Below are 57,671 nucleotides of genomic sequence, written 5' to 3'. Positions count from 1 at the left end.
CGGCGTCGATTACACCCCGGCAATCATTGGTGGCACTTCGCCCGGTAGTCCCGCTTGGCAAAGTGGGATTGAGATCGGCGGTCAAGTCGTCGCCGTCGATGGTCTTGAAGACAACCAAATGCACTTTCGCGAAATGCAATCGGCGATCTTGCACACCGGACTGGAAGATCCCGATCGACGCATCCCGTTGTCCCTGCGATACGGCGACGACGTCAAAGACTTCAATTTGGCGACGGAGCCCATCAGCGGCAAAATCAAGCGTCGCGTGATTGGGGTCAAGCCAATCGATGTCCCCAAGATTAGCAAGTACGTTCCACCGCTCGCTGGGACCGCCTTTGCCGCGGCGGCCACCAAAGAAGACATGGGTTCTGTAATCCTGTCCTACAACGGCAACGCGCTGGATCAAGAAGACATTAAAGGTGCCGTTCCGCTGCTGGATTACCTGTTCACCCATCCGGATGAACCGATCCAGTTGGTCCTGAAAAGTGACGATGAAGGGGCGACTGAGAAAACCATCTCCCTGCAGCCGCAGGCGTCAAAATGGTTGGGCATCCGACTCTCCGTTGGCCCCGTTACGGCGCTGGTGAAAGATGGTCCAGCGGAAGCAGCAGGATTGAAAGTCGACGACGCCATCCAGGCCCTCAATGGAACCCCTGTTAGCGACGGGGAACAGTTGATCGCGGACCTGGCAAAGCGAGAGCCAATCACGCTGTCGGTCAAACGCGGTGATCAGACCGTGCAGATTGAGATCACACCCAATGATCGACCACAGGTAGAGGCACCCACATATGGCAACGGCGATGCTGCAGCCATCAATGCCTATGGGTTTGCGTTCAGCTTGCCCGCAGTGGTACAAGCCTTTGACGAAGCCGCAGTCGATTCCGGCGACGCACTGCTTCCTGGCGACCAAATCATTCAGCTCGTTCCCGCTGGGGACAATGAATACGGAAAGCTGATGGATGATGAGATCACCGAGCGAATGGTAAAACTGCTTGCCGAGGGCTGGAAGATCGACGAACTGCATTCAGCGTTCTCGTTCTTCGAATCCATCCAGTTTCTGCCGGAGGGAACTCGTTTTGAAGTGATGGCAAAGCGGGACACGGCAGATCAAAAAGATGTGATCGTGAAGACCGTTTTGAAACTCACCCAAGACGATCGCAATCGGTTTGATCGCGGCCTGTACTTGGAACCGCTTACACGCACTCAGTACTCAACATCGCTGGCAAATGCCACCGTGCTTGGGATGCGTGAAACCAAGCGGCGCGCTAGTGACGTCGGACGATTTTTACGCATGTTGGTCTTTGGTAAAGTTTCGGCTGACCAAGTCGGTGGCCCGATCAAGATCTTTGACTTCGCTGGCTCCGCCGCCGAACGCGGTTTCTCGGAACAACTGCTGTTCCTGACGATGCTGAGCGTGAACTTGGCGATCTTGAACTTCCTGCCGATTCCGGTTCTCGATGGTGGTCACATGGTCTTTTTGACCTGTGAGGCCGTGATGGGGCGCCGAGTTGACGAACAGATGGAAATGCGACTGACCATGGTCGGCGGATTAATGCTCCTGTCACTGTTTATCTTTGTGATGTTCAATGACATCATCGGGCTCTTCGCCAACTGAGTGAATCGCGTTTAGCAATGCCCCAGCCCAGCTAGCACGCTCGGGCTGGCTGATGTTGCGCTTGCCCGGTTTTTATCATGGCCAACGCGATTTCGCCAAACCGGGACTGGGTTCGTGGGGTGCTGTGCTTGCACGCACCAAAAAAAGAAAGAATGCCATTGCAAATGCTCAGTGCTGCAAGCACGGCACCCTACCTGGCTCTGCTTGTGGGCGCTGGGTGGAGGGGGGGCGTTCTGCGGGTGGGTTGATCGGGTGGCGGAGTGATTTAGAGTGGGCCGATTATTGAATCCGCACAGCGAGAGGGGCAAATTGCTGTGTTTTTAAATCACCTCTATGCACAGCAAGCCCCTGATATGAAATCAACGCTTTCCCCAGCCATCTTTATCATGGCAACGCTCCTTGCCACCTTCTGTCTGGGTTCCCGCACTGACGCCGGCGTGCTCACTTGGTCGGATGCGTCCTTTGTTGATGCCGCTCAGATCAACAATCGTGGTGATCTTGTCTATGCGTTGAACTTTGGGTCTCCGGTGGATGTGAGCGTCAACGACGTGCTTTTCAAAAGCTCCCGTGCAGGTGATTTGACCGACAGCAATCCGCAGGCTTCGCCGATTGCACCGTTGATTCAATTTGGCAGCAACGACAATCAGAACGAATACATCGGGGCGGCGTATGGTGGTCTAGGTGTGGCAGGCATGACGATTGCCGAGGAAGTTGATCTGCTCAATAGCTTTGTGTACGACAGTTCGTTTCAGGGAATCGGTTTTCAATTGCGCGGGTTGACAGTGGGGCAGACTTATCAATTCCAAGCGTTGGTGGTTGATAACCGTGGTGACACGAGTATTCAGAGCCGATCACTGCACTTCGGAAGCAATTCCCCGAACACTCCCAGCCCATGGTACGGTTTGCTCGTCGATTACACGTCCAACGTGTCGAGCGGCAAACCCTATGCTCGGCTCGTTCAGACCACCTTCGTTGCCGACTCAACGACCCAGCCGTTCGCGACAGGTATTCAGAACCGCGGCGAGATACATTTCAATGCGATTCAATTGCGAGACGTGTCCAACGTTTCCGAAGCCATCGTCGTTAGCATTGTTTGCGATTGGAGTGAGCGGATCGATGTTCATTCGCCGCCGCCGTCGTTAGACCTCCCATCTGTTAAAAACAGCGCGTCACCGGCGTGTTTGGGAAAGCTGTGAACGAAATCAAGGTTGGTCCTGCGATTCGGTTTGCTTAAGTGTCAAAGTGTTCATCGTCGGGATCAAAGTTTGGCAGCGAGATGATCAGGACTTCCATGTTTCCGATCGCTCGGTGTCGCACGTTGGGCGGAATCACGACCGTCATTTTTGGCCGTAACGCGTGCCGCTGTCCGTCTAACTCGATCTGGGCGTCTTCATCACAGCTGAGCACGACATAGACTTCTGAGTGCTGGCGATGGTAGTGAGTCTTGGCGTCGCTGCTGATTGAGGTCAGGTGCAGGGTGCCGGGAAAGTCGTCTCGGTCTGCGAGTGCACGGCGAGCGATTCCGCAAGGGCAGGGCACCCCAGGCAGGGCCGTCAAATCAATCAGTTCTGGGCTCTGGCGACCTGCTGGAGCGGACGTTTGGACCTCGGCATCGGGTCGATTGGAATCGTTCATCGTTGGAATAACTGGCGCGTTCCAAGGGAGAAAGTCGGCATCAAGCAAGGATGCGTGGCGAAAAGTAGCGTTCGAATGGCTGATACGTTAAACTAACGCTCCCCGCCTTTGTATCCCACCCAGTAATGCTTTGATGCTACCAATCCCTTCTTTCAGGCTGTCGCCAGCCGTTCTGCTGTTGACTTGCGCGATTCTGGCCAATCCCAGCTTTGCCATCGAATCGGTCTTATCGGAATCGGACGCGATGGCTGATCTGAAAGCGGTCCAAGCGATCCTGGTTTCAAAGTGTATCGATTGCCATGGGGCTGACGAGCAGAACGCCGACGTGCGTTTGGACCAGCTTTCGACCGACTTAGTCAGTGATCCCAAAGGAGCCGAGACTTGGCATGACGCTTTGGGCGCGATTCAGCGAGGAGAAATGCCGCCAGATGATGCCGCCCCACTGACAACTGCTGAGCGTCAGGTGCTGGCCGGATGGATCTCCAACCAACTCAATCGATTGACGGCGGCTCGGAAAGCCACCGGTGGACGCGTGGTTCTGCGGCGGATGAATCGACAGGAATACCAAAACACGATGGTTGACCTGTTGGGCGTTGAATTGAACTATACCGAGAACCTGCCTCCCGACTCGGTCAGCGAAGAAGGCTTCATGAATAATGGTTCTGCATTGCGCATGTCTGCATTGCAGTTGGAATACTACCTTCAGGCCGCACGGCGCGGTCTGAAGTCAGCCATCACCGAGGGACCAGCACCGGAACCGTTTTCGCACTCGGCCAGCGAATCTGTTAGCGACAAGAAAAAGGATCACTGGACCACTCGGCTAGGACGCAATGGTCGCTTTGTGGCTCGTGTCCCGGAATTTCCCGATACCGGTGCATTCGAGATCCGAGTCAAAGCACATGCAGAGATTCCGCCGGAGGCGCCCTTGCCAATCATGCAGGTGCAATTTGGCTTCCGTTCTGATGTTCGAGCACCGGCAAAGATTGTTGCTGTCACGGAAGTCGCGAACGAGGAATCGAAGGAGTTTGTGTTTCGTGCTCGTTTAGAGGAGTATCCGATTCAAAGTCGGACACAGAGCAAGTATCCGGGAATGTTGATCTGGATTGACAACGTCTATCAGGATGGCAAGCGCGCACCCAAGCCAGTGCAAATCAAGGAACAGGTTGAAGGCAAGAAAAAGCCGGTGACCCGATTGCATTATCCTGAGGATCCCGAGTTCCCCAAGATCGTGATCGAAGAGGTGTCGTTCAAGGCGCCTGTTTTCGCCTCCTGGCCGCCCAAGCATTCCCAGGACATTCTGCCACGACAGCCTGATTCGCCGAGCGATCAGCGACAAGCGGCCAGCGAAGCCATCGACCGGTTCTTGCCGCGCGTGTTTCGACGTCCGATTCAGGACCAGGAACGCGATCTCTTTTTGAACTACTATGACACCGTGCGTCAATCAGAGGAAAGCTTTGTTGCGGCGATGCGTGAAGTATTCGCCATGGCGTTGATCGCACCGGACTTCCTGTATCTCGCTGAGCCCTCATCCCAGCAGCACACGATCACAGATGATCAGCTCGCCTGTCGATTGTCCTATTTCCTGTGGAGCACGATGCCGGATCCGCAGCTCTTTGAGCTGGCGAAAACGGGACAGCTGCATCGGCCCGAGGTGCTGTCCGAGCAAGTTCAGCGGATGCTGGCCGACGATCGCGCCAGCCGATTTCTTGATAGCTTCAGCAAGCAGTGGCTGGATCTGGCGGGTGTGGATCGGGTCGCGATCAACCCGGAATACTATCCCGGTTTCGACAACGCTTTGAAGCCTCTGTTGCAACGTGAAACGCAAGCCTTTTTTGCCGAGATTGTGCGGCAAGATTTGCCCGCAACGCAATTGCTGGTGGCTGACTTTACGATGATGAACCAAGCGCTGGCCAAACATTATGGCATCGACGATGGACCACGCGGGACAAGCTTTCAACGCGTTTCCTGGGGGCCGCTGTCTAGTCGCGGCGGGCTGCTAGGGCAGGGCGCGATCTTGATGGCCAACTCCACGGGTGAAGATTCTCATCCCATTAAACGCGCCGTCTGGATCCGTGATCGATTGCTTGATGACCCGCCAGCACCACCGCCGCCGGATGTTCCTGACCTGGATCAAGACCTCCCCGAACTGGCTTCATTGCCACTGAAAGATCAATTGAAGTTGCATCTCGAAAATGATGCCTGTGCCGATTGCCATCAAGCGCTTGATCCGTGGGGTGTGGCTTTGGATTCCTTTGGCGCAACGGGCTTGTTGCGAGAGAAAATCATTCGGCTCAATCCCAAAGATCGCAAGAAGCGGCTGCAACACGATGTGGATGATGCCGTCACGCTGCCCGATGGGACGGATGTCAAAGGGATCGCTGAATTGCGGCAGTATTTGGTCGACCAGCAATCGAAAGCCTTCGCTCGAGCGCTCAGCAAACGCATGCTCTCGTATGCTTTGGGGCGATCTTTGGAATTCTCCGACGAGGAGACCGTTGAGCAGCTCACCCAGCAGTTCATTGCTGCCGATTATCAAATTAGCGAGTTGGTTCGGTTGATCGTCTGTAGCGATCCCTTCCAGCGTTAGGATCTAGCCTTTACTCACCTTAGGTTTTGTGATGTCAAAACACACTCTTCGTCGGCGAACCATGTTGCAAGGTTGTGGTGTTGCGTTGGGCTTGCCCTTGCTGGATTGCATGGGCAGTGAGTCGATCGCGACGAACCGTCCCAAGCGACTATGTGCGGTTTACTTTCCGTACGGCGTCGTGATTCGAAAACCCGAAGAGACCGAGGCGGCCAAATGGAATTGGTTTCCCAATGGCAAGGGAACCGACTTTCAGTTCAACCCCGGCCATCAGTCGCTGGCGCCGCTTCAGCAGGATGTCACCGTTTTCGGCGGCATGTCGCATCCCAATGGTCGCAAGATGGACGGCCATGATACCGCCGACACCTGGTTGACGGCCGCAGAATTGACCGGCGGGAAACTGCAAAATTCAGTTTCTATCGATCAGTTGGTGGCGATGAGACATGGGCACAAGACACGCTTTTCGTCGTTGGTCATGTCAACCGACGGCGGAGTGGGTGAACCGACACGTTCAAGCACGCTCTCGTTCGGCCGTAACGGTGAACCGATTCCAGCAATCAATAAGCCACGTTTGATTTACGATCGCTTTTTTGGCCATGATGCAGCGTCGGCGAAACAACAACGCCGACAATTGCAGAGTTCCAAAAAGATGTTGGACCTGGTGCTGGATCATTCGCGGTCGCTGCAGCGTCAATTGGGTAAACATGACCAGCGTAAACTGGATGAATACTTGCAGTCCGTTCGGCAAATCGAGCAGCAAGTCGAACAATCCGAAAAGTGGTTGCATGTCCCCAAGCCACAAGTCAATGCAACGGACTTGAAGCTTGATGCAGACGATTCGACTCCGGGGGAATTGATCCGCACGATGTACGATCTGATGTTTCTTGCCTTGCAGACCGATTCAACGCGAGCGGCAACGTACCAGATTGGCAACATGAACGGTGCGACTTCGATCGCGGGCAAGTTTCCACAGTTGCTGGGGTTTGCGAACAAAATGCACGCCTTGGCACATGGAGCTCGGAAAGGCGTCAAGGGCGCAGAGGATCTCGGCCGGTGGGACCAGTTTCTGACCGAGCAGTTGGCTCGGTTCTTGAATCGGTTGAAGTCCACTCCTGAAGGTGACGGCACCTTGTTGGATCACACCATGGTTCTCTATGGCAGTAGCAACAGCCATACGCACAATAACACCAATTATCCCCTATTGCTTTCCGGTGGTCAGCGACTTGGTCTGAAGCACGGCCAGTATTTGACCATGGACTCCAGCGTTCCGCTCTCGAATCTGTTTGTGACGATGTTGAATCGATTGGATACGCCTGTCGACCGATTCGTCGATAGCACATCGGAGATTGAAACGATTCTATGACGCGGAATCGGGTTTGCGCGTCGTCTACGGCGAATGGGCGTGATGGTGGTTGGCAAGAATTGACTGCGTCTGCCGGTTGAACCTGACTTGCTGGCTGAACACGTCTTGCTGGTAGAACACAGCCTGCCGATGGACTAGTCTATTGGCCGGCGGTTGTTCCTGATCCATGCTTTCTTTTTTAGGCGGTTTCCCAGCACGATGAAACGTTATTGCATTCTCCTTGCCCTGTCGCTGTTTTGCTCGACGATGACCAACGCCCAGCAGCGGTGGAGCGTCAAACAAGGCCAGTGGAAAGAGAGCCTTGCCAAGTCGAGCGGAATCGACGTGTCTGCCGATGGAATCAGTCCCGCCGACCGTCAAGGAAGCGCGGAGACGGTGGTTCATTCGTTTGAGACGTTACAGCAGGCCACGGATCTCACTCTGGTCCAGTCACCGCTGTGGCTGAACTGGCAACCGATCACAAACTTAGGGCCATCGAATTTGCAAGACGCCCCGGTGATGTTGACCGTTGGGCCGGGAAACTATTGGATGTTTGGCCGGTATGGAAAGCCGCGTCCAGGCAAGGGAAAAGGAAAACCGGCAAATTCAGCGGCCGCCTTCGAGGCCAAGCCAGCAACGCTTGCCGGGTTCGAGATGCCGCTGCAAACGACGCCTTATCCCAATCAGTTTGATGCGCCGGGTGGATTGCAGAAAGGCACCGGCGGCTATCATGCTTGGCAAAGCCGCGACATGAAAAACTGGGTTCACCATGGTCCTGTCACCGAAGGGTTTGCACGCTGGGTCACCAGTGCGGAATGGGTCGACGGCAAAGCCTACATCTATTACGACTTTCCGAATGACCAAGATCCTCATGTCTACGTCGACGATGATCTGTTTGATGGCAAACCAGGCAAGAACATGGGCATTGCCGTTGCTGATCCTTCGCACGGTTCGGACGCAGGGTTCATTCGCGATCTGGATGGGAACATGCATGTGATCATTGAAGACTGGAGCCCGATCAACGCCAGCAAACGTTCGTGGGATTCCCCGCTGGCCGGACATGCCGTCAGCTCGGATGGGCTTCGCAATTTTGTCTTCAAGAGTCCGCCTGTCGATGAGCGAACCAAGCCCACCGGCGAGGTCGCCACGTACAAGCATCCCCACTGGGCCAAAGAGAACCCGAAGCGTTTCCCATCGAATGTTGCTGAGTACAACGTTCACGCGCCCGAGCAAGAGGCGTATGGTGATTGGGCGCCCATTTGTGTTGGCGGGCAGTATTACTTGTTTGGCGACTATGATCCAGCTGGTGGACATCAGATGAGTGTTGGTTGGTTTACCTCCGCTTCGATTGATCAGCCGTTTTCTTGGTGTGGCAAGATCGGCAACGGGCATCCTGACCCCGATGTTGCCTTTGCGGAAGGCAAGTTCTATCTGGCGACCCAGCAGGCCACCGACTTTATCAGTTCTGGTCCTTGGGTGGAAACCGTCCAGGCGCGTGTGGGTGTTGACACCGATGGTGACAAAGTGATTGATCAGTGGACCGACTGGGCCGAGATCAAAGAAACGTATGACTACACGCCGGGTTATTCCAAGCAGATTGCCAAGACGCCGGCGCAGTTGGATTTGAGTGACTTGCCGAAGGGGTTTGGATTCCAAGTTCAATTGAAACTTGAGGACTCAACGGAGAATGAATCCAAGCCCATTGTCCAGTCGTTGCAGATGTCGTTTAAATAACGCCCGTCAAGCACAGCAACAGGGTGGCCACACCGGCTGGAATGCACCAGTAGGCAAAGTAAGAAAGCCGCTCTTTGGCTGCCCACCCGATCAGCCACTTGAGCGCTGCGATGCCAACCAAGAAGGACACCGCGGCGCCGATGGCCAGTTGTGCGATGCTGTACTCAAGCGGCTCACCAGCTTGGATCAACTCGTAGAGGTCTTTCAGCTCTAGGACGCTGGCGCCGCCAATGGCTGGAATCGCCAGCAGAAACGAAAACGTGACGGCGTCTTCGGTTTTCAGTCCGATCAACCGACCGCCAAGGATCGTTGACCCGCTGCGGCTGATTCCAGGCAAGATGGCAAAGGCTTGAAAGCATCCAACCAAGAGGCTGGCGGCAAGTGTCATGGCGGAGTAATTGCCCTTGCCGATCGGCATTTTTCCCAGGGCGATCAGCAGGCCACCGGTCACCATGAGCATCGCTCCAGCCAGCAGTGGGCTGGTCAGCAGATCAGGTGCTAGTTTCTTGAGTGGCAGTCCAACCACGACCGCTGGCAGAGTGCCCACAATCATCAGCAAGATGACGCGGCGATTGCGACCGATCAGGTCCACAATGCGTTTCCAAAACACGACCAGGATGGATCCCAGGGTCCCTGTGTGAAGAATGATCTCCATTGTGGGTGATTCCGCAGGCACTTGGCCGGTCAACGAATTCATGATCGCGCCCAGAATGACGAGATGTCCCGATGAACTGATCGGAAGGAATTCCGCAATCCCCTGGACAATTGCCAAGATGAACGTTTCAATCACAATGAAGTCCGCAAAAGGAACAAAGGGTGCTGTCGCCTATAGATTCCAGCGAAATGATGATGAGGATGTTTCCGGCAGATCGTGCTGGCACCCAAGCATCGCAAAGAACAATTAAAAATACAGGCAAATAAGCTTTGAAGGATTCCGAAATGTCGTCGGCCGATCAAGCGGAGCCATCCGATCCTCCGTTTGAAGCGAAAACGGCGGTTGTACCAGCAGATGGACTAGAAGCAGACGTGCCAGAGACAGCCAATCGCCGTATTCCCGCTCATCCGGCGCTGCAAGTTGTGCGTGGATTTTGCATGGGAGCTGCCGACACCGTGCCAGGCGTCAGCGGTGGAACTGTCGCATTGATCCTCGGGCACTACGAACGGCTGATCCTGGCGATCAGTTCATTGGACCGGCATTTTGTGAAGCTTGTGTTGCAGCGCAACGTGAAGCAGGCCTTCCTTCATGCTGATCTTGGCTTTTTGATTCTGATCGGCGTGGGCGTGGTGGCGGGGATCATTTCGCTGGCTGGATTGATGCACACGTTGCTTGATGATCATTTGCCGGCCACATTTGCGGTGTTCTTCGGCATGATTTTGGCAAGCGCTTGGATTGTGCGGCGGATGATCGGTCGTTGGGGCACTGCTCAGTGGGCTGGGTTAGTCGGCGGCGGTGTCGCCGCCGTGGGAATCAGCCTGGCCAGCCAAATGCCCGGCAGTGATTCGCTGGTCTACTTATTCGTTTCAGCGATGATCGCGATCTGTGCCATGATCTTGCCGGGCATCAGTGGCGCCTTCATTTTACTGTTGCTGGGCGTTTACCATCCGATCACCGGGACGCTCAAGGAGACCGTTAAGGGCAGCGTCACGGGCGAGAATCTGGTTCAGATTGCAGTGTTCTGCAGCGGCTGCCTGTGTGGACTGTTGGCCTTTTCGCGTGTCCTGCGCTGGCTACTAAAGCACCATCATGATACCACCATGGCCGCGTTATGCGGATTGATGGTCGGCAGCATCTACAAGTTGTGGCCGTTTCAAACGCCCACGCCGGAGACGGCAGATTTAGAGTTCAAGCTGCGAGAGTTCCAGCACCTGGCGCCGCAGAATTGGCCCGGCAATAGTTGGCTCTTGATTGGTCTGGCGCTTGCCTCAACCCTGTGCGTGCTGGTGATCGACAAACTGGCTGCCAGCAAGCTTCGCTAGCCACTATTAAGCATTGGCAGTGGCGAATACGGACGATGCCTTTCAATCACTGGGGGACGTCAGGTAACTGGCTGACGCGTCGATTGAAGATCGAAGGATCGTTCGGGTTTGTGACCTGCGGCATGCGACGAATGCCGCTGGAGGCCGATTGTGGTTGCGTTTCGCTGGCTGGTTGCTCGTCGTCGGCAAATTCAATGAAGCTGCTTTGTTGAATCGTTTGCGATTGATTCATCGCCGGACCCGAGGGCTGTTGCGAACGCAATTCGGCAGCGGTCTCGAACACCCAGCTTCGGAGTCGTTGAGTGAGTTCTGGGGATCCGCCGAGTGTTCCCTTTTTTCCACCATGGCCGTCGCCGGAACGGACCAGAATCCCACTGGCCTGTGGCTGGAGTCGGTCGACGTACCTGAGTACGGCAGCCAAGTCTTGTTCGACCGCATTCTTGGCGGCAAAGGAAACATCAGCTCGGGAGCTGAGCTGGAAATCGGATGGCGAATCTGGGCCTCGGCGATGGCAACTGGCACAGCGATTGACAAGGACAGAGTGAACGCTGGTTGCGAACCAATGTTTGTTCTGGCTGGAAAGCGGAACGTATCGAATGGGGTTCGATGGCGTCGCTGCGATGCCTTCGCTGGCTGGTTGAATGTACTGAGTTGAAGCAACCGTGCCTTGTTGTTGATTGGTTTCGAAGCCGGCGTTTCGCACACCAGAGGCATTGGCAATCTGCTTTGACGAATCCAGTGATTCCTGCAAGCGAATGGCGACCGTTTTGAGATAGTGTTTGGTCAGCGGGTCGTGCGGATCTAGCTTTTTCGCTCGAATGGCGTCTTCAGCGGCTCGATCCAGCAGGCCGACTTTTAGAGACCAGCGAATGTCGTCGTGAATCTGTTGCAAGTCCAGGTGGTGGCGATTGCCAATTCGCAATTGATACAAACCATCCAGCGAGGGCTTGATGTCCACCACTTGATTGCTGGGAACGCGGAGCGCGGAATCCTCACTGCGATGGATGACCACCCAGTGTCCCGCTCGTTCGATCTGGCCGGCGAACACGTTACCGTTGGTCAGCAAAACGTAGTGTTGTGTCGGCTTGGACGCTGTCTTTGGAGTCTCCGCAAGTGTTTGCGAAAACGGCAGGTTCAGGGAATCCTGGGCTGTTGCATCGGTCGCGGCAGCGATCACAAGGCTGGTCAGGATTGAGAACAAGGTGCCCAGTTTACAGAGCCGGCGCCACTCGTTTTGGTTGGTATTGTTCATGGCCTTTGAATAGCCATTTGTGGGATCCGGGGTCAAGTCCAGCTTGCAGCTCTGCGGGAAACGGACAGCGATCGGTTTTCGGTTCGCACCGGCGAACCGATGGAGTCGCGTTTTGCCTCTGTGGCGGCGGGTTCCCAGGGTTGCCGCTGCTGGTGGTTCGCAAAATGGAAAGCCAGCGATGGCGGTCTTCCCATGGGGGATGGGAATCCTGTTGCGTCGCTCGCTTTCGACTTGCTAACAACGTGCCACACCATGGGGCAGTTGGTGTGCGAAGTGATGATGCAATCATTGCTGAGTCCAGCGTTTGACCAAGGACGGTCTGCGCGCCGGTCCAGTTGCTCCTGATTGACCACTGATTACCACGGGGCATGATTCGTCGATGCGATGGAAAGATCGTTTCCGCTACCCACTGGATTTGATGAAGGCCCGTCGATGCTTGGAGAATGCAGCGACGGCGCGGACGCAACAAAGAGAGCAGGCCCGCGGCGACCACTGGGAGGGTGATCAGGCTGCGAGAGTTGTTTTGGACCTGCATCATACGACACTGCTGTTTGATGGTGCCAGGCATTTGCAGTGCATTGCCACTCATGCCTTGCGCCTTGATCGGAGTGTGATCTTGCGTTGTCGAAAGCGTCTGTTGGGCTTGATTGCGCACAAAACGCATGGTGCAGAATTCCTGTCGATGCCCAACGTTTATTGGCAACGTGTGCGTCGTGAAGGTCAACGCTGGGCTCACCAGGCGGAGGACTTGGTGTTGACGGATCGCATTTCATCGGCAGATCAGGCGGGCAACCAAGCTTGGAGCCTGCTCTGCGGTCGCGATCAGATTGAAGGACTGCCGGTGATGCCGTATCCCATGTTCCCCTGTCACATTACTCGGGCAACGCCACAGTACTTGGCAGAGCAACGTTCAGCTGACAAGGCCGGCGTGTTCTTTGCAGGAAACCTGCAAGCACGCTACTCGCGAGACACCATGGAGCGTGATTTCAAGATGCTCTCTCGCGGGGCCATCGTGACGGCGCTACAGGAACAGTTCTCCGGTCGGATTGGAAAGACCGCTGCAGCGGGCAATCCTGATGCCATCGTGTTGCGAGATGCGACCGAGCATCCGATTGCGAGCGAGCAGTGGCTGGCAACGCTGGCTGAGCATCAGTTCTTTGTCTGCTGTCCCGGCGTTGCACAACCGGTTTGCCATAATGTCGTTGAGGCGATGTCGGTCGGTTGTGTTCCACTGGTCGAGTATGGCCATCGCATGCACCCTCCGCTTCAGGACAATGTGAATGCGATTTGCTTCGAAGGTCGTTCGGGGTTGATTCAAGCGATTGAACGCATCGATTCGATGAGCGATCAGCAGCTGCGAACGTTGTCGGCCAATGTTTGTGCTTATTATGATCGGTACCTTTGCGGCAGTTCCTTCCTAAACAAGCTACAGCAAGCGTTGACGGTGCCGTCGGTGCATTCCACGGCACGGATGATTCTGATGCCCTTTCATTCCGAGAATCTGTTTGATCCGGTGCAGGTGCAGCAGATCTGTCAGCAGGGCGTGCAACCAATCAGTCAACAGGGCGGCACAGCCTCTCGCGCCGCCTGACGGCGTTCTGTTGGAACTCGCCGTGGCATCTTGACGACTGGCAGTTCGGTGGTGAAGATTCAGGCAGTGGTTGGTGGCCGATGGTTGCGGCAAGAGATTGTTTGCGTCGCGCGCGGTCCGCCATGACTTTCGACACCAAACACCCACTGTGGATGAACTGAATGCGCGTCTTGGTGACTGGACCGGCTGGATTTTTAGGCGGCGAAATTGTTGACCAGCTCTTGCAGCGTGGTGATACCGTGGTTGGCGTTTCTCGAGGCCAGTACCCCGAGCTGTCTGCTAAAGGCGTTGACTATCACCAGGGCGATTTATGTGATCCCCAGGTCGTCCAGAGCGTGTGCCGGGATGTTGACGCGGTGATTCATACCGCTGCGATCGCTGGCGTGTGGGGCGACTACGAACGGTTCTACCAAATCAATACCCAGGCGACGCTCAATCTGATCGAAGCCTGTCGTCAGCAGGCGATTGGTCAGTTGGTTTTTACCAGCAGTCCCAGCGTGACCTTTGATGGCCAGGATCAAAAAGGCGTCGACGAATCAGTGCCTTATCCAACCAAGTGGCTCTGTGCTTACCCGGCCACGAAAGCATTGGCCGAGCAAGCGGTGCTGCAAGCTCACGAGCCAGGCCGACTGAACACCTGTGCTCTCCGGCCGCATTTAGTCTGGGGCGAGAACGATCCGCACCTGTTGGCCCGGGTGATTGATCGGGCCGGTTCAGGGAAGTTGAAAATTGTCGGTGATGGCAAGAACCTGATTGATACCGTGCATGTGATCAATGCCGCTGCCGCTCATCTGGATGCGCTCGATGCGTTGGTGCAGCGACCCGACGTCGCCGGTGGCAGAGCTTACTTTATCGCGCAAGACGAACCGGTGAACTGCTGGGATTGGATTGCAACGATTTGTAAGCTTGGCAAGGTGAAACCGCCTTCAAGACGTGTCCCGCTGTCGGTGGCGTACAGTGCCGGCTGGATGCTGGAGACGGTTTATCGAGTGCTGGGGCGTCAGCAAGAGCCACTGATGACGCGGTTCGTGGCCGCACAGTTAGCCAAGGACCACTACTTTGATATCTCGGCCGCAAAAGAGCGACTGGGTTACAAAGTGTGCATCAGCATGCAAGAAGGGTTGGAGCGACTTGAGGCAGCCTGGGCAGCGTCGGACATCTGAACATACCGGTCGTTCCGCTTGGAGTGATCGCAGACGTTGTCGCTATGGTTTGTGTTGTTCAATTCAAGCCAGTCAGATGCGTCACGCCGCATGCTCGTGTCAATCGCGGTGTAATGCCGCCTCTGACCTGCAGCGACAAGAATCATTGCGGAGCACTCATCTGAGCCGCAACTGCGGACGATAGCTACTGTACGAATGGCTGCCTTGGCGAAATTCCTCTGACAGACCTCCCCCAATCTGCCAGTCCCAAACTGATTGACATGACAACGTGTGATCATGCTTGGTGCTGTGCTGCTGTCATGGGACAACATCCAACCTTCCCATCTGCCCTCCCTGCAGATCGGATGTTGAGATTTCGATGGTTGCCAACTTGCGATGACACAATGCGCCACTCCACCCTCCAGGAGGCACCATGGCCAAAAAAGATACCTTCCGCGTGGTCACGCGCGGACGTGATGGGTCGCTGATGATTTCAGACTACCCAACCGTTGAACCGTTAACGCAGTCTCATCAACAAATTGGTTGTGATGATTGCAGTACTGATCTAGCGCTGCGCGGAATGCCGGTCTTTCGTGGTCTCATTGGCCCGATGCCCGAAGGCAAAAACATCGTGCGCTATGAAACGCCCGAGGTCTTCGAAGTGATGACCAAAGAGTGGATGAACGCCAAGCCACGCAAGCGTCGTCGCCGCACGGCCGCGCAAATTGCCGAAGAAGCTGCCTTGGCGCTCGAACTGGAGTCCCAGGCTGCCGAGATGTAACGGCGCTGCGTTGCCATTGGCCGCCTAAGTCTAAAAGTCTGCGCTGCGGTGTGGATGGACTTGCTGGCGTTTTGAAATCGAATGCTGTGCTGCGAATGCCGTTTATTCGGCATGCGTGTCATCGCATCCGATGAGAGCGTTTGCAGCGCAGCTGCCATTGCCGCCCGATCAACGACTCATCGGCGATCATGAAATCTCTGCGAACAACTTGTCCAGCCACTCGCTGGTGCTGGGCAGGTTTCTTGTTGCCGTGGCGGAAACCAGTGGCAAGGTGACGGTGCCATCCCCGCGAATCACGGTGCCGCTGCGCTGGATGCCCGCTTGTTCTGCTGGCAGAAAGATCTCTGCGGCGAGCCGACCTGGGTCATCACCACCAATCTGAATCAAGGCCCGTTGTTCGGTGCCCGCGCTGGGGCAGTTGCCCAGTCGAATGCTGACGGGCCCGGTTTTCGGTGCCAGCCCCGTGATGTCATTGCGACGCCAGCGAAACACATTGCGAATCGATTGAAGCGGGTCAAAACGCAAACAGACCGCTCGCTGCAGGAGCTGAGCGTCTGACTTCGCCGGCCGATTCATCGCTGCAACCCAGCGGCAGAACTGTTCGGCCAGCACGGTTGCCGAGGCGGATTCGAAGGCATTCGGGCCGACCAGAAACACCGTGTAGCTGGCGGTTTGCATCTGTTGCAGCAATGGCTCAACCGTTTCCTCCGCCACGGGTTTTCCACCCGGTTGGTGCAAGGCTTGATTCAGTCGCGTCATCACTGGCAACGTTAGCGTGTGCAGCGAGTGAACCGTCAGCTTGTGGTCTGTAAAACGCGTTGCCAGCCGTGGCAGCGAGTCGGCAAGGTCACCGAGCGAATAAACCAGATCCGCGTGAACCAAGGCATCGCCCAGCGTTGCCGTCAGACTGGTTTCGCGTCCGACCGCTTGATCCCAAGCCTGTTCGCTGGGCGATTGCGGGATCGATAGCCGAAGGCGTCCCTGTTGCATCAAGTCATCGAGTTGTTTCCCCAGTTCGATGGTGGCGCTGCGAAGCGAGACCAGTGGAGGTGCGTCCAGAGATTCCAGCTGCTGAGCGACTTGCGGCACAAGACTGTCCCACCGCGAGGCTTCAAAGCGGTTGTCACCGATTCGGGGCGGCGGTGGATTGAGCGCACTTTGCAGGCCTTGCTCGGCCAGCGAGCAGCGGTGCAGTGTCTTGATGCCGAAGTCTTCTGAATCAGTTTCCGCGACTGTCGTGATGACATCATCACAATGAAGCGAACAGAAAGGGCAAACGATTCGACTCATGAAGAGAACCAGGCAGTGGTGAGGAGCAGCAACCCAGCGGGCGACACACGTCAAGCAGTCGCTTGGGTTTCCACTGTAGCAAATGGGCCCTTGGGCGAAGGGAACAGCAACACAGTGAAGCTGCAGTGATCATCGCCTGCATTGCAAAGGTGAATCGAGAAGATCGAATCACCAGTGGACGCTGCCACTGGTGATCGGATTGATGCATGGACCGAAGGCTCGGCCCCTCAATGACCCAATGTTATTCTTTGGGCTCTTTGCGAAGGTCTAGCCATTCGCTGTGGAAGGTGCCTTCCATGTCCACACGCTTATAAGTGTGGGCACCAAAGTAGTCCCGCTGAGCCTGCAACAAGTTGGCGGGCAAACGAGCAAGTCGATAGCCGTCATAGTAGTTCAGAGCGGTGCAGAATGCTGGCACGGGGATGCCCAGTGTGCTGGCCACTGCGATGACGTTCCGCCATGCTTCTTGAGCGTTAGCGATCGCATCTTTGAAGAAGCCGTCAAGCAACAGGTTTTCCAAATCACCCTGGGCGTCGAAGGCTTCTTTGATGCGATCCAAGAATACGGCGCGAATGATGCAACCGCCACGCCACAGCAAGGCGCACTGACCGTAGTCGAGTTTCCAGTCATGTTCAGCCGATGCGGCTTGCAATTGGACAAACCCTTGCGCGTAGCTGACGATCTTTGATGCGTACAAGGCTTGGCGAACGGCGTCGACAAAGGCATCCTTGTCCCCGATCAGGTCTTTGGCGACTCCACGCAAAGCGGTGTTTTGAGAGTCAGCGGGTCCGGGGAGTTGCTCGCTGGCGCGAACGCGAGCTTCTTTTTGAGCGGAAAGCCCACGTGCGAAGACGGCGGTGGTGACCAGGGTGCTGGGGACGCCGAGGTCCAACGCCAGCTGGCTCATCCATTTTCCTGTCCCCTTTGCTCCGGCCACGTCCAGGATCTTATCGACCAGGAATCCGTCGCCGCCTTGGTCGTCTTTGACGCTGAAGATGTCACGGCTGATCTCGATCAGGTAACTGGCTAGGTCGCCTTCGTTCCATTGTTGGAAGACGTCGTACAGTTCATCGTTGCTTAGTCCACCGACTTCTTTCAGCAGGTGATAGGCTTCGCAGATCAACTGCATGTCGCCGTACTCGATGCCGTTGTGAACCATTTTGACGTAGTGTCCTGAACCGCGAGGGCCAACCCATTCGCAGCAAGGGATGTCGTCGTTGGGGCCAACTTTGGCAGCGATGGCTTGGAACATGTCTTTGACTTCCGGCCACGCGTCGGCGGATCCACCGGGCATCAGGCTGGGGCCTTTCAGGGCGCCTTCTTCACCGCCAGAGACACCACAGCCGACGTACAACAGGCCAGCGTCTTCGACCTTCTTGGTACGGCGTTCGGTGTCCAAGTAATGCGTGTTGCCGCCGTCGATGATGATGTCACCTGGCTCGCACAATGGGATCAGTGAATCGATCAGGGCATCCACAGCGGGGCCAGCCTTGACCAGCATCATCAGTTTGCGAGGTCGTTTGACCGACTTCACAAAGTCTTCGATGGAGTGGGCGCCGACGAAGTTCTTGCCGGCGGCGCGGCCCGCGAGCAGTTCGTCGACTTTACTGGTGGTCCGGTTGTAAACGGCGACCTTATAACCACGGCTCTCCACGTTCAGTGCCAAGTTTTCGCCCATGACTGCCAGACCAATCAAACCAAAATCACAATCGCCGCTCATGTAAACTCTTCTCGCAAAGTAAAGGGAATGACCTAATGAAGATCGTTTGGGGCTCAAACACGCCGGCGGCAAGCTGCCAGGCGCTGGTCATGGTCCCCGGTTCAGTGGGAAGCCTGTCAGTGGGTCCCGTGGATCATCGGGCCGCCGGTCGAATGGGGGTCTCGGGCGAGACTCATGCGACTGGGGCATCGCGCTTCGCTCGTTTCAGGGAGAAACTGGGCGAAAGTAAACTGAGCCCAGATTCTACGGCGGATGACAAAAACGAAAAGGCCCGGCGGCGACAGGCATGGCTCGGAAACACACCGTTTCTCTGAGACAGTGCAATCATGCCGAGAAAACGGAACAGGGTTTGCAGGACTCATGGCGAGGCTTGTAAACGCCGAAACAGCAGTAGGGCAATCCCTCATTGCAGAGGTCGCGACCCCAGGCGTGTTAGTGGAGCTGGCGAATTTGGACGCCGCTATCTGGCCGCAGCGGAGCGATCAGAGGACGCAGAGCGAAACATCTGCGTTTTGTCCATCGCGTTGAGTTGGCGGCCGCACGCCGAGTTTGCCGCCACACACTGCGGCAAGGGGTTTGCGGGAGCCTTTGTTTGACCACCGCGTCAGACGCCCGACAAGAAATGAGTATCAATTTTTGTAATTGACTGATTTTGAGGGGCAATCGGGCAGAAATCCTCCGCAAATTACTCCTAGACGATCTACTTCCTTGCCGTGAGTGGCTCGACTAATTACTGTCATAACTAGTGAATTTCTCCCGAACCGCCGTATTTTGGCGTTTGGACGTTAACAAATCTGGGTCCACCGATGACACGTCTTTTCCGTCTCACGCTCGTCGTAGCCACCGCCCTCGCATCTCTGTCCATTTCCCAGACGACTTGGGGTCAGAATAATGGCGGTATCGGCGGCGGCAACACCACCAACGACTTCGCCCAGCCGATCGCTGGTGTCGATATTGATGCCACTGGCGTCTTGAAAATCCGCATGTTTGATCCGCGTGTCGCCCAGCAGCGTTTGATGGCTGCTCGTCAACAGCGTGGCAACGATCTGATGCGTCCTAGCAAATTGCGAAAGGTTTCGCTGCAACGCCTCGAAGCGGCTGTCAATGCACAGCGTGAGAACGGCGGCGAGATCAGCGATGACCTACGTGCCATGGCTGGTTTGACTTCAATCGATTACGTCTTCTTCTATCCAGAAACCAAAGACATCGTAATCGCTGGTCCTGCAGAAGGCTTTGTCGCCGACCCCACCGATCGATTCGTTGGCATGCAGACCGGCCAGCCCACGCTGCTGCTGGAAGACGTCGTCACCGCTCTGCGTGCCTATGCACCGCAGGCAAAACCGACCAATGTAATCAGCGTTTCCATTGACCCCACCGCTGAAGGCCTGGAGCGTTTGCAACAGTTCCTCGGTTCCATCCGTAACGTGAATCGCGCCATGACCCCGCAAATCGTTGCCGGGCTGAAAAACAACTTGGGCTTGCAGACGGTCACGATCAAAGGTGTTCCAACCAATACTCACTTTGCACGCGTGCTTGTCGAAGCAGACTATCGCATGAAGCTGGTCGGCATCGGACTGGAGCGACTGCCAGTGCGAATGCGGAGCTTTGTCGATCGCTCAACACCCGGTGCTCGTGGCAACAATGCTCTTGAACGCTGGTACTTCCAGCCTCGCTACGATGGCATCTCTGTCAGCGACGACGGCTTGGCCATGAAGATCAACGAACGTGATGTCGAGTTGGTCGGCGAAAACGAACGCGTAGTTGACGGCAAGCGAACCGTTAGCGGACGTGCGAATCCTGCCAGCCAAGGCTTCTGCCGTGACTTCACCGAGAAGTTCCCCGAGATCGCTTCCAAGGTTCGCATCTTCGCTGAAATGCGACAATTGATGAACGTCGCCATCGCAGCGGCCTACATCCAAGAGCAAGATTTCTACACACAGGCTGACTGGAACATGCCAGTGCTGGGCAACGAAGACGCGTTTTCCGTCGGTACCTACAACGCTCCTGAGCAAGTCGAAACGGCTGTCAATGCGGTCTGGCGTGGCAACCAATTGATGACTCCCCTGGGTGGCGGCGTGCAAATGCAGCCTCGCAAAGCACTGTCTTCCAGCGCCGTTAGCGTTGACGCAAGCGGTGACAACAAGCGGATTCTTGGCGAATCAGGTCCCGAAGGCTTGAAAGACGGTCAATGGTGGTGGGACTGATTTGACTCGCCGAGTCAAAACGTTTTCCATTGCAGCAAAATCAAGATACACTGGCTGTCGCAAACCCTGTGACAGCCGGTGTTTTTTATGCGCCCACCCACCGACACTGCCGACGATCCCATCGATGCTCTGCTGCATTCAGAAGCATCGACTGCTGATCAGTTGATGCCCTGTCCGTATCTCGATGATCAACTTGCCTGCCTGCCGTTGCGGCTGCCCCGAGGCTCGCTTTCGGGCGTCGACGTTGATCTACTCTTAGCCACTGGCTTTCGGCGTTCAGGACTGTTCTGGTATCGCACCCGCTGTCCTGCCTGCAACCAGTGCGTCCCCGTTCGCGTTCCGGTCCATACCATGCGGCCTTCGCGTTCCCAGCGGCGAGTGGTTAAACGAGCCCAGGTCGATCTTAAGCGGCAGGTCGAAGTTCCTCGCAGCGATGCGGTGCGGTTGGAACTCTTCAATCGACACCGTCTTGAACGTGGATTGGGTGAACGGGCTCTGTCCATGCAGGACTACGAGGAGTTCTTGGTCCACAGCAGCGCCGTGTCGCTGGAACTCTCCTTCTGGCTGGGGCAGAGATTGGTGGCGGTTTCCATCGCCGACCTGGGCGAGCAATCGATCAGTGCCGTTTACACTTACTTTGCCCCCTCCTACAGCAAGTATTCGCTGGGGACCCTGGCCGTTTTGCAATTGGCGGATTTGGCCGCATCCTGTCAACGCGAGTTGCTGTACCTGGGATATTACGTTCGTGCCAATCCGCACCTGAACTACAAAGCGCGATTCAAACCCCAGCAATGCCTGCGGGATGGGCAGTGGCAGGACCACCAGGAATCAGCCTTGCTGTGAGCGTGCGACCGAGAGCGGTCTCGCGACAAATTGTTTGATTTCGCTGCAGCAGGATCGCTCAGTGTCGCCGCAGCGGGAGAGAGTTCGGGAAAAAAACGCTTTGGCACAAGATTTTCATTGCCCAACCGTGGCTAAAACCAAATCATCACAGTGAAGCCAGCCCGGTCGGTGCTAGTGTGAAGGGGGCTGCAGGCAAGGAAATCGGGTTCAGATCGCGTTGTTGGACGTGCGGCTGGGTTTGTGGGGCAAAGACCCAGGTCCTCCGGGATGCACCAGCCGATCCAACACTCCATCATCCGTCTGAGTTGCTTGCTGGGTTGATTCCAGGGCCGAATGCGGGACTGCTTGCCTGTACCCCGCGCTGGCTTTACCTTATCTACAGTTTTGTTCTGGCACTTGGTGCATTCCATTGTGTCACGTCACTCAAACGGAGTTTCTCGCATGCGTCACGGCATCCTGATCAGAAAAGGTACGCACTGGAAGGATTCTCACAGACGGAATTCTTACCGTGGGCGGGCGATTGGCTTGAGAGGCATTTTCGCGATCGGCGCTTTGGCGGTGCTGTTGTTCAGTGCGTCCACGGTTGAGGCTCAGTTCGGGCAGCCTGCTGTGACTGATCAGCCACAACCGCGTCCGGTGACGCCGGGCATCGCTTCCGGTGGTGGCGCGATGGCTGACTTTACTTCGTTGATGAATTTGATTGAACAGACCATTGCTCCCGATTCATGGGAGAACTTGGGCGGGAGCAGCACCATGGCCCCTTATCCGCAGGGAGTGATGGTGGATCCCAAGGGGACCGCTGGCGAGGTCAGCAAAGCATCGGCCGCCAGTGCTGATGGATTCAAAGAGTTTCGCCGCCGGTTACTGGTTTCGCCTCCGGGTGGCATTAGCAATCGCGATTGGTCGGCTCCCGCCGCACTGCGCTGCGTGTCGCTGAAACGTTTGCATCAAGCGACCGTGGCCAGTCGAAAAGCGAATGAACCGATTGGCATCGAGATTCGCCATCTGGCGGGGCTTAGCGTGATCAAGTACATCCTCTTTACCGAAGACGACGTGGTGATCGCTGGTCCGGTGGGCGGCATCGAGCTGCGTGGTGATTGGTTGGCCGATGCCGTTACTGGTCGTGTCCCCATTCGCAATGACTTTTTGGCACGCTGCATGGCTTCGTCGATGCAGAATCGTCCGTTTGGTTGCACCATCGATCCGACTCCCCAAGGGTTGCAGAATGCAATGGGCGTCGGGCAGTCCATACAAAGCAAACAGATGCCGATCACCAAGGCCGCCGATGCCATGGAAAAAGCGCTGGGCATGCAGCGCGTGGAGGTCTTTGGAACACGAGACAACTCCGCCATCGCGATGTTGATGGTTGTCGCGGATCGACACATGAAGCAGCTTGCGCTCGAAGAAGCAGAGATGCCCGAAGGCGTTGAGACCTACTTTGATGCCGTCACCCACTTCATCGCCCAGGGGCCGCCCAGTGATGTCTTTATGCGGCTTTGGTTTAAATCCAGACCGATGGCTGTACGCTGTGATCGTGAAGAGAAAATCTTTGAAATCGCTGGTTTGCCGATTGAGCTCAGTGGCGAAAATCAGCGTGCCTTGGCGAACGGCCAACGTGGCAATGTCATGCGAGATCCACGCAGCGAACGCTTTGTCGAAAACTTCAATCGTCACTTTTCAACGATCTGTGATCGCTATCCCGTGTACAGTTCCCTGGAGTCGCTGTACCGCGCCGCGGCGGTTGCCAACATCATTCATCGGTTTGGCGACGATCGGATCGACCAGCTTGCCGAAGCATTCATTGCCGAGGACGCGCACACTGATTGGAAGCTGCGAGCACCCAAACAAGTCGAATCCATCGCAGCGATGCATACCGTTCGGCACCGCACCAAGCGGCATCATATCTTGGTCGCCAGCGGCGGCGTCTGGGTTTCGCCTGGCGAAAGCGTGAAGCAGGAGCCGATCATTTACGCTTCGCTGGAACAAGAAAATCGGCTGATCGATTTGCAGCCCGAGGACACACAGCGCTGGTGGTGGGACGCGGCAAGATAAGCGGCAGCAAGAGTGCCTCTGGAGTCACCACTTGCCAGTGATCCGCTTCGCTTCGCTGTGCCGCGATCTGCTTGTCTAGGATGCCACTCTGATCGATTAGGTGTCAGGGTTGGCAACCAAGGCCAAGAATTGCTGCACGTGCTCTTCGGTTGTCGCGAACGATGTGACCAGGCGGTACAGCGAATGACCGGTGGGAATCTTGTTGGCTTGGTCCGCCGGGACCGGCCATGGATAGAAGCAGGCACCGCGCGCTTGCAACGAATCTGCCAGGGCTTGCGGCATGGTGACGAAGAGCTCGTTGCTTTGGCACTGCCAGGCAATTTGCACTTCGCTTGATGACCATAAACCGCGCGCCAATGCATCGGCCATCTCGTTGGCTCGCGTGGCCAGGCGAATCCACAAGTCATCGTTCAAGTAAGCGTGGAACTGTGCCGCGATGAAACGCGTTTTGGAGAAGAGTTGCGCAGCACGCTTGCGAATGAACGGCAGTTCCTTTGCCTTTTCGGGATTGAAGAACACGATGGCCTCAGCACACCAGCAACCGTTCTTGGTGCCACCGAACGAGAGCACATCGATACCGCTTTTCCAAGTCATCTCTGCTGGGGTGCAGCCAAGTCGAACCAGTGCATTTGCGAAGCGAGCCCCGTCCATGTGCAAGGGCAGGCCGAATGAGTGCGTGTGTTCGGCAATCAGAGCGAGCTCGTCACAGGTATACACCGTGCCAACTTCAGTGGCCTGAGTCAAACTGACCGCCATGGGTTGACCATGGTGGACAAAATTGGGGTCAAGCCGTTTGAGCCCAGTGTGCAAGGCATCGGGATCAATCTTACCGAGCGGACCATCGATCGGGGCCAGGCGAGCACCTGAAGTGAAAAACTCCGGGGCTCCACACTCGTCTTCAATGAGGTGCGCCTCACGGTGGCAAAGCACAAATCCGCCGGGCCGATTCATGGAGCTTAACGCTAGCGAATTGGCAGCGGTGCCTGTTCCGACAAAGAAGACCGCGACCTCTTTTTCAAACAGATCGTTGAAGCGTTGCTCTAGCCCTTTATCGAGGTCACTTTCGCCGTACGCCGGCGAGAAGCCTTCGCTATGTTGGCGAAGCGAATCGGCGACTTCGTCTGCAGCACCGGCCCAATTGTCACTGGCAAAAAACATGCGTGAATTCCTGTCATCACTCCACGGACGCGGCGAGGCAACCGCGGCCTCGCGAAGTGCGAAATGTAGCCGGACCACGCTAACTTTTCACCCGGTGCGCAGTGGTTAACGATCGAAGGTCGATTTATTGCGCAAAATATGGTGATAATGTTGGGCAAAGCGGTGCGATTCGTCTCGCACGTACTGCAACAGACGCAGTGCAAAAGAGTGTTTGGAAAGTCGGATCGGATCGCTTTCCCCAGGGCGGAAAATCTCTTCGTCGCGCTTGGCCAAAGAAATCACCGTCGGCGGTGTAATCTGCTGATCGCGGAACGCGGCCATTGCGGAACTCAGTTGTCCCTTGCCACCGTCGATGAGCAGGAGATCAGGAAACATCTCTTGTTTGTCGCTAAGCCCCCGGAATCGACGCGAGACCACTTCGTAGATGCTGCGGAAATCATCGATGCCATCGACGTCCCTGATTTTAAAGCGGCGATAGCCTGGTTTGAACGGCAAGCCATCGATGAATTGCACCAAGCTGGCAACGGTTTCGCCGCCACCCAAGTGTGCAATGTCGACACCCTCGATGATGCGCGGCGTTTCACTCAGCCCAAGCACTTGGCGAAGCCCGGTGAGGCCTTTTTGCGGATCAACATAAAACACTTCCGGTTGGGCGTGAGTGTCCAGTTCACCGCGCTCGTCAAGTCGCTGGAGCATGTGAATCTCATCGCGGAGCACGGCAGCTTTCTCGAATTCCATGGCCTTGCTAAGCGCCATCATGTCCGCTTGCATTTCCTTGATCAGCTTGCGCTGGCCTCCATCGAGGAAGGTTTGCAAGCGGCGAATGTCTTTGCGGTAGTCTTCTTTACTGATCCGCAAGTTACAGGGGGCCGAGCACTGGTCGATTGCGGCTAACAGGCAGGGCCGAAACCACTTCCAACGTTCGTCCGACTCGCTAATGTCAAGCGAACAGGTGCGGAACTTGAAGATGCGTTGCAGAACCTGAATGGCACCGCGCAGGGCTCCGGCGCTTGCGAACGGGCCGTAGAGTTTGACGCCTTTGCTACGCGGTTCGCGTGTGACTTCGACCAGTGGAAATTCGTCCCGAGTCGTGATCATCAAGTACGGAAAGGTCTTGTCGTCTTTCTGTTCCTTGTTGTGCCTGGGACGAACGTCTTTGATTAGACGCGATTCCATCAGCAACGCATCGACTTCACTTTCGGCATCCAAGTAGTCGATGTCAGCGATCTCGTGCACCCAGTTGGCGGTGCGTGCGTCTTCGCCAGCGGCCTTTAAGAAATAGCTTCCGGCGCGCGAGCGCAAGTTCTTCGCTTTGCCAATGTAGATTACCTGTCCCGTTTCGTCTTTCATCAAGTAGACGCCGGGTGACTGCGGGAATGTCTTTACCTTGGTCGCCGCGTATTCGAACCCCTGTGGTTCGTCTGGTGAATCGTCAGATGGAGTGGTCATCGGTGACAGTGGGTCCACACGTGCTTGAGAAGTCTCTCTTCGCTGGCCGTTGATCAGCGAGGAGCACCGCGCCGCTGGGCTGGCCAGGTGCCAGCGTCATGCGCAGGCGAGATTGCTGCGGGGCTGCATTCCATTTGAATGGGTCTGGCGATCACTTTTTGGTCAGCGACCAATCCTTTCGTTGCCGGCTGCTGGGAATGCCCATACGTTTGCGATACTTGGTCACCGTACGGCGTGCGACAGTCATGCCTTGTTCGGCCAGTTTCTTGACGAGCGAGTCGTCGCTTAACGGTTCACCTTTATCTTCGTTGTCGATTAACTCTTGTAATTTGAGTCGAATGGTCACCCAGGCGACATCTTCACCGTCGTCCGTCTGCGTGCCTCCGACGAAGAGTCGATCCAGAGGAATGATGCCGCGTGGCGTCTGCATCCACTTGTCGTTGACCGCACGGCTGACCGTGGTGACGTGGACGCCGACCTTTTCAGCAATCTGTTGCATCTTCAGCGGCTCGATCGCCTCGGGGCCTTCGTCGAAGAATCGTTTTTGGTGCGCAACAATCGCTTCGGCAACACGCGTCAACGTGCTGCGCCGCTGTTGAATGGCCTCGATCAGCCACTGGGCACTGTTGACTTTGCGTTTGATGAACTCGCGTTCTTCAGGCGAGCAACTGGGGTCTTGAAGCCGACGACGGTAGTAGTCGCTGACATTCAATGAAGGCACGCGATCGTCATCGAGTCGAATCTGATAGTTGCCTTCTTCGTCTTGTTCCAAAATGATGTCTGGGGTCACACTGGGAACATGCGTTTCCAAAAATTGTGAACCGGGCTTTGGATTCAAAACTTGCAGCTCATCACGAACCGTCTGAATCAGTTCAATGGAGTATCCAGTGGCTTTTTGGATTTGTGGCAAGCGGTTGGCTGCCAAATCTTCCAAGTGGCGACTGATCAAAACTTCCATTTCTTCGTAGTGCTCGAACTCGGGACGAAGTTGCATCAGCAAACATTCGCTCAAGCTGCGAGCGGCGATCCCGGTCGGTTCAAGCGACTGCACGATCTGCAACGCTCGTTCGGCGACTTCGTAATCCGCCGCGCTATGGTCGCTGGTCAACAAGTCGGCCAGCGGTGTTTGCAAGTAACCGCCGGTGCGCGCATCAAGCGTGCTGATGATGCGTTCAGCAATCCGTTCGGCATCATCGTCAATGTCCAGTTCAGCGAGCTGATGCAGCAGGTAGTCGTTCAATGACTCTGGACGGCTCTGGGCGTTGGCCATCAAGTCATGGCGACGATCGGCATCGTCTTGCATTTGGTTGCTGCTGCGCCGAAACGGTTCGTCAAAGGTGTTGGGCAGCTCCGGAGTAATGTTCTCCAGACGCTCGAAGTCATCCTTGTTGTCGCTGTTGTCGTTGACGACCAGCTCGCGCTCGTCTTCGCTGCGGTTATCGTTCGGGCTGCGTTGGTCGGAATCATCGTCGGCGACGATTGGTTCGACTTCGGTTTGTTCGAGAAGCGGATTTTCGGTGAGCTCTTGTTCGATCCGTTCCTGCAGCGCAAGCATCGGCAGCTGCAGGATCTCCATCGACTGGATCATCCGCGGAGCAAGTGTTTGTGTCTGCTTCAGTTCGGGCCGTAGGCCCATCGACATTCGCATTCCACTCATCGGGTCATCATTCCATTGGAAACAAGGTTACATCTCACCTGCAGTCATCATACCGCCTAAACGGTTGAGACCGCAGCATCACCTTCCCAGTGGCCTGCATTTTTTGTGCCAATTGGTGTGTTTCCGACCGGGATGACCGGTTTTAGGGAAGATCACAGAGCCTGTCGGCCCGTCAACGCGTCGGCAATCATCTCGCGATTGGCATATTCCAACACGCTTCCAGCGGTGATTCCCCTGGCCAGTCGGGTGAGCTGGACAGGGTATTCTGCGAGTTGGTTGCTCAGATACAACGCCGTGCCGTCGCCCTCGACGGTCGGATTGGTGGCCATGATGACCTCCACAAAATTGCCTGTCCGAACGCGATCCACTAAGGGTTCGATGGTTAACTGGTCCGGACCAATGCCATCGAGCGGAGCAATCCTGCCGAGCAGAACATGATAGACCCCAGAGAAGGCCTGGGACTGTTCCAAGCTCATCAGGTCGCGAGGTTGCTCGACCACGCAGAGCCGAGTTTGATCGCGTTGAGGATCTTGGCAAATGCTGCACAGTTCGTCTTCACACAGATTGAAGCAGGCCTTGCAGTAGTGGACGTCACTGCGAATCCGACGAATGGCATCGGCAAGCGCATAGGCTTCGGATTCAGGGACGCGAAGCAGATGGAACGCCAGGCGCTCGGCGCTTTTGCGGCCGACTCCGGGGAGTCGACAGAGCTGGTCGACCAGATTGGAGACTGCTCCGGCGTGCTTTTCCTGATCTTTCATTTCTGGAAAACAGCCTTTCTTAGTGTCCTGTCATCGTGGTCAAGAACCCGTCAATGCCGGGAATGTCCAGATTCATTTCGGTAGCCATTGCCTTGATCGCGCTGGCGTACTCGGCCTTGGCCTTTTTGCCGGCTTCGTTGGCCGCGTCGGTGATCGCTTGCTGCAGTTTCGCGTTGGGAATGCCTTCGACAGTGATCTCCGTCTTTTGAACCTGACCGGTGCAATTGCAAGTCACCGAAACATGTCCGCAGCCAGAGCTTCCGGTCACGAACGTTTCCTTCATGCGCAGATTGAGTTCTTCCATCTTGCCTGGCAATTCCTTGAAGGATGCCATCAACGCAGCGATGTTGCCGAGATTTCCTAGTCCTTTGAACATATCAGTCTTGCCGGTCAGTTTATGTGTTGGGGAAATGACGCGTTGGGAACACCCGTCTTTTGCATGCAGGATGCAATCAGATTGCCAAGGCAACAAAGACTAGCATTTAGGAGTCACGACGACATCTGGCTTTCCCGATGTTTAGCGAATCCGCTTGGTGAAGGCAAGCGTGGGCCCAGCCAATCGCCGCATCGCTGGCCGACAAACCTGTTTTCTGATCAGCCGGCGTCAGGTCAACGCAACACACCCGATCTGCGTTTTTTCCGGGTTCGGCCTCGGTTTGCGTTGACCAATCCGTGTGTCATGTCGGGGGCGATAGCCATCCCAAGCGCTTGCTGACAGATTGTCTGGGAGTCCGACTCCACCCAACCGGTGGAAACCGGCTGAATGACCCACAACCAGAGGCTTTGTGGTTAAACTGGCAGTGAACTCAGTCATCCATCAGCGGCTTGTCTCGCATCAATGGCTTTGCCAGCGCATTCAGGTCCGCTCACCGGGATGGGGACTGAGTCTCTTCAACTGCCCAGCCAGCCTGCCCAGCCAACCTGCCCAGCCAACCTGCCCGTCAAGCCCTTCCTCGCAACCCTGCCTGCCTCCATGCCGAACTCTTTAGGTCGTTGTGCGACGTTTCTCATTTGCGTTCTGTCCAGTGCGTTTTGCTGGGCTGATCCTCCCAGTCGTGATCAGACCACAGGGGGTGATCGGGGTTCGGCAAGTGCACCCCGGACGATCGCTGCAGCGGGAGCCGCAAAATCATCTGCACCCCAAAGCGCTGTGTGGAACGAATTTCGCGGCCCCAATGGCAGTGGTGTCGCCCTGGCTGATCTGCCGTCAACGTGGAGCGAGATAGAGAACTTGGCCTGGAAAACGCCGTTGCCAGGCAAGGGCAGCAGCAGTCCGGTGGTTTGGAAGGGACGCATTTATTTAACGGCCTACACAGGATATGGCTTGGACTTTACCGAGCCCGGTCAGCGGGAATCGCTGAAGCTTCATGTCTTGTGTTTGCAATTGAGTGACGGCAAATTGCTGTGGGACTGCCCGATCGATCCCGCATCGGCAGAACAAGCATACGGCAAGCGAGTGGCGGAGCACGGTTACGCTTCGCCGACGCCTTGTGTTGATGACAGCGGCGTGTACGCCTACTTCGGTCCCAGCGGTCTGGTCGCGCTGTCTCATCAAGGGACGCTCCGCTGGCGGCGTGATCTGGGAATCAACACCACTGGTTTCGGCGCTGCTGCCAGTCCCATCTTGTATCAAAACACGGTGATTCAAAATGCTTCCATCGAGTCCGGGACGATGTTCGCGTTGGACAAAGCCACGGGCGAAACGGTTTGGCAGAATGATCAGATCGTTCGCTCCTGGACCACGCCAAGCTTGGTCACGCTGAAAGATGGATCGGAGGAATTGATCTGCAACCAGAAGGACGCGATCCTGGGGCTAGATCCAAAAACGGGACAGCAGCTTTGGACCTGCCACGCGATCGAAGACTACATCGTCCCACGCGTTGTCACGCATCAGGGTTTGCTTTATTGCAGCGGAGGACGCACCAATCGCACCTTTGTTGTCCGTCCTGGCGGTCGCGGCGAGGTCGAAGCCTCTCACATTGTCTGGCATCAACCGCGCGGTGCCAATGTGACCAGTCCGATTGTGGTGAACGAACATTTGTTTTGGTCTCACGATAAATCCATCGCGCTCTGCCTGCGGATTGCCGACGGCGAAGAAGTCTTTCGCGAGCGGATGCCGACGCGAAGCCGCGTGTATGGTTCCATCGTCAGTGATGGCCAGAAACTGTTTCTGACGACGCGTGATAAAGGAGTCCTGGTGCTGGATGCTTCGCCCGAATACAACGAATTAGCGCTCAATCAGCTGGGCAGCGAGGATGAAAGTTTTAATGCCAGTCCAGCGATCGCAAATGATTGCCTGTTGTTGCGGAGTGATCGTTGTTTGTACTGTATCAAGAAACCATAAACGTTGGGCTGTCTGGACACATCGCATTCGTTTTCGTCTCCTCATCAATCACACTCGGATGGTTTCTCACCATGCAACTTCGCTCTTTCCCGTTTCTGTTAACCGTTTGCATTGCGACCTTTTTGGCATCCCCAGTCATGGCGGACCCGCCGCCTGCGTTGAAGGTTCCCAGCGCCGATGCGGAGAATCCGCAGGACATGAAGGCGTATAACGAGGTCATTGAGCACACCGAGCTGACGATACCGATGGTGCCGATTGCCGGCGGTTCGTTCACGATGGGTAGCCCGAGCACTGAGGCCGATCGTAGCGATGATGAGGGCCCACAGCGAACCGTTGAACTTGCCCCCTTTTGGATGGGCAAGTGTGAAATCACTTGGGATCAGTTCGATGTCTACAACGAGTCCGTTGACCAACGCATGCGACAGGTGTTTGGTCGCCAGGCCAACGAGCGAGATCTGGCGGTTGATGGTGTGACCAAACCGACTGAGCCCTACACCGATATGAGTTTCGGCATGGGACGCGGCGAGTATCCAGCGATCTGCATGACCCAGCACGCTGCCAAACAATACTGCCAGTGGCTTTCAGCAAAGACGGGGCGTTACTATCGTTTGCCGACCGAGGCGGAATGGGAATATGCTTGTCGTGCTGGCACCAAGACCGCCTATTCGTTTGGCGACGATGCCGGGAAATTAGGTGACTATGCTTGGTTTGACGACAACAGCCAAGCGAACTATCAGCCCGTGGGAACCAAGAAGCCGAACCCTTGGGGTTTGCACGACATGCACGGCAATGTTTCCGAATGGGTGCTCGACCAGTACACACCGTACCAATCCATTCAGTCAAACGAGAACCCACTGGCCATTCCGAGCACTCTTTTTCCTCGCGTCGTGCGTGGTGGTGGTTGGGACGATCAGCCCCAGGCATTGCGCAGTGCGGCTCGCCGGGCGTCCAGCGAAGAATGGAAAGAACAAGACCCTCAAGAGCCACAGAGCATTTGGTACCATACCGACGCTCTGTCAGTGGGCTTTCGTGTCGTGCGTCCCTTGCAGGTGCCCACCGATCAGCAGCGCAGTGAAAAGTGGGACAAGTCAGCCCCCGTTCAGCTTGACCCGGAAGATTAGCTGACACGCCGCAGCGAAGCTTCATTTGATCTTTTCTCCTTTGCTTCCTTGATTCCTTTCCTTCATCATCCCCGATCGTTTCCTTCCTCATTTGATCATCCGCCATGACCAACTCCAATCGACGTCGTTTCCTAAAAACGTCCACCGCCGTTGCTGCAGCTGCCACCACGCTTACCGCGGCTCAGAATGTTCACGCCGCAGAGAACAACACCATCCAAGTCGGCTTGGTGGGATGCGGAGGGCGAGGCACTGGGGCCGCCAAGCAAGCTTTGTCGGTCAACAATGGCCCGATCAAGCTGGTGGCTTTGGGCGATGTCTTTGAGAACAAGATCAAAAGCACGCACACGGCTTTGGACGGCAACAAAGATGTGGGTGAAAAGGTTGATGTTCCGCCGGAACGTCAGCACACCGGTTTTGATGCTTACAAGCAAGTCATGGATGGGCTTGAGCCCGGTGATGTGGTGATCTTGGCCACCCCGCCAGCTTTTCGCTGGGTGCACTATCAGTACGCGATCGCCCGTGGGCTGAACGTCTTCATGGAAAAGCCCGTGACCATTGACGCGCCGACTTCGGTGCGCATGTTGGAAATCAACAAAGAAGCCTTGAAGCGGAATTTGAAAGTCGGTGTCGGATTGATGTGCCGACACTGCAAGGTCCGCCAGGAACTGTTCGATCGAATTCAAAGTGGAGAGATCGGCGACTTGATGATGTTGCGGGCCTATCGCATGGCTGGCCCGACCGGTTCAGCGGCCGCTCCACCGAACACCGGTGACCAGAGCGATTTGGTGTATCAGATTAAAAACTTCCACGGGTTCCTCTGGCTCAGTGGTGGGGCCGTGAGTGATTTCTTGATTCACAATATCGATGAATCGTGCTGGATGAAGAACGCTTGGCCGGTCAAAGCCATCGCCTGCGGTGGCCGTCACTATCGTGGTGACAGTGTGGATCAAAACTTTGACACCTATTCGATCGAATACACGTTTGCCGATGGGGCCAAGTTGTTTGTTGACGGCCGGACGGTCCCCGGATGCAAACGAGAGTTCGCCAGTTTCGCTCACGGGACCAAGGGCTCGGCGATCATCTCGACGGCGTCGCACACGCCGGCGAAAAGCCGCATTTATAGCGGACAGAACTTTGTCGATTCCGATCTGGTCTGGTCAGGGGCGCAGCCTGAACCCTATCCCTATCAAGTGGAATGGGATGACTTGATTGCTGCGATTCGCGAAGACAAACCGTACAACGAAGTCGAACGCGGTGTGATGGCCAGCGCTGTCACAAGCATGGGCCGTATGGCGGCGCACACCGGCCAGGAAATCACTCTGGATCAGTTCATGAAACATGATCACGAGTTTGCGCCCGACCTGGAAAACCTGACACTTGATTCGCCTTCGCCATTGCCAGCCAATGATCAAGGCAAGTACAGCATTCCTATGCCGGGATTGGTGAAAAAACGCGAGTACCTTTAAAGCGTTTAGTAGGGATGGTCGCCGGATTCAAAATCCACCAATTGCATTTGGTGTTCGATGAGGATCTGCGAGCAGGTAATGCCGCGGCGACGCATCTCTTGTGCAATGTCTCTGGCACGCCAGGACATCGGGATCAAGATGATGTCCGCAGGGTGGTGCAGGAGCACATTGGGCGACTGAATGCATTGCCCTGTGCCGGGCACGTAGGTGTTCCATTTATCGCTATCACTGTCAACCACACAGGGGAACCGGTTGGAATCAACGCCACAGAGGTTCATGAACGAGGACGCTTTGCCCGTGCCACCCCAGACGGCAACGCGAACGTCGCGACGGGCCAACACGTCTAGCTGAGCGCCGATGTTGGTTAGCGCTTGCTGCGAACTTTGCAGGTGTCCCAATGTCTCAGCTGCGGCTTCTTTCATTTTCCGCTCGGGCGGATAGTTGATCACCGCTCCCAGGACTTCGTCACAGTAGTATCGGTCAAGCGATTCGATCACGCCGCCGACTCGATACAGCATCGCACGCAACGAGGATGTCGTGAAGTGCGAGTTGTGTTCGTAGTAATAATCTGACAAGCGGCAGATGCTGATGGCTCGGTCGACGCAGGGGACTTCCAAGTACATGCGGACCGGCGTTGTGCCGACGGAGGCAACCACGGCGATCTGTTCCAAGAACCGCATCGGTTGCTGCAAGTGTTCTAAGACATGCCGGCAGATGATGATGTCTGGACGCAGTTGCCGCAGATGCGTGTTGGGCTCAAACAATTCACCGCGAAACTCAACGCCATCTTCGGTCACGGAGGCAGCATTGGGGTCAAAGCCATAGAACTTGCCCGCCGGCATCGATTTTGCCATTTCACGTAACAGCGAACCATCACCGCAACCAATTTCAACCACGACCGGTGTGGCCGGCAAACTGCGCAGCAGCAACTGTCGAATCGCTTGCAGGTGGCCTTTCCAGTACGTGCCTTGATTGAACATCAAGTTTGACTTGCGAGTGTACGGCACGTCGGCGTAGGTGAACGACTTATTGAAGACATGACCGCAATGGATGCAGCGCACGAAGTGGTGCGGGTAGATTCGCATGGCTTTCGCTTCTGATTCGCTCATCGGCCACCAGATGGTGGCTAGCGGTCGCTTGTCGGGCTCTAGAAACGTCGTCACTCCCTGTCGGCCGCAGGCAACGCATTCAACAAGATCGACGTCTTGGTTTCTGGCGGCACCTGTCCCGATGACTCGAAACGGGCGAGCGGGAGCCAATCGTGTGTCTATACTCATCTATCCCACCCTCTTTTGGCGACTTTCGTGGCCGAGCTGCATAAATAATTGTTTCAGTTCTTCTGCCGCGATCGCATTGTCAAACAAACAGTCGCTGCGTTCCTGGATTCTTTGGCGGATGCTGTGTCGCTGATCGGGGTTGTTGGCAATCTGCAACGCAAGGTCAACGAAGTGCTGTTCGTCGCGGGCGACACAGTCATCCATCTGCATCATCCGATAACAACCCTCGGTGACTCGGCCTCGCATAAAGCGTCCTGGCAGCGTGACCAGCGGCAGTCCCATGCCCAACGCTTCATACGCCGTCGCGCCAGCACCGAAGTGCAGCGTGTCAAGCAACACATCGCAGGCTCTGGACAGGGAATCAAAGTCTTCACGCGGCATGCGAGGGAAAATCTTGATTCGATCCATGACCTCAGGGATCGACTGCTTGAATCGTTCTCTTAGCAGATCAGCATGCGATTCATGCATGCCACCGACCAAGGCGATCACTGCCTGGTCATCGCGACGCAGGATTTCAGCGAGCAGAGAGTCGTAATCTGGGTGCAACTTAAAGATGCTCTGTAAACAGCCGTAAAGGCGCTGCTGGTCTGTAAACCCAAACGCTTGGCGGTCTTTCTGGGGCGGTGTCACGTGAGGCCGCTTGTAGACGACGGGCATCGTTTTCAGCGTGATTAACGACTCGCTGTAGTGTTGTTCCGCCTCGGGCGGCTCGATGAGTTCACTGCTTAGGAAATAGTCAACCGCCGCGATCCCGGTGGTGACTGGAACGCCCCAAGACGCAACCTGAATCGGTGCCGCTTGGAAGAACGGTAGATAATAGTTGAAACAGTCTGTCCCGATTTCGCAGTGATACAGCACATCGGCGCTAAGAGAGCCGATGGCTTTGGCGGACTGTTCAACCTGTTCATTGATGATCAGGTACTGAACTTGCGGTGGCAGTTGACGCTGAAGCGTGGCGTGGTTTTGCCGAAAACAGGCCACTGTCACTCTAAACTCGCCACATTCAATCAGCTGTTCAATCGCTCCGCCCATGAATCGCACCAGCATCTGGTCTCGATCCAACGCCAATGGGAAACACAGATGGATCGGCGAACCGATCACATGCTTGGCAGATTGCTGGTAGGCCGGTGGCGCAGCGGGCTGGCCAACCATGTCGGCGAAGGCTTGCTTGAGCGGTCGATCATCGCGACCATGATACGGCAAGTAAAACGGAGCGACCAACTGATGGGTCATCAGACGCTGAACGTTGTCGATCAGGTTCAAGCCTGACGATCGATCCAGTTGATCGACCAGCGTGTGTCGATAGTTGTCGATCTGGTCCGTTGACTGGCTGATCACCGGACAAATGCTGCTTGTCAGGATCTCTAGCAGGTCCCGGTCGTCGTCTGCCAAAACGCTCTGGTATGCGTTTGTGATAAAGCTGGGCTCGGCACGGTCGGTCAATGCGTTGCGTAGGTTACGCCACAAGGACGACCGCTGAGGAGCATTTTGGAGCACGGTTTTGAATTGCCCGATCGCATCGTCGACTTTGCCTAGCCGCGTTTGGACCAGTCCCAAGTTGCTGCGTGCTTCTACCAGGCCAGAGTCAATCCGCAAGGCCTTGTTCAGCGAGCTGTGTGCTTCGTCCAGCATGCCTTCTCGCAGATACAATGCGCCCAAGTTTGACAGCGGTCGAGGGTCCCGTTTGGCCGATTTGATCGCCAGTCCCAAGTACTTGACGGCTTGGTCAACCTGTCCGGCGTGGCCTAATTGGTTGCCCAAGCCATTGAGTGCATTGGTGTGATTGGGTTGCAAGCGAACCGCGGCGCGGTAACTGCGGATTGCTTCGTCACCTTTACCGATCGCTGCATAGGCTGCGCCCAAGTTGGCATGGGCGTCCGGCATGCCAGCGTCGATTTGCAAGGCCTGCTGAATCAGTGGGATGGCCGAGTCTTGTTGGCCTGATTGATGCCCAATTAGCCCCAGGAGATGCCAGGCATCGGCATGCAAGGGGTTGAGCTCAATGACTTGCTGATAGATCTTCGCGGCGGCGACAAAATCACCCGCTTGATGGTGCCGCAACGCAACGCCCATCGCCTCACCCACGGTGTCGGTGATTTCTGTGTGGTCCGTTGATTCCCGGCCATTGCGTTTGGCTAACGGGAATGTCTCTAACGGTCCGGGCATCAGGGAAGTTTTTCTGGATGAAGGCATAGCGTCCGTTTCGGTAATGTTTAACGGAGCCATTGAAGCCAATCATGGCTTTGGCTGATTGCCCTCCAGCCTTGAATCTGTTGGTCTGACCCCTAAAGAGATCAAGCCAGTTTTGCCGGTTAAATGGCTTGTAAAGACGTTGCCATTGGAAGGTTCCAGCGGCAGCGATCTGGCGGCATGATTTACCGAGTCAATTGATGGGCAAAGGCGATCAGCAGTCGTTCCAGCGGGCTCATCGAAGCTCGTTCTTCCAAGATCTTACGAGCCAATTTGGGCTCGTCGGTGATCAGGTTGTCGACTCCCCGGCTAAGCATTCGCGAGATGGTTGCTGAATCGTTCACCGTCCAGACCGCCACTTCCTTGTCACGTTGGTGAGCGTGCAGAACGAAGGCCTGTGTGGCCAAGCTGGTGTTGACGGCCAGAAAGTTGACGTCTTTTCTGGTCAGGTCACCGATGGCAACCGCCGTCAGTAAACCAACGTACCAATCCGGTCGCAGACGCCGCACCATGGCAACGGCATTGGCGTCCAGGGACATGATCGCCACCTGATCCTGCATCCCGTGTGCTTCGACCAGGTCGATCACGCGCTGCTCTAGATCTTGATCGTGTCCGTAGTACTTCAGTTCGATGTTGACCTTGATCTTGCCTTGGCATCGTTTCAGCACATCGGCAAGCAGCGGCACGCGTTGGTCTGAGAACTCTTTGGAAAACGAAGATCCGATGTCAATGGAACGAATTTGGTCCGACGTCATGTTCCAGACTTTAACGGGTGGACCGCCAACCTTCATCAAGTCACTGTCATGGATCACCACCACAGCACCGTCGCTGGTTTCCTGGACATCGATCTCGACCCAGTCTGCTTGGTCTTCAATGGCCGCCTCAACCGATGCCATTGAATTTTCCGGTGCGCGTCCGGAGGCACCGCGGTGGGCGGTCACAGCCACGTGATCATTCAATTCAAACGAATGGATCGCCCAGGCGCCGATCAAGCTGGCGCCGATTAAAAACAGCACGAACACCGCCGCCACGCGCCCCCGAGTCAAACGCAGGCCGCTTTTTTCAATCTCATGTTCATCGGGCAAGGTCAGTGTGTTTCCCCGCATTCCCCAGACGCTGTAGACAGAAACCAGCACGGAGGAAAAACTCATCACGCCCAGCAGGCTGAGTGCGTAATGCGTGACGCTCCACAGGATAACGACGGTTCCCAGCGAAAAAGCGAGTCGATAAAGCGAACCGGGTGAGTTGGGAACGATGAATTCGCCCACCTGCAACGTGATGGCGTTGATCGCAAGGCTTAGGCAGAAAAACGCGACCAGCCAAAGCAGGACCGTTGTGATGATCTGTTTCTCATGTCCCTTCAGCCGCTGCCGACTGGCGTGCAAACACTCAGCAGCCGGATGACGCTCGAACAGCAACAGTGGTAACGCGACAAACCAATGGGCAATCGAGCGAGCCACCAACACAATCATCACCGCCAGCAGGGAACCGATCATGCCACAAGCGGCGTAGAACTTGGGGGGCTTTTCGGTCAGGTAGTAGTTGATGTCATGGTCGGTCAACATCAACCAGTAAACCGCACCGCCGACGGCCAAGAAGGGAAGGCACAAGAGTGCTAATCGCCAGATGATGGAGACCGAGACAATGAATAGGTTGGCCGCGTTGCGATAGGCGAATGCGACACTTGATAACACACCCACTTTTAGACCTTGCTGGCTGGAAAAGCCGATCGTCATCAGCAGGGATTGTTGCAGCAGCAACGTGGCGATGAACGTACCGCCGACGATAAAAAGCGTCAGCCAGCCGATGGGATGCAGAAAGAAGGTCGCAATGTCGGTGTCTGCCAGAATCTCGCGACCGGAGAGCGTAAGGAACAAGCGAAACAGCAGACTCACAAGCGGCGTTAAGATGATAAACGCGATCAGCTTTGAAAAGAGGTCCGCGACCAGCAGTGACTTCCAGCTAGAGCGGATGATCGAAAGAACGGATTGAAACACTGGCGTGCCCCTCAATGATGACCAATGCGCCTTGATGGAACGGATCGACAGCGCGTGATCCGCTTGGATGGGAGATTAGACTCCGCTCATTGTGCGTCCAGGCTATGCATTGAAGCCAATCGTTCCGCGTGTGTGTGTGCCGATCAGACCTCAGTCTGCGGAGTCCGGTACATTTTCCAGAACTTCCAGCAACACTGCGTCGGTCTGTACCCCTTCCGCTTGAGCTTCAAAATTCAACAGCACGCGGTGCCGCATCGTTGGCAGGAAAACGCGACGGATGTCTTCAAAGCTGACATTGAAACGACCGGCCAGCAGCGCGCGAACTTTAGAAGCCAGCGCCAGGGTCTGGGCGCCCCGTGGACTACTGCCCCAACGGATGTACTTGTTGGTGGCATCGACCGAATAAGGCCCATCGGGGTGCGTGGCCAGTGTTAATCGCACCAAGTAATCTTGGATCGGAGGCGACAAGACCACTTGTTTGGCAAGTGTTTGCATGGCCAGGATCTGGTCGCCATCGATGACCTTTTCGATGTCGATCTTGTCACCGCGCGTGGTGCGTTCAACAATCGTGTTTAAGTCTTCGCGATTGCTATAGCCCACGACCAGCTTGAAAAGGAAGCGGTCAAGCTGAGCTTCGGGCAGCGGGTAGGTGCCTTCTTGTTCGATCGGGTTCTGGGTGGCCAAGACAAAGAACGGCTTCTTCAGCGTGTAACGATGACCGGCCGCGGTGACCGTGCCCTCTTGCATCGTTTCCAGCATGGCGGATTGAGTCTTGGGCGTTGCCCGGTTGATTTCGTCCGCCAGCAAAATCTGTGTGAACACTGGCCCCTTTTGGAATTCAAAGTGTCGCCGACCTTCTTCGGATTCAACAATCATGTTGGTTCCCAGAATGTCCGCCGGCATCAGGTCGGGCGTGAACTGAACGCGATTGAAATCCAGGTGCAAGACTTCGCTCAGCGTGCGTACCAGCATGGTTTTTCCCAAGCCAGGGACGCCTTCTAGCAAGCAGTGGCCGCCGCACAACATGGCTGTCAAAACACCGTGAACGATTTCATCATGGCCGACAATCATGCGGCCAATCATTTCACGCACTTTTTCGTACTGGGCGCGAAACTCTTCTGCTTGTTGCTCGGTGTTTGCTGCTGTGGTGGTCATTCGATGCCTGGACTTGATGTGATCCACGCCTTGTCAGCAATGCAGACAAGGGCACGGGATGGAGAAGCTGGAGGTTGCTGAACGCGTTGATTCGGTTGGACGAAGCCATGCCTCAGTCGATCCATTCAACTGGCAAGCATGCGCGAACTGCAGCCAGGTCAGTTTAATCGATTTCCCGAGGAGAGTGGATCAGCGGAAGCGTTTCGCTTCGCTCGGAATCCAATTTTTCAAGATTTCGCCATGCCAATGGAGCCATTCATCCGGCCGGATCGAATGCCCAGTGGCCAACGGAACAACCCCAACGCTAGCGATCGAATTGACGGTTCCAGCCGCCGTTGACCTCCAGTGTTTGCCCGGTGCAAAAGGTGTTCTCTGGATCGCTTAGCCAGCAGACAGCGCGCGCCACATCGGCCGGTTTTCCCCAGCGGTTCATCAGTGATTGTTGTTGAGCGCGATCATTCCAATAGGAGTCGGTGGTTTGGCCCCAAGAGGTTTGGATCCAACCCGGTGCCACGGTGTTGACGCGAACCTTCGGGGCGCACTGTTGAGCCAAACTGTTGGCAAAGGCCATGACGGCTGCTTTGACCGGGCCGAACATTTGTCCCGCTTCGCCTTCCATTCCCAGTGGCGCCTGATCCCAGCCCACAAAGGTAATGCTCGGTGGGGGACCCGATTCTGGACCGGCAAGCATTCTGTTGGCCACTTCACGGTTCAATTTGATGGTTGCCAGAACGTCGACTTCCATCAACTGTTTCAGTTTTCGCTCAAAGCTCCAGGATTTCGCCTCGCCGGTTAAAACATCGACACCGGCAAAGTTGATCCAGGTGTTGGGAACGCTTAGCCATTGCCAAGATTGGTCTAGCAACGTGTCGCAGGCGGCAGCATCGTTCAAGTCCGCCGAGAGTGTGAGTGCTTGGCCGCCCTGCTGGCGAATCTGATCGGCGGTTTGTTCAGCACCAGATTCGTTGTTGCGATAGTGAACCACAATCTTCACAGGAGCTTGATTGCGGTGACGATACGTCTTCGCCAAGGCAATGGCAGCGGCTTGCCCAATTCCTGAAGAAGCGCCCGTCACGACAGCTCGAATCATCGGCAACACCTTGTTGTGAATGAAAACTTTGCCAGCGGTGGCAAAGCCATGCTCAGCGGGAATGATCGCTGGCAATTTATGTCACGGCGGGGGAAGCTGCCACCGGGAGACGGGAAACAAATCTTCCCTGAATCCGATTGGCAACGCCCTGGGAATTCCGCACGGATTCTTTGCGCCGAAGCGTCCGACTGTGATTATCTGTCATTTGGATCCGCCGAGGGCCTGATCAGGCATCCTGGTGTCAGGCATCCGGGTGCGGCCCTTTGGATGTTTAGGAAATGGGCGTTTCGGGGGCGTAATTTCGTCACAGGGGGTGTGTGGGCCCGAGTGAGCAATGGGCTGGCAATTTCGTGCCGATTCCCCTTGTGAATGGAATAAGGTAGGTTGGAGTCCCGTTGGCAGGCGGATAGACGACTTCTATCCCCCCGGCAGAATGGTGTTTCTCGTCTGGCGGGTCTTCGCACCTTTGGGGACAATCTTGTGTAAATGAGTCGTGCCCTTGTCGTGATCTATGTTGGGGAGTTAATCTTTTAGGCGGCTTTGCCGATTTGCAAGGCAGCAAAACCGCTGTGGAGTGACTCCCCCCACACGGCAGGCCACTGGTTTCACGACGATCATTTAACAACTTTGATCACGCGGCAAACAACCGCCAGGAACTCGTTGTAACGAAACCCTTGGGGTAACTGATTTTGGCGACACCCTGAACGTGTTCGCAACGCGATGCCCCGTCGCCTCACCGAACCAAAATTCTTTTAGGAATTGATTGTTTATGTCGGATTCGAAAACGATAGCCCAAGAAGAAGTCAGTAAGAGCCTCGGCGAGGTCGTGCAGCGGAACGAAGTTGACATCGACTCATCGGAAACCAATGAGTGGTTGTCGTCATTGGAATATGTGCTGAAAAGCAAAGGTGCTGAGCGAGTCAGTTTTTTGCTAGACAAGTTGCGTGATCGCGCAGCAGAGCAGGGCGTCGAATCGGCAGCCGACACAGCGACTCCGTATCTGAACACGATTCCCGTCAACGACCAACCCGCTTATCCCGGTAACCGCGACCTCGAACGCCGCATCAAATCCATCATTCGTTGGAACGCGATGGCGATGGTCGTCGGTGGGAACGCTCGTGGCGGTGGTGTTGGCGGTCACATCAGTACGTTTGCCAGTAGTGCAACACTTTACGAAGTCGCCTTCAATCACTTTCTGCAAGGCCGTGGTGAAGACGGTTACAGCGGTGACTCGGTTTACTTCCAAGGTCATGCGTCGCCGGGGATGTACAGCCGGGCTTACGTGGAAGGCCGTTTAAGTGACGAGAAACTCACGAACTTTCGCCGTGAACTCGCTAGCGGTGGCGGACTGAGCAGCTACCCCCACCCGTGGCTGATGCCTGACTTCTGGGAATACCCAACGGTTTCGATGGGCCTGGGACCGATCATGGCGATCTACCAAGCTCGCTTTAACGAATACCTTCGTGACCGTGGGATCAAAGATACCAAGGGCCAAAAGGTGTGGGCATTCCTGGGTGATGGTGAATGCGACGAACCAGAGACACTGGGCGCGATCGGATTGGCATCGCGTGAAAAACTAGACAACTTGGTCTTCGTCATTAACTGCAACCTGCAGCGTCTGGACGGGCCTGTTCGCGGCAACGGCAAAATCATTCAGGAGTTGGAATCCATTTTCCGTGGTGCTGGCTGGAATGTCGTCAAAGTCATCTGGGGCAGCGACTGGGATGAACTGCTGCAACGCGACACCACCGGCTTGTTGGCCAAGCGAATGGGCGAAGTGGTCGATGGACAGTATCAGAAATACACCGGGATGCCAGGGAGCTACATTCGCGAGCACTTCTTTGGGAAATACCCCGAACTGCTGAAGCTGGTTGAAAACTACAGTGATGAAAAGCTGGTGCGAATGAACCGAGGTGGTCATGACCCCGAAAAGGTTTACGCGGCTTACAAGAAGGCCTACGACTTCCAAAACGGCAAACCAACCGTTGTTCTAGCCAAGACCATCAAGGGTTATGGACTGGGCGAGGCCGGTGAAGGCCGCAACGTTGCTCACAACCAAAAGAAGTTGAACGAAGCAGAGTTGTTGGAGTTCCGCTCTCGGTTTGGTATCCCAATCAGTGACGAAGAAGTCGGCAACACGCCGTTCTATCGTCCGCCAGAGAACAGCAACGAGATCAAGTACTTGAAGGAACGTCGTGAGGCGTTGGGCGGTTACATGCCCTCGCGTCCCACCGAAGCTCCGACCATGGAAGTGCCTTCCTTGGCTGACTTTGGCAAGTTGATCAAACGGATGGAAAACAAGAGCATCAGCACCACATTTGCTGTTGTTCAAACGTTGATCGCAATGTGCCGTGACAAGAAAATCGGCAAGTACGTGGTGCCAATCGTTCCTGACGAATCACGGACCTTCGGGATGGAGGGCATGTTCACTCAGTTCGGCATCTATGCCCACGCAGGACAACTGTACGAGCCCGTCGATTCAGCGATCATTCAGAAGTACAAAGAAGCCCAGGACGGTCAGATCCTTGAAGAAGGCATCACCGAAGCGGGGTCGATGGCTAGCTTCAATGCCGCAGGCACAGCGTACAGTTGCCACGGGATCAACATGATTCCGTTCTTCATTTACTACAGCATGTTCGGCTTCCAACGGATCGGTGACTTGATTTGGGCCGCTGCCGACATGCGTGCCAAAGGGTTCCTGATCGGTGGCACCGCTGGACGCACCACGCTGAACGGTGAAGGGCTGCAGCACCAAGACGGCCATAGCTTGGTCAATGCAATCGCATTCCCCACCGTGCGTGCTTATGACCCAGCGTTTGCCTACGAAGCTGTCGTGATCATTCAGGAAGGGCTGAAACGCATGTACACCGATGGTGAGACCTGCATTTATTACCTGATGAGTGAAAACGAAGAATACACTCACCCCGCAATGCCCGAAGGCTGTGAAGAAGGCATCGTCAAAGGGATGTACAAATTCAGCAGCCGCGAAGTCGATGGCGCCAAGGCACGTGTCCAACTGTTCGGCAGTGGTGCGATCCTCAACTCCGTCGTTGCCGCTCAAACCCTGCTGGCCGAAAAATACAACATCGCCAGTGATGTTTGGAGTGTGACCAGTTACACGCAATTGCGTCGTGAAGCGCAAAGCTGTGCCCGCTGGAACATGTTGCATCCAACGGAAACTCCACGTGTGAGTTACTTGGAAGAAACGCTCAGCGGCGTCGAAGGACCCTTCATTTCAGCCAGTGATTACATCTGTGCCTTGGGTGAACAATTGACACCGTGGATTCCTGGCGATTACTTCGTCCTGGGAACCGATGGCATGGGACGCAGCGAAACCCGTGAAAACCTCCGTCGCCACTTCGAAGTCGATGCCGAATCGGTCACCATCGCCACCCTGAGCCGACTTTGCAAAGCCGGTGTCGTGGACGCGAAGGAGGTTGCTCAGGCGATCAAAGACCTGGACTACGACGCCGAGAAGGTTGACCCCTACTACGCGTAACGCGGCCATGGCGATCTCTGTCCGATGGCAGATAGAACCCCGTCGTTGGAAACCAAACTTGAACAAACGGCGTTGGCTAGGGCAATGATTTCCTAACCAACAACGGCACCTGCGGAGCGGGTGCGATCAGCCGAATCCACCCAATTACTTGACACCGAAGAATCGATATGGCGACCGCAATTAACCTTCCCGACCTGGGCGATGGAATTGAGTCTGGCGATGTGCTTGAAATCTTTGTCTCGGTTGGCGATGTGATCGCCGCCGGCCAAGACATTGTCGAAATGGAAACCGATAAGGCGACTGTCCCCGTTCCCAGCGAAGTGGCGGGAAAGGTCGCCAAGATCGTTGTTGCCGAAGGCGATACCGTGCCAATCGGTGGCGCTCTGATTGAAGTGGAAGCTGCTGCCGGAGCACCGGCACCGGCCGAGCCAGCACCGGCACCGGCCGAGCCAGCACCCGTACCGGCCGAGCCAGCACCCGTACCGGTTGCTCAGTCAGCACCGGATCCCACTCCCACACCGGCACCGACTCCCGCACCCGAGCCTGCTGCGGTGGCTCCGGCTCCAGCTCCAATTGCTCCGACTCCAGCTCCAGTTGCTCCAGCTCCGGCTCCAGTTGCTCCGGCTCCAGCCGCACCAGCTCCCGCCGCACCTGCACCCGCTGCGGGCGGAGTGATTCCGGCCGGTCCAGCCGTTCGCCGGTTTGCTCGTGAAGTCGGCGTCGATCTCGGTCGTGTGCAAGGGACTGGCGAAGGTGGACGAATCACTCGTGAAGACATTTTGAGTGCCGTTCGTTCGGCCAGTCAGGCGCCAGCCAGTCCGGCACCGACTGCATCACCCACGATCACGCCAACCACTTCTGCGGCCAGCGCACCCAGCGATGGAGTTGAGCGGCCCGGGACACCGGCTGTCGATGATGTGGGTGCGGTACACGTTGAACGAATGAGTAAAATTCGTAAAACGATCAGCAAGCAAATGCATGCGAGTTGGTCGACCGTTCCCCGTGTGACAAACTTCGATGATGCCGACATCACGGAACTTGAGAAGCTTCGTCAGAGCAGCAAAGAAGACTACGCCGCACAAGGCTTGAAGCTGACGTCGATGCCGTTCTTAATTAAAGCGGTCGCCACGGCGTTAAAGCATCACCCGGCAATCAATGCAACGATCGACGAAGCCAACGAGCAACTGATCTACAAAGATTATGTCAACGTTGGTATCGCCGTCGACACCGAACGTGGTTTGGTCGTGCCTGTGTTGAAGGACGCCGATCGCATGAGTGTTCCAGAGACCACGCGGAACCTGGCCGACATGGCTGGCAAAGTTCGCAGCGGTCAGTTCGCTGTCAGTGATCTGCGTGGTGGCAGCTTTACAATCAGCAACTTGGGCGCCATCGGTGGCCAGTACTCGACCCCGATCGTCAACGTGCCTGAAGTGGCGATCTTGTTAGTCGGACGCAGCCGGAAACTGCCCGTCGTGATGCCCGATGACACCATTCAGCCTCGGTTGATGATGCCGCTGTCGCTTTCCTACGATCACCGTTTGGTTGACGGAGCCACTGCGGCGCGTTTCCTGAATGACGTGATCGGTTATCTGGAAGCACCCAGCCGTCTGCTGCTGGCATTCTAAAACGCTGATTCCAGCGATTCGCTGGCGTTTCTAAGCCGGATTCTCAGAGTCCGGCCGTCGGTGCTGGAACAACAGCCCTTGGCACCGCCTTCTAGGTGAACTTTTCGGGGGCATCGCGGGCCGCTTGCCTGGGCTTGTTCGGCAGCATCGTGTCAGCTGGGGCGAGCAACCGCCCAATATCCCCCTGGTTTTCGCCGGCCGTTCCCCCAGGGTTGCTCCGGATATGCCTGGAATTCGTGCTGAGGGCGCAAAATGCTCCAGAAACTGCCAGGAAAGCACGGTTCAGTCACTGGTATTTGGGAACGTCTGTTAGAATATGCCGTTCAAACGGACAGAGAGTCTCTTCTCAGAATTTCATTTGCCACTGCTTCTGGCCGGCAAACTAATCGAAATTCGGGACACATCTTGCCCACTGTATTTGCACCACCTTGCCCCCGTTCTTCACTCGGAGATCGTCGTAGATGACCACCCTGACAGGTCCATTGCCATTGTTCGGACGACAGCGTCCAGCCCGCTTTGTGTTTCAAGCCCTCTTGGTGGCACTTACCTTTGCCTTCTGCGCTAGCGGTCCCATCCATCACGTTTCGGCGCAAGATGACGCGGCCGGCGAGTTTGGCGGTGAAGACCCTGCCGATGACGTCCCTGCAGATGCTGGCGGCGGCGGTGAAGCAGCCGGCGATGGCGGCGGCGATGCGGGCGATGGCGAAGCAGAGGCTCCCAAGAGCGATGGCAACTTGTTGACAGACATGATCGCCGCGTTGGGAATCTCCTATTCGCTGGTGTTCCTGTTGATCTCGGTCACTTTGGTGAGCTTGTTGGTGATGAACCTGCTGGCGGCCCGACGTGACACCCTGTGTCCTCCGGAACTGATCGAAGCCTTCGAAGAAAAACTAAACAACAAAGAGTTCCAAGAAGCCTATGACATGGCTCGTACCGACGAATCCGTGCTCGGTCAGGTTCTCTCGGCTGGCTTGCCAAAGGTCTCCCAAAGCTACTCCAAGGCTCTCGAAGCGATGCAAGAGATCGGTGAAGAGGAGAGCATGAAGCTTGAGCACCGACTGAGCTACATGGCGTTGATCGGTAACTTGAGCCCCATGATCGGTCTGTTCGGGACTGTTCAGGGGATGATCGCGTCGTTCCAGGTGATCGCTCGTAGTACCAACACACCTAGCCCCGCTGAACTGGCGAAAGGGATTTCGACTGCGTTGTTCACAACGTTGGTTGGTCTGGCCATCGCGATTCCCGCGATTGCAGCCTACAACATTCTGCGCAACCGCGTTTCTCGCCTGCTGCTTGAAGTCGGCGTGCAGAGCGAAAACTTGATGAGTCGGTTTGAGGACGTCGAAGGCGGAGGCGCCGCGTAGTGAAAGTCAAATCAAAAAAGCCCGACCTAGCTGAAGGCGATTTGACTCCCATGATCGACATGACGTTTCAGTTGATCGCCTTTTTTATGGTGTTGATCAATTTCACGCAGACCGAATCAAACGATCGCGTGAAGCTGCCCAATAGCCAGTTGGTCAAGCCACCCAGCGAGCCGGAAGAGTTTCCGATCGTGTTGCATGTTGCCGCCGATGGGGAAATCATTCTCTCTGGCGACACCTACACCGTGGAAACACTGAGCACGGGGCTGCGTGGTGAAAAGTCCGTGATGGTCACTCGAGACGTCGAACTGCCCGACGTCAAAGTCATCATCCGAGGTCATAAAAATGTCGCCGCCGGACAGGTGCAGGACATCATCAAAGCCTGCCAGGATGAGAAGTTCGAAAAGTTCGCCCTGCGAGCCAAGGAGGATCGTTCATGAAAATCCGACGTGACGTAGAACAGGAAAAGAATGAACTGAACATGACCAGCATGATTGACATTGTCTTTCTGCTGCTGGTGTTCTTTGTCATGACGTTCAAAATCGTCGAAATGGAAGGCGATTTCAGCATCAACATGCCGCTGGCCGGTTCAGGTAGCTCAAGCGATGACCTGGAGTTGCCGCTCAAGTTGCGACTGCGAGCCGACGGAGAAGGCAAGCTGACGTCGATCAGTCTGGATTCCATCAACTTGGGAACAGATTACGACAAACTCCGTGGACAGATCATTGAGGTGATTCGCAATGACGGACCGGATAGCGACGTCAGTGAACGTAAGATTGAAGTCGATACTGATTACAACCTGCGATACGAGTACGTGATTCGAGCAATCACCGCCGTCAATGGTTACCGTGATGAAAACGATCAGGTCGTTCCGCTGATTTCAAACATCACCTTCGCCAAGCCTAGACGCTAGGCCTGCCGAGTTGATCAGACAAAATGAGGTGCTGGAGCAGTCTGGCACCTTTTTTGATGCGCCGCTGGTACGCTCGTTGTGAGCCGCTATGACTGGCAACTCCCGGCCAACCACTGCAACCCTGACGCCCCAACCCAGACAACTGAGCCAGTCGTTGGAGCGTCTTCTTAGTCCCTTGGGCATTCGAGTCGCTGACGGGCGCAAATCATCTTGTTCGCCGACCTTTGACTTGCCATGCGGCATTCCATTGGGGATACAATAGTGCTCTGCGGTTTTGTTCCTGCCTCACTTTCACGGATTTGCTCTGACCATGAAACGTCGCCCCTTTCTTGCCGGTTCTGGTGCTCTGCTGTGTGGTTCGGCGGGTATGGCCAAGGCGATCTCGCCGACTCACCAGGTGACCTTGCCCCAGGCACACCGAGGCACATTGGAAATCGACACACTGCTCCTGGACAGTTACCAAAAACTGCCCGAGAACGTTCGGCAGTTCTACTTCGATGCACGCAAAGTCTTTGAATCGGGGATTGACAAAACGTTTACTGATCCAGAGATCATCGCTGCGGCCAAACGGCACGGCATTGCCTTGATGGGCGGGCCTTTACTGGGACAAGTCACCGAGCAAAGTGTCGTGCTGTGGATGCGACCTGCCAGTGAACAGGCGATCTCCGTGATCTGCGGTGACCAGCAGGTGACCGCTAGCGAGGTGCGGGCTGGCCAGGTCTTGCGTCTTGAACTTGAGGGCTTGTCCGCCAACACGACGTATCAGTATGCCGTTCGGGTTGCAGAGCAAACGGTTGCCGAGGGCGAGTTTGTGACCGCGCCGAAGCCATCGAGTGATGAGACCTTTCGCATCACGTTTGGTTCCTGTTGCCACAAGATCGGTGTTCATAATCCCAATTTGTATCAAACGATCGTTTCAAGACGGCCACACGCGATGATGTTGCTGGGTGACATCGCCGTCGATGATCGCAACAACGAAGTCAACATGCATCGCTGTGACTATCAGTTGCGTGACGTGTCCAAGGCGTTCTCTCATTTGGCAGCTAATGTCCCACTTTATGCCTCCTGGGATGATCATGATTACTTCGACAATGATCTTAGTGGGATTCCTCGGCGATACAATCATCAAGATCGCCAACGCGTTCGTCAGGTCTGGCTAGAGAACTGGAACAACCCCGGTGGTCAACCCGGACAGGAAGGCATCTATTTCAGTTCCCGTGTTGGGCCCGTTGAAATCATCATGCTGGACACCCGATCCTGTCGGGACGGTGGACGTCGCAAGCAAGCCGGTTCTTACCTCGGCGACGATCAGATGAAGTGGTTGAAGGAGACGCTGCAGCGTTCGACGGCACCTTTCAAAGTGATCAGCAGTGGAACCATGTGGAGCGACTATGTCAGCAACGGCAAGGATTCCTGGGGCACCTGGGATCAAGAATCACGCGATGAGGTCTTTGATTGGATCGAAGATGAAAAGATCGGTGGCGTCCTGTTGGTCAGTGGCGATCGCCATGGAGCCAGAGGGTTTTGTCTTCCCAGGCCGTCTGGGTTCGAGTTCTACGAATTCGAGCCGGCGACGCTGGGCGGGGTTTCCGGTCCCGGTGGCATCGTCAAAAACTGTGATCAGCAGCTCTTTGGATACAGCGGCAAGGGCAGCGATGGCCAGCCCTTCGTTGCCTTTGGCGAATTCACATTTCAAATGGGCAAGCAACCGCAGGTCACCTTTCGCTTGATTTCACAGCATGCTCAGGTTTTAGAAGAGATCGAACTGCCTCTGGAAACGCTGACGCCTTAAAACGCTCGGCGTTTCTCGTGAAGCTTTCGTTGAATTTTTCTCCATTCTGTGTCTCTCAGGCAGACGCTGGGGCGTGTTGGCGGCGGCGCGGCCGAGGAAAAACCCGATGCGTTGGCGAATCGTTTGCGTTCATCTCGCTGAAATGCTGCCGTTTCTGCGAGATTCCTGATGGTTTGCGGTCTCTAGAGACCTGCCGACTCGGCAGTCGGAAAGACGTTCAATTCGAATTCTACCGCTGGTGGGTTTGCCCTCTGACCGATAGGATTTACAAATCAGGAAGCCACGGGGTTTTGGGAGCTTCCCAGGAGCGAGTTGACCGACAAGGAGGGTATGGAAGAGAACTGCCCAGATTCGGGCCGACCCATTTCATGGAATAGCGGACACCATGTCAGAGAGAATGGCGCGATTAGGTATCTTGGCGGGCGTTTTGCTGTGTGTTGACACAGCGATGGCTCTGATGGGATCGTACGAGAAAGCAGTTTGGTTGTTTTTGCCCATGATGATCGGCATTCCGATCATGTTTTTGGGTGTCGTCGGTTTGAATCCCCACCGCCGCCGCGTGGCGCTGACTGCAATGGCGTGCGTAGGAGTCCTGGGCTGCGTCCTGGGGGCAGTTGATTTGGCCGCAGTCTTCATGGATTGGCGGTCCTCAGGGGCTTTCAACCTGCACAACGCCCGTATCGTCGGCCTGATGGTGTTGATCTGCATGGTGGTCTCGGTCGCCTACCAGTACCGGGGCCTCTTGCGTCGCTTCGGTCGGATGCGAGGGCAAAGTCCCAACTGATTGGCCAAAGCCCGCGCAGAATCAGTCAATAAACAAAGCCGCATCCGGGACCGCATGTGAACCTGGCGGATTGACGGTTTGTCTTTTGCGTCGTATTCTTCTGCCATCTGGATGGCTAACCGGGAACGGCATAGTGACTGGTTTCCATCAAAACACCCCCACAGCTAATTTTTCATACAAAACCGTGTACTACCCAAGCGTAATTATTTGCCGCGTCGCTGGCCAAGTTTGCCAGAAATGACGCGGGGGAATGAACCAGCACCGTGTTCGGCAAGGCGTCGAATCCAGCGTGCGGGTTTTAGCACGGCAGTATTCGAATACACAATGCTTCACCCCCGTGGCAATTTGCCTGCGGGGGTTTTTTCGTTTAACACTGATACCAATGTCTAAGAAACCAATCTTTATTTACGACACGACTTTGCGAGACGGTTCGCAAGGCGAAGGGGTTAGTTTTTCGCTGAACGACAAGCTGCAAATCGCACTGCGTTTGGCAGAGACAGGCATCGACTTCATTGAAGGCGGGTACCCGTTAAGCAACGAAAAGGACGAAGCGTTCTTCAAACAGATTCGCGAGCACGATTTGGGCGGCAGCCAGATTTGCGCTTTCGGCATGACCCGTCGACGCAGCATGAAAGCCCAGGACGATCCGGGCATGAAAGCACTGGTCGCGGCGAAATCCCCAGGCATCACGGTCGTCGGGAAGACTTGGGATTTTCACGCCACCGAAGTGCTGGGAGTCTCGTTGGAAGAGAACCTGGCAATGATCGGCGAGAGCGTTGAGTTTCTGGCCGAAAACGCACACGTCATCTACGACGCCGAACACTTCTTTGATGGCTTTCGCGCCAACCCCGAGTACGCCATCAAGACACTGCGTGCGGCGGCCGCCGGTGGCGCCAAAGTGATGGCGCTTTGCGACACCAATGGTGGGTCGCTGCCCGAGCAGATCGCTGCTATCACCACCAAGGCGATGGAAGGGTTGCAAGACTATCCTGGTGTCTCGTTCGGCATTCACTGTCACAATGATGGTGAGCTGGCGGTCGCAAACTCTTTGGCCGCAGTCGACGTGGGGGTCACTCAGGTCCAGGGCACCATCAATGGCATCGGTGAACGCTGTGGCAACGCAGATCTGATCAGTGTGATCGGCAACCTGGGGCTCAAGAAGGAAGGTTACAGTGTCCTGGGTGGCGAGGGGCTGTCCCATTTAACAGAGCTGAGCCGGTTCGTTTATGAAACCGCCAACCTGCAATGGCGCAACGGTCAAGCCTTCGTCGGGCAAAGCGCGTTTGCACACAAAGGCGGCATGCACGTTCATGCGATCAACAAGGCCAGTAAAACCTACGAGCACATCGATCCTTCGCTGGTGGGCAACGAGCGAAGAATCTTGGTCAGTGAACTCTCCGGTCGCAGCAACATCATCGCGGTCGCTGATAAGCACAGTATCCAAGATGACAAAGAGGTGCAGTCCAAAATTTTGGCCGAAGTGGTGCGACTGGAAAACCAAGGGTTCCAATTTGAGAATGCCGGCGGCTCGTTTGATCTGTTGATCAAACGCGTCGTTGGTTCTTTCACGCCACACTTCAGCCCGCTGAAATACCGAGTGGTTGCTGGTGAAACCAGTGCGGATGAACGTGATGTGTACTCTGAGGCGATTCTCAAGATTCGCATCGGCGACCAAGATGTCTTCAATGCAGCCGAAGGGCACGGTCCGGTGAACGCTCTGGACACGGCCTTGCGAGAAGTCTTGTTGCCGTTTTATCCACAGCTGCGTGACATGCACTTGGTGGATTACAAAGTCCGCGTGGTTGATAACGGGGCCGGAACAGCGGCCGGGACACGCGTCAACATTGAGTCGGGCGACAAAGAAGAGACCTGGGGCACCATCGGTGTCAGTGACAACATTATTGAAGCCAGCTTTCAAGCACTGCTGGATTCCGTTGAATACAAATTGCATAAAGACAACGTTACACCTGCGACTTGATCATGATTCCAAATCGATTTGAACACGCCCAAGCCGCCAGCGAAATCAATCAACGCTGGGACGAAGCAGGCTGCAGTCACGCTGAAATCGACAAAAGCAAGCAGCCCTATACGATTGTGATTCCGCCGCCCAACGTGACCGGTGCGTTGCACTTGGGGCACGGTTTGAACAACACGCTGCAAGATATCATGATCCGCACCAAACGCATGCAAGGGTATTCGGCCCTGTGGATGCCCGGGACGGACCATGCTGGCATTGCGACTCAGGCTGTGGTTGAACGGCGCCTCAAGGAGCAGGAAAACCTGTCCCGTCACGATATCGGGCGCGAGGCACTTGTCGAACGCATCTGGTCGTGGAAGGATCAGTACGAAGCCCGTATTCTTGGCCAGCTCAAACGAATGGGCTGCAGCTGCGATTGGCGACGCACTCGGTTTACGTTGGATCCTCAATGTGCCGCAGCTGTTCGGGCGACGTTCTTTGATCTGTTCCAAAAGCATCTGATTTATCGCGGCAAACGGCTGGTCAATTGGGACACCTTCTTGCAGACCGCAGTCAGCAATGACGAAGTGGAGAACGTGACCAAGAAGGGACACTTCTATCACTTTCGCTATCCAGTGATCGAGCCACAGCCGGGTGAACCCGAGTTCGTCGAAATCGCCACCACGCGTCCAGAAACCATGCTGGGCGATACGGCGGTTGCTGTTCATCCGGACCCGGAAGCCGCGCTGCGCAAGATCGAAACCGAACTGCTGGAAAAGCTTGAATCGGTGACCGGTAAGGAAGCCGACGACTTGCGAGACCAATTGGATGCGATCAACAGTCGTCAGCGTGAAATGCTTGGCAATCTGAAGGTGCTGCGCAATATGGCGTTGGACGGGCGGCAATTGATGTTGCCGCTCGCGGAGCGGCCGATTCCGTTGGTGACCGACGAATGGGCCAAGCCAGAACTTGGCAGCGGTTGTGTGAAGCTCACGCCAGCTCACGATCCGAATGACTATGAAGTTGGCATTCGGCAATCGTTGCCCATGATCAATATCCTGAATGCCGACGGCACGCTGAACAGCGTCGTGCCCGCGTACGAGGGACTAACGATTCCAAAGGCTCGCAAGCAGGTCGTAAATGACTTGGACGAAGCCGGTCTGCTAGGCGAGATTGAAGATCGCGACATCGAAATGCCGCTGTCTGATCGCAGTAAGACCGCCATCGAGCCCTATCTGGCCGATCAGTGGTTCGTCAAAATGGCCGACTTGTCGCAGTCCGCGATGGATGCAGTGTCCAGTGACGAAGTCCAGATCTTTCCGCCACGCTATCGGAAAGGCTACCTTGATTGGCTTGGTGAGAAACGCGATTGGCCCGTCAGTCGTCAACTGTGGTGGGGCCACCGAATTCCGATTTGGTCGGCACGTTTTGACAGCCAAACCGAAGCCCAATCGGTGGCCGACGCGTCTCGGCAACTGGGCACCGAAAGCCAACTTGCGGTGACGCTTCAGGAAGAGCCAGCGGAGATTCAAGGCGGACCGTCTTCCTATAGCGTGTTTGTGTGTCTGCGCGACGAAGATTCTCCCTTGGAGCCCAAGGTGGAAGCACTGGGCTTGGTGCGTGATGACGATGTATTAGATACATGGTTCTCCTCCGCGCTATGGCCGTCCAGCACACTCGGCTGGCCTCAACAGACCGAGGACTTGGAGTACTTCTATCCGACGTCGACGCTTTGCACCTCACGTGACATCATCACCTTGTGGGTCGCTCGCATGGTGCTGATGGGGTTGAACAACCTGGGCCAAGTTCCCTTTAGTCATGTCTACATTCACCCCACGATCTTGGATGGCAACGGGGAACGGATGAGCAAGAGCAAGGGCAATGGCGTGGATCCGATCGACGTGATCGACAAATTTGGTCCAGATGCCTTGCGTTTTGGTTTGGCAAGAATCGCTACCGACACGCAAGACGTTCGTCTGCCGGTGCAGTACGAATGTCCACACTGCGAAAAGCTGATCGAGCAGACCAAGAAAAACCGGACCGTCGCAACCGTGCCCTGTCCTGCGTGCGGAGAAACCTTTAGCACGCAGTGGGCCGAATCCGAAGCCGAAAAAGCCTTCCCGAAATCCGCTGTCGTCAGTGAAAAATTTGAAGACAGCCGCAACTTTGTCAACAAGCTTTGGAACGCGTCCCGGTTCGTCTTGATGAACTTGGAAGGCTATCAAGCACAGCCGATCGACGTGCCCTCATTGCCCGTCGAGGATCGCTGGTTGCTCAGTCGGTTGGCAACGGTGACCAAAGAAGTCACCGAGGGCATCGAGCAGTTTAAGTTCGCTGAAGTTGGGCGGATGCTGTACGACTTTGCGTGGAATGAGTTCTGCAGTTTCTATGTGGAAATCGCCAAGCCGCGTTTGTCGGACCCTGAACAACGACAGCAAACCCAGAACGTCATCGCGTACGGTCTCGATACGCTCTTGCGATTGTTGCATCCCATCATGCCCTTCGTGACCGAGTCCGTGTGGAGCTATCTCGGTGAGCTTGCTGATCAGCGTGGCTTACAGCCACAGGCCGCGAGTGAGTTTTTGATGCTGGCTGACTGGCCCAGTTATCATGCCGAGCACTACGATCCCACGATTGAGCGACAGTTTGCCGAATTCCAGCAAGTCGTCGGTGCGTTTCGCAGTATCCGCGCCAGCCAGAATATCCCGCCCAAGGAAATTGTTCCCGCGACGATCCGATGTACTCAGAGCAGTCAAGCGCTGTTGCAGCCCATGCTGGCTTACTTCAAAGCCCTGGCGGGCGCTGATGTACAGGAGATCGGAGAACAGGCGGCCGCCTTTGAAACCGATGCGCCGTTGACGATCCCGGCCATCGATATCGAAGTGCACGTTGATCTGGAAAAGTTCATTGATGTCGAAGCCGAACTCAAACGCCTTGAGAAGTTACAGACAACGATCAGCCGTCAAATCACTGGCAAGGAAAACAAACTTGCCAATGAGAACTTTGTTTCCCGTGCACCCGCTGACGTGGTGCAAGGTGAGCGCGCGGCGCTTGAGGACTTAGTCAAACGACGCTCTACCATTGAAATCGATATCAAGCGTTTGAAGGAGAAGGCGTCATTAAACTAGACCACGATCCCAAATTCGAAAAAGGGCAATCCGAGCGGCATCAGTTCGTTCGGCATACCATTCAGGTTGCGCTCAAGGATCGCAAACTTCGGAAACGGGGACACGTTTGTGCGGAAGCTATCTGCCGCGTCTTGCTGGAACTGGCGGTCGACCACTTTGCTGAAGCCGGTAAAGATGAGTTGATTGACTGGAAGATGGGGACCAGCGAGGATCTGGGACAGTTGATTTATGAGCTGGTCGAAGAGGGCTCCTTGGTGGCATCTGATTCGGATCAGCAAAGCGATTTTCAGGGTTGGTACGACCTCGCAGTCGATCCGGCTCAGTGGCAGTTGAAGTGGTAGTGCCGTGTGGTGCGTGCTTGCACGCTCCAACGCCCCGGAAATCACCCGACGAAGCCCGTGCAATTCACCGCCTCCAACGGTGCCCTCTGCGGGTGCTCCGCCATTGGTTCGTGGAAACTCCGTCTCATCTGTGCCCGGTGTCGGCAGCGGGAATTCGATTGGGTTAGAATTGGTGCGCACATGCCCCGCCTCTCCCTTGCTTTCCCCAAATGCTTGAAATGAAAAGACTCTCTTTTGTTCTCCTAGCGGTTTTGGTTGCCGTGACGCTTTGCATCCCCAAGGCAGCGAACGCTACCGAGTTAGCCAAACAGCCCAACATCATGGTGTTTTTGATTGATGATATGGGCGTGATGGATACATCGTTGCCGTTCTTGACTGACGCTGATGGCCAGCCCAAGCGTTATCCGTTGAACGATTACTATCACACTCCGGGGATGGAGCGACTGGCACAGCAGGGGATTCGGTTTAACCAGTTTTATGCGATGAGCGTTTGCTCGCCGACTCGGATTAGCATCATGACGGGGCAGAATGCTGCTCGTCACCGCGCGACGAACTGGATCAATCCTGCCAACGATAACCGTGGCAAGTACGGAGCCAGTGAGTGGAATTGGATGGGCCTTAAGAAAGGCGATGTGACCTTGCCCGGAGTCCTACGCGAACAGGGTTACCAGACCATTCATGTTGGTAAGGGGCATTTCGGTCCCACCAAAAGCGAAGGCGCTGATCCAGCGAACTTGGGCTTCGATGTCAATGTGGCCGGCGCAGCCTTCGGTGCACCTGGCAGTTACTTCGGCGAGAAGCACTACGGCGGAGCTTCGCGGCGAAAACATCATGCCGTTCCCGG

General features: G+C 55.6%; 41 protein-coding genes (2 of these 41 running past the window's edge). 25 read left to right on the top strand and 16 right to left on the bottom strand.

The genetic code is table 11. The features are described from left to right. Positions 1 to 1,615, top strand: the 3' portion of a protein-coding gene (locus tag SV7mr_RS13305) for a site-2 protease family protein (RefSeq protein ID WP_145272849.1). 551 nt of this gene lie to the left of the window's left edge; the window shows 1,615 of its 2,166 coding nt (coding positions 552-2,166); its start codon lies beyond the left edge, outside the window; it ends in the stop codon at positions 1,613 to 1,615. A 314-nt stretch (positions 1,616 to 1,929) separates the two neighbouring features. Continuing rightward, positions 1,930 to 2,811: a hypothetical protein gene (locus SV7mr_RS25380; RefSeq protein ID WP_419187346.1), complete on the top strand. Its 882-nt coding sequence runs from the start codon at positions 1,930 to 1,932 to the stop codon at positions 2,809 to 2,811. Positions 2,812 to 2,845: 34 nt separating this feature from the next. Here SV7mr_RS25380 and SV7mr_RS13295 read toward each other — a convergent pair whose 3' ends face one another. Next, positions 2,846 to 3,250 carry a cupin domain-containing protein gene (locus tag SV7mr_RS13295; RefSeq protein WP_145272843.1) on the bottom strand — a complete coding sequence of 135 codons (405 nt, stop codon included), beginning with the start codon at positions 3,248 to 3,250 and terminating at the stop codon, positions 2,846 to 2,848. Positions 3,251 to 3,383: 133 nt separating this feature from the next. Between SV7mr_RS13295 and SV7mr_RS13290 the strand changes: the two genes are divergently transcribed. The 3 genes from SV7mr_RS13290 (at position 3,384) to SV7mr_RS13280 (ending at position 8,910) form a co-directional block, all read left to right on the top strand. Continuing rightward, complete coding sequence (locus SV7mr_RS13290; protein ID WP_145272840.1) at positions 3,384 to 5,837, top strand: DUF1592 domain-containing protein; 2,454 nt, start codon at positions 3,384 to 3,386, stop codon at positions 5,835 to 5,837. Positions 5,838 to 5,868: 31 nt separating this feature from the next. Next, positions 5,869 to 7,197 (top strand): DUF1552 domain-containing protein, encoded by a 1,329-nt coding sequence (locus SV7mr_RS13285; RefSeq protein WP_145272836.1) that lies wholly within the window; start codon positions 5,869 to 5,871, stop codon positions 7,195 to 7,197. A gap of 198 nt (positions 7,198 to 7,395) precedes the next feature. Further along, a complete protein-coding gene (locus SV7mr_RS13280; RefSeq protein WP_145272833.1) occupies positions 7,396 to 8,910 on the top strand; it encodes a glycoside hydrolase family protein in 1,515 nt (504 codons plus the stop codon). Here the strand turns inward: SV7mr_RS13280 and SV7mr_RS13275 are convergent. After that, a complete protein-coding gene (locus tag SV7mr_RS13275) occupies positions 8,903 to 9,700 on the bottom strand; it encodes an undecaprenyl-diphosphate phosphatase (protein WP_145272830.1) in 798 nt (265 codons plus the stop codon). The two genes, SV7mr_RS13280 and SV7mr_RS13275, sit on opposite strands and share 8 nt — an antisense overlap. A gap of 149 nt (positions 9,701 to 9,849) precedes the next feature. Here SV7mr_RS13275 and SV7mr_RS13270 point away from each other — a divergent pair, with 149 nt between their 5' ends. Further along, on the top strand, positions 9,850 to 10,887 hold the full coding sequence (locus SV7mr_RS13270; RefSeq protein WP_145272827.1) for a DUF368 domain-containing protein: 1,038 nt from the start codon (positions 9,850 to 9,852) through the stop codon (positions 10,885 to 10,887). Positions 10,888 to 10,933: 46 nt separating this feature from the next. Here SV7mr_RS13270 and SV7mr_RS13265 read toward each other — a convergent pair whose 3' ends face one another. Beyond that, the gene (locus SV7mr_RS13265) at positions 10,934 to 12,139 is read right to left on the bottom strand and encodes a hypothetical protein (RefSeq protein WP_145272824.1); all 1,206 of its coding nucleotides are present in this window, start codon (positions 12,137 to 12,139) and stop codon (positions 10,934 to 10,936) included. 379 nt (positions 12,140 to 12,518) lie between these two features. Between SV7mr_RS13265 and SV7mr_RS13260 the strand changes: the two genes are divergently transcribed. From SV7mr_RS13260 to SV7mr_RS13250, 3 genes are all read left to right on the top strand, one after another. Further along, entirely contained in the window at positions 12,519 to 13,730 is a 1,212-nt protein-coding gene (locus SV7mr_RS13260) for a hypothetical protein (RefSeq protein WP_145272821.1), read from the top strand. A 161-nt stretch (positions 13,731 to 13,891) separates the two neighbouring features. Further along, positions 13,892 to 14,893, top strand: coding sequence for an NAD-dependent epimerase/dehydratase family protein (locus tag SV7mr_RS13255; protein WP_145272817.1), 1,002 nt, complete (start codon positions 13,892 to 13,894; stop codon positions 14,891 to 14,893). A 412-nt stretch (positions 14,894 to 15,305) separates the two neighbouring features. Then, a complete protein-coding gene (locus SV7mr_RS13250) occupies positions 15,306 to 15,653 on the top strand; it encodes a hypothetical protein (RefSeq protein WP_145272814.1) in 348 nt (115 codons plus the stop codon). Between the two features lie 186 nt (positions 15,654 to 15,839). On the opposite strand, the gene SV7mr_RS13245 is transcribed toward SV7mr_RS13250, so the two are convergent. Then, positions 15,840 to 16,943, bottom strand: a complete 1,104-nt coding sequence (locus SV7mr_RS13245) for a molybdopterin-binding domain-containing protein (protein ID WP_145272811.1) — start codon at positions 16,941 to 16,943, stop codon at positions 15,840 to 15,842. Positions 16,944 to 17,184: 241 nt separating this feature from the next. Continuing rightward, the gene (gene gnd, locus SV7mr_RS13240) at positions 17,185 to 18,663 is read right to left on the bottom strand and encodes a decarboxylating NADP(+)-dependent phosphogluconate dehydrogenase (protein ID WP_145272808.1); all 1,479 of its coding nucleotides are present in this window, start codon (positions 18,661 to 18,663) and stop codon (positions 17,185 to 17,187) included. Between the two features lie 806 nt (positions 18,664 to 19,469). Here gnd and SV7mr_RS13235 point away from each other — a divergent pair. The 3 genes from SV7mr_RS13235 to SV7mr_RS13225 all read left to right on the top strand — a co-directional run bounded on the left by SV7mr_RS13235 (position 19,470) and on the right by SV7mr_RS13225 (position 23,762). Continuing rightward, positions 19,470 to 20,867, top strand: a complete 1,398-nt coding sequence (locus SV7mr_RS13235) for a DUF1598 domain-containing protein (protein ID WP_145272805.1) — start codon at positions 19,470 to 19,472, stop codon at positions 20,865 to 20,867. 87 nt (positions 20,868 to 20,954) lie between these two features. Continuing rightward, a complete protein-coding gene (locus tag SV7mr_RS13230) occupies positions 20,955 to 21,710 on the top strand; it encodes an arginyltransferase (RefSeq protein ID WP_145272802.1) in 756 nt (251 codons plus the stop codon). Between the two features lie 525 nt (positions 21,711 to 22,235). Beyond that, positions 22,236 to 23,762: a DUF1598 domain-containing protein gene (locus tag SV7mr_RS13225; RefSeq protein WP_419187345.1), complete on the top strand. Its 1,527-nt coding sequence runs from the start codon at positions 22,236 to 22,238 to the stop codon at positions 23,760 to 23,762. 96 nt (positions 23,763 to 23,858) lie between these two features. Here the strand turns inward: SV7mr_RS13225 and SV7mr_RS13220 are convergent, their stop codons facing one another. The 5 genes from SV7mr_RS13220 to SV7mr_RS13200 form a co-directional block, all read right to left on the bottom strand. Next, entirely contained in the window at positions 23,859 to 24,920 is a 1,062-nt protein-coding gene (locus SV7mr_RS13220; protein WP_145272796.1) for a threonine aldolase family protein, read from the bottom strand. Positions 24,921 to 25,025: 105 nt separating this feature from the next. Further along, a complete protein-coding gene (locus SV7mr_RS13215) occupies positions 25,026 to 26,369 on the bottom strand; it encodes an excinuclease ABC subunit UvrC (RefSeq protein ID WP_145272793.1) in 1,344 nt (447 codons plus the stop codon). Between the two features lie 151 nt (positions 26,370 to 26,520). Further along, a complete protein-coding gene (rpoN, locus tag SV7mr_RS13210; protein ID WP_473163637.1) occupies positions 26,521 to 28,026 on the bottom strand; it encodes an RNA polymerase factor sigma-54 in 1,506 nt (501 codons plus the stop codon). A gap of 152 nt (positions 28,027 to 28,178) precedes the next feature. Further along, on the bottom strand, positions 28,179 to 28,787 hold the full coding sequence (recR, locus tag SV7mr_RS13205) for a recombination mediator RecR (protein ID WP_145272790.1): 609 nt from the start codon (positions 28,785 to 28,787) through the stop codon (positions 28,179 to 28,181). 19 nt (positions 28,788 to 28,806) lie between these two features. Next, entirely contained in the window at positions 28,807 to 29,163 is a 357-nt protein-coding gene (locus tag SV7mr_RS13200; RefSeq protein WP_145272787.1) for a YbaB/EbfC family nucleoid-associated protein, read from the bottom strand. Between the two features lie 774 nt (positions 29,164 to 29,937). Between SV7mr_RS13200 and SV7mr_RS13195 the strand changes: the two genes are divergently transcribed. The 3 genes from SV7mr_RS13195 to SV7mr_RS13185 all read left to right on the top strand — a co-directional run bounded on the left by SV7mr_RS13195 (position 29,938) and on the right by SV7mr_RS13185 (position 33,718). Further along, positions 29,938 to 31,131 carry an outer membrane protein assembly factor BamB family protein gene (locus tag SV7mr_RS13195; RefSeq protein WP_419187344.1) on the top strand — a complete coding sequence of 398 codons (1,194 nt, stop codon included), beginning with the start codon at positions 29,938 to 29,940 and terminating at the stop codon, positions 31,129 to 31,131. Positions 31,132 to 31,202: 71 nt separating this feature from the next. After that, the gene (locus SV7mr_RS13190; RefSeq protein WP_145272781.1) at positions 31,203 to 32,252 is read left to right on the top strand and encodes a formylglycine-generating enzyme family protein; all 1,050 of its coding nucleotides are present in this window, start codon (positions 31,203 to 31,205) and stop codon (positions 32,250 to 32,252) included. A gap of 104 nt (positions 32,253 to 32,356) precedes the next feature. Further along, positions 32,357 to 33,718 (top strand): Gfo/Idh/MocA family protein, encoded by a 1,362-nt coding sequence (locus SV7mr_RS13185; RefSeq protein WP_145272778.1) that lies wholly within the window; start codon positions 32,357 to 32,359, stop codon positions 33,716 to 33,718. Between the two features lie 5 nt (positions 33,719 to 33,723). Here the strand turns inward: SV7mr_RS13185 and SV7mr_RS13180 are convergent, their stop codons facing one another. The 5 genes from SV7mr_RS13180 to SV7mr_RS13160 form a co-directional block, all read right to left on the bottom strand. Then, positions 33,724 to 34,995: a class I SAM-dependent methyltransferase gene (locus SV7mr_RS13180; protein ID WP_145272773.1), complete on the bottom strand. Its 1,272-nt coding sequence runs from the start codon at positions 34,993 to 34,995 to the stop codon at positions 33,724 to 33,726. After that, the gene (locus SV7mr_RS13175; protein WP_419187343.1) at positions 34,996 to 37,161 is read right to left on the bottom strand and encodes a tetratricopeptide repeat protein; all 2,166 of its coding nucleotides are present in this window, start codon (positions 37,159 to 37,161) and stop codon (positions 34,996 to 34,998) included. Positions 37,162 to 37,370: 209 nt separating this feature from the next. Next, positions 37,371 to 39,182: a glycerophosphodiester phosphodiesterase gene (locus SV7mr_RS13170; protein ID WP_145272764.1), complete on the bottom strand. Its 1,812-nt coding sequence runs from the start codon at positions 39,180 to 39,182 to the stop codon at positions 37,371 to 37,373. Between the two features lie 150 nt (positions 39,183 to 39,332). Then, the gene (locus tag SV7mr_RS13165) at positions 39,333 to 40,337 is read right to left on the bottom strand and encodes an AAA family ATPase (RefSeq protein WP_145272761.1); all 1,005 of its coding nucleotides are present in this window, start codon (positions 40,335 to 40,337) and stop codon (positions 39,333 to 39,335) included. A 304-nt stretch (positions 40,338 to 40,641) separates the two neighbouring features. Continuing rightward, positions 40,642 to 41,427, bottom strand: coding sequence for an SDR family NAD(P)-dependent oxidoreductase (locus tag SV7mr_RS13160; RefSeq protein ID WP_145272758.1), 786 nt, complete (start codon positions 41,425 to 41,427; stop codon positions 40,642 to 40,644). Positions 41,428 to 42,196: 769 nt separating this feature from the next. Here SV7mr_RS13160 and aceE point away from each other — a divergent pair. From aceE to SV7mr_RS13115, 9 genes are all read left to right on the top strand, one after another. Beyond that, positions 42,197 to 44,926 (top strand): pyruvate dehydrogenase (acetyl-transferring), homodimeric type, encoded by a 2,730-nt coding sequence (gene aceE, locus SV7mr_RS13155; protein ID WP_145272755.1) that lies wholly within the window; start codon positions 42,197 to 42,199, stop codon positions 44,924 to 44,926. A gap of 167 nt (positions 44,927 to 45,093) precedes the next feature. After that, complete coding sequence (locus tag SV7mr_RS13150) at positions 45,094 to 46,551, top strand: 2-oxo acid dehydrogenase subunit E2 (protein WP_145272752.1); 1,458 nt, start codon at positions 45,094 to 45,096, stop codon at positions 46,549 to 46,551. A gap of 461 nt (positions 46,552 to 47,012) precedes the next feature. After that, positions 47,013 to 47,915 (top strand): MotA/TolQ/ExbB proton channel family protein, encoded by a 903-nt coding sequence (locus SV7mr_RS13145; protein WP_145272749.1) that lies wholly within the window; start codon positions 47,013 to 47,015, stop codon positions 47,913 to 47,915. Then, entirely contained in the window at positions 47,915 to 48,352 is a 438-nt protein-coding gene (locus SV7mr_RS13140; protein ID WP_145272746.1) for an ExbD/TolR family protein, read from the top strand. Before SV7mr_RS13145 ends, SV7mr_RS13140 begins: the two co-directional genes overlap by 1 nt. After that, complete coding sequence (locus SV7mr_RS13135; RefSeq protein WP_145272743.1) at positions 48,349 to 48,825, top strand: ExbD/TolR family protein; 477 nt, start codon at positions 48,349 to 48,351, stop codon at positions 48,823 to 48,825. The genes SV7mr_RS13140 and SV7mr_RS13135 overlap by 4 nt, the downstream gene beginning before the upstream one ends. A 310-nt stretch (positions 48,826 to 49,135) precedes the next feature. Then, positions 49,136 to 50,617, top strand: a complete 1,482-nt coding sequence (locus SV7mr_RS13130; protein WP_419187342.1) for an alkaline phosphatase D family protein — start codon at positions 49,136 to 49,138, stop codon at positions 50,615 to 50,617. A gap of 385 nt (positions 50,618 to 51,002) precedes the next feature. After that, positions 51,003 to 51,401, top strand: a complete 399-nt coding sequence (locus SV7mr_RS13125) for a hypothetical protein (RefSeq protein WP_145272740.1) — start codon at positions 51,003 to 51,005, stop codon at positions 51,399 to 51,401. A gap of 382 nt (positions 51,402 to 51,783) precedes the next feature. Further along, positions 51,784 to 53,379: a citramalate synthase gene (gene cimA, locus SV7mr_RS13120; RefSeq protein ID WP_145272737.1), complete on the top strand. Its 1,596-nt coding sequence runs from the start codon at positions 51,784 to 51,786 to the stop codon at positions 53,377 to 53,379. A gap of 2 nt (positions 53,380 to 53,381) precedes the next feature. Continuing rightward, on the top strand, positions 53,382 to 56,486 hold the full coding sequence (locus tag SV7mr_RS13115) for a valine--tRNA ligase (protein WP_145272733.1): 3,105 nt from the start codon (positions 53,382 to 53,384) through the stop codon (positions 56,484 to 56,486). Here SV7mr_RS13115 and SV7mr_RS13110 read toward each other — a convergent pair. Next, positions 56,483 to 57,007 carry a hypothetical protein gene (locus SV7mr_RS13110; protein WP_145272730.1) on the bottom strand — a complete coding sequence of 175 codons (525 nt, stop codon included), beginning with the start codon at positions 57,005 to 57,007 and terminating at the stop codon, positions 56,483 to 56,485. The two genes, SV7mr_RS13115 and SV7mr_RS13110, sit on opposite strands and share 4 nt — an antisense overlap. A 38-nt stretch (positions 57,008 to 57,045) precedes the next feature. Between SV7mr_RS13110 and SV7mr_RS13105 the strand changes: the two genes are divergently transcribed. Further along, positions 57,046 to 57,671, top strand: the beginning of a protein-coding gene (locus SV7mr_RS13105; RefSeq protein ID WP_145272727.1) for a sulfatase-like hydrolase/transferase. It continues 937 nt past the right edge of the window; only the first 626 of its 1,563 coding nucleotides appear in the window; it begins with the start codon at positions 57,046 to 57,048; its stop codon lies off the right edge, out of view.

Source organism: Stieleria bergensis (genome assembly GCA_007745635.1).
Taxonomy (GTDB): Bacteria; Planctomycetota; Planctomycetia; order Pirellulales; family Pirellulaceae; genus Stieleria; species Stieleria bergensis.
This window is presented reverse-complemented; position numbering and strand designations above follow the sequence as displayed.

Bases quoted from the DNA above. Each gene is read 5' to 3' on its own strand.
- SV7mr_RS13215 (WP_145272793.1), bottom strand. From the start codon at position 26,369: ATGACCACTCCATCTGACGATTCACCAGACGAACCACAGGGGTTCGAA.
- SV7mr_RS13220 (WP_145272796.1), bottom strand. From the start codon at position 24,920: ATGTTTTTTGCCAGTGACAATTGGGCCGGTGCTGCAGACGAAGTCGCC.
- SV7mr_RS13185 (WP_145272778.1), top strand. From the start codon at position 32,357: ATGACCAACTCCAATCGACGTCGTTTCCTAAAAACGTCCACCGCCGTT.
- SV7mr_RS13190 (WP_145272781.1), top strand. From the start codon at position 31,203: ATGCAACTTCGCTCTTTCCCGTTTCTGTTAACCGTTTGCATTGCGACC.
- SV7mr_RS13250 (WP_145272814.1), top strand. From the start codon at position 15,306: ATGGCCAAAAAAGATACCTTCCGCGTGGTCACGCGCGGACGTGATGGG.
- gnd (WP_145272808.1), bottom strand. From the start codon at position 18,663: ATGAGCGGCGATTGTGATTTTGGTTTGATTGGTCTGGCAGTCATGGGC.
- SV7mr_RS13285 (WP_145272836.1), top strand. From the start codon at position 5,869: ATGTCAAAACACACTCTTCGTCGGCGAACCATGTTGCAAGGTTGTGGT.
- SV7mr_RS13175 (WP_419187343.1), bottom strand. From the start codon at position 37,161: ATGCCCGGACCGTTAGAGACATTCCCGTTAGCCAAACGCAATGGCCGG.
- SV7mr_RS13125 (WP_145272740.1), top strand. From the start codon at position 51,003: ATGTCAGAGAGAATGGCGCGATTAGGTATCTTGGCGGGCGTTTTGCTG.
- SV7mr_RS13150 (WP_145272752.1), top strand. From the start codon at position 45,094: ATGGCGACCGCAATTAACCTTCCCGACCTGGGCGATGGAATTGAGTCT.
- SV7mr_RS13130 (WP_419187342.1), top strand. From the start codon at position 49,136: ATGAAACGTCGCCCCTTTCTTGCCGGTTCTGGTGCTCTGCTGTGTGGT.
- recR (WP_145272790.1), bottom strand. From the start codon at position 28,787: ATGAAAGATCAGGAAAAGCACGCCGGAGCAGTCTCCAATCTGGTCGAC.
- SV7mr_RS13245 (WP_145272811.1), bottom strand. From the start codon at position 16,943: ATGAGTCGAATCGTTTGCCCTTTCTGTTCGCTTCATTGTGATGATGTC.
- SV7mr_RS13295 (WP_145272843.1), bottom strand. From the start codon at position 3,250: ATGAACGATTCCAATCGACCCGATGCCGAGGTCCAAACGTCCGCTCCA.
- rpoN (WP_473163637.1), bottom strand. From the start codon at position 28,026: ATGAGTGGAATGCGAATGTCGATGGGCCTACGGCCCGAACTGAAGCAG.
- SV7mr_RS13290 (WP_145272840.1), top strand. From the start codon at position 3,384: ATGCTACCAATCCCTTCTTTCAGGCTGTCGCCAGCCGTTCTGCTGTTG.
- aceE (WP_145272755.1), top strand. From the start codon at position 42,197: ATGTCGGATTCGAAAACGATAGCCCAAGAAGAAGTCAGTAAGAGCCTC.
- cimA (WP_145272737.1), top strand. From the start codon at position 51,784: ATGTCTAAGAAACCAATCTTTATTTACGACACGACTTTGCGAGACGGT.
- SV7mr_RS13265 (WP_145272824.1), bottom strand. From the start codon at position 12,139: ATGAACAATACCAACCAAAACGAGTGGCGCCGGCTCTGTAAACTGGGC.
- SV7mr_RS13145 (WP_145272749.1), top strand. From the start codon at position 47,013: ATGACCACCCTGACAGGTCCATTGCCATTGTTCGGACGACAGCGTCCA.
- SV7mr_RS13255 (WP_145272817.1), top strand. From the start codon at position 13,892: ATGCGCGTCTTGGTGACTGGACCGGCTGGATTTTTAGGCGGCGAAATT.
- SV7mr_RS13270 (WP_145272827.1), top strand. From the start codon at position 9,850: ATGTCGTCGGCCGATCAAGCGGAGCCATCCGATCCTCCGTTTGAAGCG.
- SV7mr_RS13230 (WP_145272802.1), top strand. From the start codon at position 20,955: ATGCGCCCACCCACCGACACTGCCGACGATCCCATCGATGCTCTGCTG.
- SV7mr_RS13115 (WP_145272733.1), top strand. From the start codon at position 53,382: ATGATTCCAAATCGATTTGAACACGCCCAAGCCGCCAGCGAAATCAAT.
- SV7mr_RS13180 (WP_145272773.1), bottom strand. From the start codon at position 34,995: ATGAGTATAGACACACGATTGGCTCCCGCTCGCCCGTTTCGAGTCATC.
- SV7mr_RS13235 (WP_145272805.1), top strand. From the start codon at position 19,470: ATGACACGTCTTTTCCGTCTCACGCTCGTCGTAGCCACCGCCCTCGCA.
- SV7mr_RS13200 (WP_145272787.1), bottom strand. From the start codon at position 29,163: ATGTTCAAAGGACTAGGAAATCTCGGCAACATCGCTGCGTTGATGGCA.
- SV7mr_RS13280 (WP_145272833.1), top strand. From the start codon at position 7,396: ATGAAACGTTATTGCATTCTCCTTGCCCTGTCGCTGTTTTGCTCGACG.
- SV7mr_RS13135 (WP_145272743.1), top strand. From the start codon at position 48,349: ATGAAAATCCGACGTGACGTAGAACAGGAAAAGAATGAACTGAACATG.
- SV7mr_RS13160 (WP_145272758.1), bottom strand. From the start codon at position 41,427: ATGATTCGAGCTGTCGTGACGGGCGCTTCTTCAGGAATTGGGCAAGCC.
- SV7mr_RS13165 (WP_145272761.1), bottom strand. From the start codon at position 40,337: ATGACCACCACAGCAGCAAACACCGAGCAACAAGCAGAAGAGTTTCGC.
- SV7mr_RS13260 (WP_145272821.1), top strand. From the start codon at position 12,519: ATGCGATGGAAAGATCGTTTCCGCTACCCACTGGATTTGATGAAGGCC.